The 56734-nt window shown below is 58.0% G+C and carries 44 protein-coding genes and 6 pseudogenes (1 of these 50 only partly in view); 17 read left to right on the plus strand and 33 right to left on the minus strand.

Annotation, left to right across the window (positions count from 1 at the left end; translation table 11 throughout):
• Both J2X72_RS21875 and J2X72_RS25110 read right to left on the minus strand, forming a co-directional pair.
• Window positions 1-150, minus strand: partial view of a hypothetical protein gene (locus tag J2X72_RS21875; RefSeq protein WP_310075428.1) — the 5' portion only. The gene continues 99 nt to the left of window position 1, outside the view; only the first 150 of its 249 coding nucleotides appear in the window; its start codon is at window positions 148-150; its stop codon lies off the left edge, out of view.
• Window positions 147-281, minus strand: a complete 135-nt coding sequence (locus J2X72_RS25110) for a LysR family transcriptional regulator (RefSeq protein WP_405044757.1) — start codon at window positions 279-281, stop codon at window positions 147-149. Before J2X72_RS25110 ends, J2X72_RS21875 begins: the two co-directional genes overlap by 4 nt.
• Before the next feature lie 186 nt (window positions 282-467).
• On the opposite strand from J2X72_RS25110, the gene J2X72_RS21880 reads away from it, so the two are divergent.
• Window positions 468-812 carry an AraC family ligand binding domain-containing protein gene (locus tag J2X72_RS21880; protein WP_310075431.1) on the plus strand — a complete coding sequence of 115 codons (345 nt, stop codon included), beginning with the start codon at window positions 468-470 and terminating at the stop codon, window positions 810-812.
• A gap of 326 nt (window positions 813-1138) precedes the next feature.
• Window positions 1139-1306, plus strand: a pseudogene (locus J2X72_RS25115) (ISL3 family transposase); the annotation flags it as partial.
• 41 nt (window positions 1307-1347) lie between these two features.
• On the opposite strand, the gene J2X72_RS21885 reads toward J2X72_RS25115, so the two are convergent.
• The 5 genes from J2X72_RS21885 to J2X72_RS21905 form a co-directional block, all read right to left on the minus strand.
• Window positions 1348-2493: an NAD(P)-dependent oxidoreductase gene (locus J2X72_RS21885; RefSeq protein ID WP_310075518.1), complete on the minus strand. Its 1146-nt coding sequence runs from the start codon at window positions 2491-2493 to the stop codon at window positions 1348-1350.
• Between the two features lie 281 nt (window positions 2494-2774).
• Window positions 2775-3551: an ABC transporter permease gene (locus J2X72_RS21890; RefSeq protein ID WP_310075433.1), complete on the minus strand. Its 777-nt coding sequence runs from the start codon at window positions 3549-3551 to the stop codon at window positions 2775-2777.
• Window positions 3535-4365: an ABC transporter ATP-binding protein gene (locus J2X72_RS21895; RefSeq protein ID WP_210005398.1), complete on the minus strand. Its 831-nt coding sequence runs from the start codon at window positions 4363-4365 to the stop codon at window positions 3535-3537. Before J2X72_RS21895 ends, J2X72_RS21890 begins: the two co-directional genes overlap by 17 nt.
• Before the next feature lie 10 nt (window positions 4366-4375).
• Window positions 4376-5377, minus strand: coding sequence for an ABC transporter substrate-binding protein (locus J2X72_RS21900; RefSeq protein WP_310075436.1), 1002 nt, complete (start codon window positions 5375-5377; stop codon window positions 4376-4378).
• Between the two features lie 47 nt (window positions 5378-5424).
• Entirely contained in the window at window positions 5425-6507 is a 1083-nt protein-coding gene (locus tag J2X72_RS21905) for a 4-oxalomesaconate tautomerase (protein ID WP_310075438.1), read from the minus strand.
• Window positions 6508-6616: 109 nt separating this feature from the next.
• On the opposite strand from J2X72_RS21905, the gene J2X72_RS21910 reads away from it, so the two are divergent.
• A complete protein-coding gene (locus J2X72_RS21910) occupies window positions 6617-7516 on the plus strand; it encodes a LysR family transcriptional regulator (RefSeq protein WP_100002253.1) in 900 nt (299 codons plus the stop codon).
• Window positions 7517-7595: 79 nt separating this feature from the next.
• On the opposite strand, the pseudogene J2X72_RS21915 reads toward J2X72_RS21910, so the two are convergent.
• Window positions 7596-8297, minus strand: a pseudogene (locus tag J2X72_RS21915) (IS6 family transposase).
• A gap of 72 nt (window positions 8298-8369) precedes the next feature.
• On the opposite strand from J2X72_RS21915, the pseudogene J2X72_RS21920 reads away from it, so the two are divergent.
• Window positions 8370-9440: pseudogene (locus tag J2X72_RS21920) on the plus strand (ISL3 family transposase); the annotation flags it as partial.
• 883 nt (window positions 9441-10323) lie between these two features.
• Here J2X72_RS21920 and J2X72_RS21925 read toward each other — a convergent pair.
• Entirely contained in the window at window positions 10324-10596 is a 273-nt protein-coding gene (locus J2X72_RS21925; RefSeq protein WP_310075442.1) for a hypothetical protein, read from the minus strand.
• A gap of 56 nt (window positions 10597-10652) precedes the next feature.
• On the opposite strand from J2X72_RS21925, the gene J2X72_RS21930 reads away from it, so the two are divergent.
• Window positions 10653-11081, plus strand: coding sequence for a hypothetical protein (locus tag J2X72_RS21930; RefSeq protein WP_310075445.1), 429 nt, complete (start codon window positions 10653-10655; stop codon window positions 11079-11081).
• A 54-nt stretch (window positions 11082-11135) separates the two neighbouring features.
• Here J2X72_RS21930 and J2X72_RS21935 read toward each other — a convergent pair whose 3' ends face one another.
• From J2X72_RS21935 to J2X72_RS21945, 3 genes are all read right to left on the minus strand, one after another.
• On the minus strand, window positions 11136-11363 hold the full coding sequence (locus J2X72_RS21935) for a hypothetical protein (protein WP_310075447.1): 228 nt from the start codon (window positions 11361-11363) through the stop codon (window positions 11136-11138).
• 713 nt (window positions 11364-12076) lie between these two features.
• A complete protein-coding gene (locus J2X72_RS21940; RefSeq protein ID WP_310075449.1) occupies window positions 12077-13216 on the minus strand; it encodes a helix-turn-helix transcriptional regulator in 1140 nt (379 codons plus the stop codon).
• Between the two features lie 260 nt (window positions 13217-13476).
• The gene (locus tag J2X72_RS21945; protein WP_310075451.1) at window positions 13477-15072 is read right to left on the minus strand and encodes an alpha/beta hydrolase; all 1596 of its coding nucleotides are present in this window, start codon (window positions 15070-15072) and stop codon (window positions 13477-13479) included.
• Between the two features lie 401 nt (window positions 15073-15473).
• On the opposite strand from J2X72_RS21945, the gene J2X72_RS21950 reads away from it, so the two are divergent.
• Both J2X72_RS21950 and J2X72_RS21955 read left to right on the plus strand, forming a co-directional pair.
• On the plus strand, window positions 15474-15986 hold the full coding sequence (locus J2X72_RS21950; protein WP_310075453.1) for a hypothetical protein: 513 nt from the start codon (window positions 15474-15476) through the stop codon (window positions 15984-15986).
• A 554-nt stretch (window positions 15987-16540) separates the two neighbouring features.
• Window positions 16541-16855: a hypothetical protein gene (locus J2X72_RS21955; protein WP_310075454.1), complete on the plus strand. Its 315-nt coding sequence runs from the start codon at window positions 16541-16543 to the stop codon at window positions 16853-16855.
• 60 nt (window positions 16856-16915) lie between these two features.
• Here J2X72_RS21955 and J2X72_RS21960 read toward each other — a convergent pair whose 3' ends face one another.
• The 7 genes from J2X72_RS21960 to J2X72_RS21990 all read right to left on the minus strand — a co-directional run bounded on the left by J2X72_RS21960 (window position 16916) and on the right by J2X72_RS21990 (window position 24363).
• A complete protein-coding gene (locus J2X72_RS21960) occupies window positions 16916-17434 on the minus strand; it encodes a DUF995 domain-containing protein (RefSeq protein WP_310075457.1) in 519 nt (172 codons plus the stop codon).
• A gap of 134 nt (window positions 17435-17568) precedes the next feature.
• Window positions 17569-18513 (minus strand): glycoside hydrolase family 26 protein, encoded by a 945-nt coding sequence (locus J2X72_RS21965; protein WP_310075459.1) that lies wholly within the window; start codon window positions 18511-18513, stop codon window positions 17569-17571.
• Between the two features lie 15 nt (window positions 18514-18528).
• On the minus strand, window positions 18529-19089 hold the full coding sequence (locus J2X72_RS21970; protein WP_405044758.1) for a DUF995 domain-containing protein: 561 nt from the start codon (window positions 19087-19089) through the stop codon (window positions 18529-18531).
• Complete coding sequence (locus J2X72_RS21975) at window positions 19076-20506, minus strand: UDP-glucose/GDP-mannose dehydrogenase family protein (protein ID WP_310075460.1); 1431 nt, start codon at window positions 20504-20506, stop codon at window positions 19076-19078. Before J2X72_RS21975 ends, J2X72_RS21970 begins: the two co-directional genes overlap by 14 nt.
• Window positions 20507-20519: 13 nt before the next feature.
• The gene (locus J2X72_RS21980; RefSeq protein WP_310075462.1) at window positions 20520-22367 is read right to left on the minus strand and encodes a glycosyltransferase family 2 protein; all 1848 of its coding nucleotides are present in this window, start codon (window positions 22365-22367) and stop codon (window positions 20520-20522) included.
• A complete protein-coding gene (gene galE / locus J2X72_RS21985) occupies window positions 22364-23350 on the minus strand; it encodes a UDP-glucose 4-epimerase GalE (protein ID WP_310075464.1) in 987 nt (328 codons plus the stop codon). Before galE ends, J2X72_RS21980 begins: the two co-directional genes overlap by 4 nt.
• Window positions 23350-24363 carry a UDP-glucuronic acid decarboxylase family protein gene (locus J2X72_RS21990; protein WP_405044759.1) on the minus strand — a complete coding sequence of 338 codons (1014 nt, stop codon included), beginning with the start codon at window positions 24361-24363 and terminating at the stop codon, window positions 23350-23352. Before J2X72_RS21990 ends, galE begins: the two co-directional genes overlap by 1 nt.
• A gap of 805 nt (window positions 24364-25168) precedes the next feature.
• On the opposite strand from J2X72_RS21990, the gene J2X72_RS21995 reads away from it, so the two are divergent.
• The 3 genes from J2X72_RS21995 to J2X72_RS22005 all read left to right on the plus strand — a co-directional run bounded on the left by J2X72_RS21995 (window position 25169) and on the right by J2X72_RS22005 (window position 28687).
• Window positions 25169-26302 carry a helix-turn-helix domain-containing protein gene (locus J2X72_RS21995; protein WP_310075467.1) on the plus strand — a complete coding sequence of 378 codons (1134 nt, stop codon included), beginning with the start codon at window positions 25169-25171 and terminating at the stop codon, window positions 26300-26302.
• 674 nt (window positions 26303-26976) lie between these two features.
• Window positions 26977-28011, plus strand: coding sequence for a glycosyl hydrolase (locus J2X72_RS22000; RefSeq protein WP_310075468.1), 1035 nt, complete (start codon window positions 26977-26979; stop codon window positions 28009-28011).
• Window positions 28012-28189: 178 nt separating this feature from the next.
• Window positions 28190-28687, plus strand: a complete 498-nt coding sequence (locus tag J2X72_RS22005; RefSeq protein ID WP_310075469.1) for a methyltransferase domain-containing protein — start codon at window positions 28190-28192, stop codon at window positions 28685-28687.
• 230 nt (window positions 28688-28917) lie between these two features.
• On the opposite strand, the pseudogene J2X72_RS22010 reads toward J2X72_RS22005, so the two are convergent.
• The 4 genes and pseudogenes from J2X72_RS22010 to J2X72_RS22020 form a co-directional block, all read right to left on the minus strand.
• Window positions 28918-29046: pseudogene (locus tag J2X72_RS22010) on the minus strand (transposase); the annotation flags it as partial.
• Between the two features lie 29 nt (window positions 29047-29075).
• Window positions 29076-29365: pseudogene (locus J2X72_RS25120) on the minus strand (ISL3 family transposase); the annotation flags it as partial.
• A 105-nt stretch (window positions 29366-29470) separates the two neighbouring features.
• Entirely contained in the window at window positions 29471-30004 is a 534-nt protein-coding gene (locus J2X72_RS22015) for a cupin (RefSeq protein WP_310075470.1), read from the minus strand.
• Window positions 30005-30684: 680 nt separating this feature from the next.
• The gene (locus J2X72_RS22020) at window positions 30685-31353 is read right to left on the minus strand and encodes a hypothetical protein (RefSeq protein ID WP_310075472.1); all 669 of its coding nucleotides are present in this window, start codon (window positions 31351-31353) and stop codon (window positions 30685-30687) included.
• Between the two features lie 445 nt (window positions 31354-31798).
• Between J2X72_RS22020 and J2X72_RS22025 the strand changes: the two genes are divergently transcribed.
• From J2X72_RS22025 to J2X72_RS22040, 4 genes are all read left to right on the plus strand, one after another.
• Window positions 31799-31978, plus strand: coding sequence for a hypothetical protein (locus J2X72_RS22025; protein WP_310075474.1), 180 nt, complete (start codon window positions 31799-31801; stop codon window positions 31976-31978).
• A complete protein-coding gene (locus J2X72_RS22030) occupies window positions 31962-32150 on the plus strand; it encodes a hypothetical protein (RefSeq protein WP_310075476.1) in 189 nt (62 codons plus the stop codon). The genes J2X72_RS22025 and J2X72_RS22030 overlap by 17 nt, the downstream gene beginning before the upstream one ends.
• A 175-nt stretch (window positions 32151-32325) precedes the next feature.
• Window positions 32326-43716, plus strand: coding sequence for an autotransporter-associated beta strand repeat-containing protein (locus J2X72_RS22035; protein WP_405044760.1), 11391 nt, complete (start codon window positions 32326-32328; stop codon window positions 43714-43716).
• A gap of 35 nt (window positions 43717-43751) precedes the next feature.
• The gene (locus tag J2X72_RS22040; RefSeq protein WP_310075480.1) at window positions 43752-44396 is read left to right on the plus strand and encodes an invasion associated locus B family protein; all 645 of its coding nucleotides are present in this window, start codon (window positions 43752-43754) and stop codon (window positions 44394-44396) included.
• Window positions 44397-44440: 44 nt separating this feature from the next.
• Here the strand turns inward: J2X72_RS22040 and J2X72_RS22045 are convergent, their stop codons facing one another.
• Both J2X72_RS22045 and J2X72_RS22050 read right to left on the minus strand, forming a co-directional pair.
• Window positions 44441-44692: a helix-turn-helix domain-containing protein gene (locus J2X72_RS22045; RefSeq protein ID WP_310075482.1), complete on the minus strand. Its 252-nt coding sequence runs from the start codon at window positions 44690-44692 to the stop codon at window positions 44441-44443.
• Between the two features lie 6 nt (window positions 44693-44698).
• A complete protein-coding gene (locus J2X72_RS22050; RefSeq protein WP_310075484.1) occupies window positions 44699-44992 on the minus strand; it encodes a hypothetical protein in 294 nt (97 codons plus the stop codon).
• A 581-nt stretch (window positions 44993-45573) separates the two neighbouring features.
• Between J2X72_RS22050 and J2X72_RS22055 the strand changes: the two genes are divergently transcribed.
• Window positions 45574-46794 carry an ROK family transcriptional regulator gene (locus J2X72_RS22055; protein WP_210003907.1) on the plus strand — a complete coding sequence of 407 codons (1221 nt, stop codon included), beginning with the start codon at window positions 45574-45576 and terminating at the stop codon, window positions 46792-46794.
• A gap of 5 nt (window positions 46795-46799) precedes the next feature.
• On the opposite strand, the gene J2X72_RS22060 is transcribed toward J2X72_RS22055, so the two are convergent.
• The 5 genes from J2X72_RS22060 to J2X72_RS22080 form a co-directional block, all read right to left on the minus strand.
• Window positions 46800-47810, minus strand: a complete 1011-nt coding sequence (locus J2X72_RS22060; protein ID WP_310075486.1) for a phosphosugar isomerase — start codon at window positions 47808-47810, stop codon at window positions 46800-46802.
• Between the two features lie 71 nt (window positions 47811-47881).
• Complete coding sequence (locus tag J2X72_RS22065) at window positions 47882-48772, minus strand: ABC transporter substrate-binding protein (protein WP_210003905.1); 891 nt, start codon at window positions 48770-48772, stop codon at window positions 47882-47884.
• 66 nt (window positions 48773-48838) lie between these two features.
• On the minus strand, window positions 48839-49627 hold the full coding sequence (locus tag J2X72_RS22070; RefSeq protein ID WP_310075489.1) for an amino acid ABC transporter ATP-binding protein: 789 nt from the start codon (window positions 49625-49627) through the stop codon (window positions 48839-48841).
• Window positions 49624-50490, minus strand: a complete 867-nt coding sequence (locus J2X72_RS22075; protein WP_310075491.1) for an amino acid ABC transporter permease — start codon at window positions 50488-50490, stop codon at window positions 49624-49626. The genes J2X72_RS22070 and J2X72_RS22075 overlap by 4 nt, the downstream gene beginning before the upstream one ends.
• Window positions 50487-51443 (minus strand): BadF/BadG/BcrA/BcrD ATPase family protein, encoded by a 957-nt coding sequence (locus J2X72_RS22080; protein WP_310075494.1) that lies wholly within the window; start codon window positions 51441-51443, stop codon window positions 50487-50489. Before J2X72_RS22080 ends, J2X72_RS22075 begins: the two co-directional genes overlap by 4 nt.
• 214 nt (window positions 51444-51657) lie before the next feature.
• Between J2X72_RS22080 and J2X72_RS22085 the strand changes: the two genes are divergently transcribed.
• Window positions 51658-51915: a PfkB family carbohydrate kinase gene (locus J2X72_RS22085; RefSeq protein WP_310075496.1), complete on the plus strand. Its 258-nt coding sequence runs from the start codon at window positions 51658-51660 to the stop codon at window positions 51913-51915.
• Window positions 51916-52408: 493 nt separating this feature from the next.
• On the opposite strand, the gene J2X72_RS22090 is transcribed toward J2X72_RS22085, so the two are convergent.
• Complete coding sequence (locus J2X72_RS22090; protein ID WP_310075498.1) at window positions 52409-52819, minus strand: hypothetical protein; 411 nt, start codon at window positions 52817-52819, stop codon at window positions 52409-52411.
• Between the two features lie 1685 nt (window positions 52820-54504).
• On the opposite strand from J2X72_RS22090, the gene J2X72_RS22095 reads away from it, so the two are divergent.
• Window positions 54505-55104 carry an HAD-IA family hydrolase gene (locus J2X72_RS22095; protein ID WP_310075500.1) on the plus strand — a complete coding sequence of 200 codons (600 nt, stop codon included), beginning with the start codon at window positions 54505-54507 and terminating at the stop codon, window positions 55102-55104.
• An 81-nt stretch (window positions 55105-55185) separates the two neighbouring features.
• Here J2X72_RS22095 and J2X72_RS22100 read toward each other — a convergent pair whose 3' ends face one another.
• Together J2X72_RS22100 and J2X72_RS22105 are read right to left on the minus strand one after the other, a co-directional pair.
• On the minus strand, window positions 55186-55572 hold the full coding sequence (locus J2X72_RS22100) for an ester cyclase (protein WP_310075502.1): 387 nt from the start codon (window positions 55570-55572) through the stop codon (window positions 55186-55188).
• A 579-nt stretch (window positions 55573-56151) separates the two neighbouring features.
• Window positions 56152-56723: pseudogene (locus J2X72_RS22105) on the minus strand (FAD-dependent oxidoreductase); the annotation flags it as partial.
• Window positions 56724-56734 lie beyond the last annotated feature (11 nt).

The following is a 56734-nucleotide window of genomic DNA, read 5'->3' on the forward strand; positions in this document are numbered from 1 at the left end:
GTCTTCGAAAACCGCAATGAGCTGACCAGCCGCGAGGTAGTCCAGGATCGTCGCCTCGGTGATATAAGCAAGCCCGGCTCCGTCAAGCGTTGCGGCGATCAACAGGACCGGGTCGTTAGAAGACAGTGGTCCCTCGAGCGAGGGTCTCATAGCCTTCTCGCCTGAAACGAAAATCGCAGGCAACAGCGCAGTAGCTTCGCCCCAAACCGGTCTTCTAGCGTACGCAACATTTGGCTCACCGCGGACGGCGATATCGCCAGGTTATCTGCGGTGCGGCGCAAACTGCGCGCCTATGCACGGAGGAAGCGCGGTTCCTCACCGGTCAGACGATCCTCAGCGATGGAGGCTTTGCCATTCCAGGGCTGCATTCACGAATTACGCTAATTCACGCGCCAGAAAAGAACCTTGTCGTCATCTAGCCGTTCACCAGTTTCGACCGTACCTTTAATCGACAGCGGAAACGCATCATGACCGTTTATAAGTTCGCTTCAACAGACGCCACATTCGAACGTTCTCCAGGGCAGACTGGCGATATCTTCGCTGGCAACGTCCTCGACCAGCGACACGGCGGCCCCGTGACGATTGGCTTTGGGCGTTATGGACCGAACCAGATCCTCGACGCGACAATCGAAGTGCACGACACGATGGTGATCGTCGAGGGGCGCATTTCGGTTACATGCAGCGGTCAAACAGTGGACGCAGGGCCGGGTGAAGTTATCGCTATGCAGAAGGGCGACCAGGTGAGGATCCGATCCCATGAAGAAGGGGCGTCGACGGCATACGTGACGTATCCGCATTGGCAGGAGCCATGACGCTCTCGTCAGTTCAAAGCGTCGGATGGATATCCCCTAAGTTCGCTGGTCGACCCGACATTCCGGCCGACCACGGCTCGTACTTGCGCAATCGAAACATGAATGGGTGCAGATCGGCGAAGCGGTAGAGCGTTGCTAAGGCCCTCCAATGGGCAGAATGCACGATATATTTCGCTATATAGGGCCACTACTTGTGGTGGCTGGATTGAAAAACCGAGCAACCGACCACCTGATGGTGAATGTTGTCGACGTGAAGCGTTTAGCTCGTTGGTATGCGCATTTGTCAGGACGCAGCGGCGGGGACTCCAGACGAATTGTCAAACTGCCATCCGATTTCGCCGGTGATTGCCGCAGCGCTTTGCATCAAGCCGCGAGGCCTGCTGACAGACCGGCAGGCAAGGAAGGTCGATGCCCTGAAGCAGGGATCTGACGCTTTTGCCGAGATGCGACGCTTGGCGATGCGCTTCCAGGGCAACCTCCTTAGCGAAGCGTCGGAATGCTGGACCGCTCGTACTATTGCATTCTGGAGGAATAGTCAGCCGCCGGCCGGTGTGGAAACTTTACCAAGCGTGGGAAGCAATCCTTTGGCTCGAAGAAGGGAATGCCGCTCCACATCAATGCATTCGAGGAGAGCAAGATTCTGATCGATTATGCCGGACCGCTTGTCGTGCTCGGACGCAGCTTCTAGTACATCGAGTAGGCGCAAAAGCGACTCACTGACCTCACGCAACTCACCGACGAGGTCTTCATAAGTAGCAAATTCCGAATTAGTCTCTGAGCGCCGAGCGTCGTACCCCTCCGGCAGTTCGCCTTTAAGGTTGGAGACGGTGCTAGTGCGTATGGCATCCATAATCTGGTCGACCGCAAGCTTCGAACCAGCTACTCGGGTCGGATGGTCGGTGTCGGCAGCTGCATGTGGCAGAAGCGCCAGTTTGCCGGCATGCTTGGGCAGCAGTGACAGATAAGGGACGAGCGGACCGGTGGGCCCATCGACGCCTGCGAAAATATCCGCGTCGATCGCAGCATGGCGGATCTTTCCTGACGAGAGCGCCTCTTCCAAGGCCTTAATGTTCACGAGTTCGCCACGATCGTAGTTGATCAAGACTGCATTGTCGTTCAGCGCCGACATCACGCTCTGATCGACAAGGTCGGCGTTGTCGAACTTGTTCTTGGAACCGTCATAACGACCCAACCCTAAATGCACCGACATCACATCTGCGCCGCTTGCAGCAACGGCCGGGCTCTCGGCATAGCCGTACCCTTTTTGCAAGATGCTCTCTTTATGTTTGGCTCGAGCACAAATCACAACCTGCATGCCGAACGCCTTGGCAAGCCGTGCCACTTCTCGCCCGATATTGCCGTAACCAAGAATGGCAAATCGTTTGCCATCAACCTTTTCCGTCGGGTAATCGATAAGGTTTTTTCCCGTGTCAAAAAGGCCATCGACGACTTTCTGATGGAGGATTTCGACAGGCAGGTCAGGCGCTACCCTTAACAAGGCCTTGAACACCATTTGCGCAGTTGGGCGGGCATTGATGCCTGGCGTGTTCATTAACGGCGCCTTGCCCTGTTCGCCGTTAGGCCCACCCCAACTGGTGGAACCCATGTTGCCCGTGCCGGTGCCGATGCGAACACCCCCTAAAGCGAACCTCGCCTCTGGAGGGATATCCGCGTCACTCATACGCAGGAATTGCTTCAGGTCATCGGCTCGCGGCAGACTTCGATCAATTTCGTCGCAGCCTTGCTGCGATGTCTTTCCTTGTGAACGAGTAATCGAAACTCCCGTCTGGGCCGGCAGAAATCGACCTCGAACAGCTGCTTTGTCGCAATGTGAGGCCGAGATCGGCAATTACCCTAGGAGTGAGCAGACTTACAGCATGGGAGAAAAAAGAATTCCGAAATCCCGGATGATGGCCGCTTCTTGTGGCGGCCACCTCTTAAAGCTCTGATATTTGATTCCAACTAAGCCGCCCGTTGCTCCGAGGCATTGGGCCGCCATTTGATGAGGTGATTTTCTACCACATCCAGTATTCGGTCGATCACCAGAACGAACACTGCCAGGATGATGATACCGGCGAAGACGCCGACTGCATCGAAATTGCCTTCTGCCTGTGCAATCAGGTAGCCAAGCCCGGCTGATGCACCAAGGTACTCGCCGATAATTGCGCCGACGACTGCGAATCCGACCGACGTTCTTAAGGAAGACAGGATCCAACTTGCCGCTGCCGGGAAATAGACGTGGCGCAAGAGCTCTGAACGCGTCGCACCAAGAATACGCGCATTTGCCAGAACCACCGGATTGACTTCGCGCACACCCTGCATGGCATTGAAGAATGTGATGAAGAACACAAGCGTCACAGCAAGCGCAACTTTCGACCATAGGCCAAGACCGAGCCATAGCACGAAGATCGGAGCAAGTACGACGCGCGGGATGGCGTTCAAGCCTTTGATAAAGGGGTCAAGAATGCGAGCGGCACTACGGCTAAGACCAAGCCAGACGCCAGCAGCGACACCTAGACCCGTTCCGATCACGTAACCCAGAACGGTTTCCGTCAGTGTGATCGTCACATGACGATAGAAATTGGGATCAATGACCCAACTGATGATCTGGTTGAAGATGTCCATAGGCGCAGGGAAAAAGAAAACATCAATGACACCGGTCCACACACCGAGCTGCCAGCCGCCAAGGATGACAACAAGCAAACCCAGTTGGATAAATCGTTCAGTCGCGACGCTCATAGCTCTTCTCCACTTCGCCGCGCAGCGACGCCCAGATATTGCGGTACAGATCCATGAAGCGCGGATCCAGTTTGATTTCGGCGACGTCGCGGGGACGCTCAAGATCGACGGGGAAGCTGTTGATAACCCGGCTGCGCGGTCCGGCAGCCAACACCGCCACCCGGTCGCCGAGGGCAATCGCTTCCTCCAGATCATGCGTGATCATGACCACGGCCCTGCGTTCTTCCTGCCACAAGCGCAAAAGCTCGTTCTGCATCAGATGGCGAGTATGGATATCGAGCGCCGAAAACGGTTCATCCATCAAAATGACCTTTGGACCGCTGATCAATGCCTGGGCCATCTGGACACGCTTTCGCTGACCGCCGGAAAGTTGATGGGGATATCGCTGGTCAAATCCCTTGAGACCCACCTTGGCGAGCCACGCCATAGATCGCTCGAGACGTTCCGACGTGCCTACGCCCCGAAACAGCAGGCCAAGTTCGACATTCTCGATGGCCGTTTTCCACGGCAACAGCGCATCCTGTTGGAACAGGTAACCGATATCATTCTGAATACCAGAGACACGATTGCCATCGATCGAAACGCTGCCGCTGGCTGGTTTGAGCAACCCTGCAATTGCGTTCAGTATCGTACTCTTGCCGCATCCCGTCGGCCCGACAATGGCAAGGAATTCTCCGTCCGCCACCGTCAGATTGACGTCCTCTACTGCAACAAAAGTTCCGAAGGACATTGTCACGGAGTCGATGGCAACCATCGCCTTCTTTTGTTGCGGGGCGGTTTCCTCCGCCATCGGTTTTACCACTGCCAGGGCCATGGCTTCCTCCTCAGTTCGTGCTTTTGCGCGGCGCTTTGTCGACGAACGCGTTGGTGTATGTTTTCTTCAGATCGATTTCCGTTGCGGCAACCTTGTCGTTGAAGCTCCTCAGAACAGCGAGCGGGGTTTGAACCTCGGCTTCGCTGAAGCGCCCATCCACGGAGAAGATCGGCTTGGCATTCGCGACAGCCTTCACGTAAGTCTCGCGATCACCGGAAATGAAGGCTTCGGGCAGTTTTTGAACAATCTCCTCGGGTGAGCTGCTGTTCATCCATTCCAGTGCCTCAACTGTCGCGTTGACGACCTTCTGGATCGTTTCCGGATGCTCATCAATATAGGCTTGCGTGGCATAGAGAACGGAGGTCGGATAAATGCCGCCGTAAATCTCCTTTGCGCCTTCATCGCTGCGCGCATCAATCAGGATCTTGCCGACGCCCTTGGCTTCGATGAATGTGGCGGCGGGATCATAGTTGACAAGCAGATCAACTTTTCCCTGTTCGAGGGCGGCGACCGCCGCCGAACCGGAGCCGACGCCGATCAGCGAAACATCGTCCGCCGAAAGCTTGTGGCGCTGCAAATAATAGCGAACGAAGAAATCCGATGAGGAGCCCGGGGCAGTAATGCCGATTTTCGCGCCCTTGATGGTCTCAGGCTTTGCCGGATCAAATGTCGAGTTCTTGCCGCCCGCAAGTACAAGACCGGAATTGCGCGCCAGCAACACGATACCGACGACGTCCTTCCTTTGTGCCTGCATCTGGATCGTATGATCGTAGAAGCCGACGGCGATGTCTGTGGAGCCTGCCACAAGAGCCTGCAAGGTCTTGGATCCGCCCGAGGCGAAATTCTCGACGGTGACTTCGAGCCCTTCCTTTTCATAGAGACCAAGGCCCGATGCTACGGGGAACGGCAAATTGTTCAGATTGTAAGAGCCGACGCTGATTCTGACGGGATCCGCAAAGGCCGATCCGGCGAATACAACAGTAGCCGCGAGCGAGAGCATAAGTTTACGCATGGTATTTCCTCCCTGATGTGCGGCGCCCTCCCGGCCACCGCTTTCAATTATGCCGCGCAAACCATTTGCGCGATAGGTTTTGCAAAGACCTGGCCCTCGAACAGACGACGGGCTGTACGCAATATGCCTGCAACTGTCTTGCCGTCTCGGGAGTCCAACTTTACCTCCAAGCGTCCGCTTGGATGTTCGAGAACGAGAACGACCGGGGGCTTGCGTCCGCCAACCAGTCTGGATGCGACGGTGTTGTCACTGATGCAGGCCGTGGCAATACCGACGGCCCCAGTCGTGGCGAGAGAGGGATGGCACTGATGCGGCATGAAATAGCGCACATTTAGATCGCCGCCGGCTTTTGGCTTCGAGATCAGTACCGGTTTCGGGGCAACCTGTGTGGTTACGTCGCCCATACCCATACGCTGGCCCGCCTGCAGCCTCAATTTTTCCAGACGCTCTAGGAGAGCACTGTTTGCATTGAGCTCCGCCGCCGTTTCATTACCGCTTGCCCCGATGGCCGCAGCCTCAAGGATCATCATTGGCATGGCGCAATCGATACAGGTCACCTCTATGCCGTCGATCGTCTCGAGAGGCTGTCCAGTGGGGAAGAGCCTGCCAGTACGAGCGCCGGCGGCATCCATGAATGTCAAGGCGATCGGCGCGGCGTGGCCGGGAACGCCGTCAATCGAAGCATCGCCAAGGTAGGCGACCTGACCCTCCGGCGTTGGGACCTCGGCCTCGATGAGCTTGCCCGTATTTACATTGTATATCCGCACCCGCGTCACCGGTCCCGTTACCTTGACGAGGCCTGCTTCGATAGCGAAGGGACCGACAGCGGCGAGCATGTTGCCGCAATTGGGCGATGTGTCGACCATTTGCTGATCGATGCGCACCTGGGCAAAGAGATAATCGACATCCGCCCCCAATACAGTCGCCGGTCCAACAATGGCAACTTTGCTCGTGACGGGATTGCCACCGCCGATGCCGTCGATTTGTAGCGGATGACCGGAACCCATTATGGATAACAGAATCTGGTCGCGCTGGCGCGGATCTGAAGGGAGATCCGACGCCAGGAAAAACGGGCCTTTGGACGTGCCACCTCTCATCAAGACACAGGGTATACGAATGAGGTCGTTCATAATTCGCCACTTTTATTCATGCACCAGATAGATCAATCTGTCGATTTCTTGCACTTTGCGGTAAAGTGATTGATATGTGAAATGCGAAGATTCGGAGGATTGATGTGTTATGAACATCAATTGTGAGATACTTGACCTGCGAGCCTTTTTGGGTGTCGTTGAACTGGTGAGTTTTCATCGGGCTGCCGAGGCGCTTAATCTCTCTCAGCCCGCGCTCAGTCGGCGCATCCAGAAACTGGAAATGGCCATCGGCGCTCCGTTGCTGGAGCGGACGACACGGCACGTCTCGTTGACAGCTTTGGGGACGGAATTACTCCCACTCGTTCGCCGCATGTTGGAAGAATTCGACGGTTCGCTGTTTGCGGTCCGCGATGTCGGCGTCAATCGGGGCGGTCTGGTCACGATTGCCTGCCTTCCCACCGCTGCGTTTTACTTCCTGCCGACGGTCATTCGGCAGTTCAATGAAGAACATCCCAATATCCGTTTCCGTATCCTTGATTTACCAGCGACCGACGGCTTGCAGGCCGTTGCGCGGGGTGAGGTGGAGTTCGGCATCAACATCATGGGTACGTCCGATCCGGATTTGACGTTCGAGCGTCTTGTCGAAGATCCGTTCGTTCTCGCGGCGCGGAAAGATCATCCGCTTGCGGAGAAAGCGGAAGTGGGGTGGGCCGACCTGGAACCTTACCATTTGATCACGGTTCACCGGTCAAGCGCGAACCGCACACTTCTCGATGCTGCTTTGGCGAAGTCCAGCATTAAGCTTCGATGGTTCTATGAAGTAACGCACCTTTCGACGTCCCTCGGTCTTGTCGAAGCTGGGTTGGGCATATCTGTGCTGCCGCAGATGGCAACGCCCCAAGGAGAACACCCTTTTCTCATAAGCCGCCCGATACGCAATCCGGCAATTTCAAGAACAATAGGCGTGGTGAGGCGTCGCGGAGGGACCTTGTCGCCGGCTGCAGAGCGATTCCTCAATATGCTAATTGGTACCTGGTCCGAACGGTAAGTTCGAGTCTGGCAAGGTATATATGGATGGTGATGTCAGGGTTAAGTCAGTGAGGACAAAGCTTGGTGGATGCCGGACTTCAGGCGGCAACACCGGTGACGGATCTCCAGTGTGCAAGTGCGCTAATGCGATGGAGGTGGATTGCAAGGGCGGTGCGTCTTGTCCGAGGCGGCACGAAGAGATTGCGGACCGCGGAGAAAGCTGAGAGGAACCGTTGAAGGCTTCCCGATGATCGAAATGTTTGCATCACCCGCTCCCGTTTTCGCAGCGGCAGATGCGAATTCTCCGCTCGATTGTTTAATCCTTTGTGGGAACGGTGCTCGAGGGTTGGCATGATCTGGCGTCTTGCGGCGGCGTAAGATCGCAGCTTGTCGGTGATGATCCGCTTTGGCGCTAAGCCCTGCTTTTTCAGCAGACGAACAAGCAAGTGTTTGGCAGCCTTGGTATTGCGGCGGTTCTGCACGATCTCGTCGAGCACGTAGCCATCCTGATCGACGGCACGCCAGAGCCCGTGTTCTTGCCGGCGATGGTGATCACGACCTCGTCCAGGTTCCAAATGTCGCTTGAGCTTGGCTGCATCCTGCGCAGACGACGAGCATAGACCGGGCCGAACTGCTTTGCCCAGCATCGGGTGGTCTCGTAAGAAACAACGATCCCTCGCTCCAGCAGCATTTCCTCGACCAGACGCAGGGAGCGGAAACCGGAAATACAACCAAACCGTATGGGCGATGAGCGCCGGTGGAAAGCGGTGACGTTTGTAGCTGACTTGTGATCGGGTCATGCTTCCCGGAGCGGCTCTTCCTCAATTTCTGTGGTTAACAGAGTGTTAGCGCCGCGATTGCTATCTGCGGTGATGCGAACGCAATTGAAATGGTCACCCGGCCCAGGGGTCAAAGTTCTGGGTATCACCCTTCAAGATGAAGAAAACTGGGTTGTTTCTGCCGCTGCGAAACCTGTTGGTATCTGCCCGGATTGCGGAAGGCGAAGCCGGCACCGGCACGGCTGGCACAACCGCCTCTTCCAGGACTTGCCTGTTCAGGGTCAAGTTGTGAAAATCAAACTCGCCCTGAACCGGTGGCAGTGTAGGCACCGGAAATGCGGGCGACGAACCTTCACCGACAGGTTGCCCGAGATTGCTTCACCCTATACGCGACGAACTGAACGGATGGATGAGATTGTACGCTTGATTGGCCACAAGATGGGCGGTCGCCCGGGGGAATACTTGATGCATCGGCTCGGCATGCCGGTCAGTGACGACACGATCTTGCGGCAATTGAAGCGCAATAATCCGGCGTCCATGCAAAAAGACAATATTCGGGTTGTAGGCATTGATGATTGGAGCTGGGCGCATTCCTCGCGGTACGGCACGATCATGGTCGATCTTGAGCGTCAATCGGTCGTCGATGTTCTGGACGACCGCAGCGTTGAGAGCGCGAAAGCATGGTTGCAACAACGTCCGACGATCGAAGTTGTTAGCCGAGATCGCTGTGGCCTGTATGCCCAGGCAGCCCGGGAGGGCGCACCGCAGGCGCGCCAGGTGGCTGACCGTTTTCATCTGGTCCAAAATCTCAGGGCGGCGATTAAGGAACAGATGAGCGTTTATGGCCACGCCCATGTTAGACCCATTCTCTCCGAAGATGCTATCGCCAGCGCTACGGCACAACACCGCCGAGCCCGCTTGCAGCACAGACAATCCCGTCAGGAAATATTCGCCACGCTTCAAGCTTTGCGCCAGCAGGGCCTCACCTACAGCGAGGTTGCAAGGCGGACCGGATACGAGCGCCGTAGTATCGCGAATTGGCTCACTTCTAACGCACCTCGAGACAGAAACCGAGCAGCATTGAATCCGACATCGCCGTTGTATTTTGAAACTTTTCTGGCTGAATGCTGGAAGAATGGAAACCGCATTGGGCGCCATCTATTTCCCAGTCGCGCCGGCCCAGAACTGATGAGGGCAAGAATGCTGCCGCTGAATCACTGAAATTGAGGATGAACCGAATTAAAGACAAAGTGACAGCCGCCTGAACCAACGCGCGATCCTCATGCTGCTTCCTTCTTTGCCTTTCGAAACAGGGGCAAGCCAAGCAGCGGCTCGCAGTCCCTCGGCCGAGCAAATCATTGTCTTTCCGAGCAAAGTCGTCCTCCGAATGATGGTCTTCATCACAGGCCGCGAGGCTGAATGCGACCCGAGCGTAGTTGCGGTTCGGCTCCTGACGATAGGGATAGGCACGAGCAATAAACTCATTCATCAAGGCTGAAGCGGCCCTCATGTTGCAGAACCTTGTGTTCCCGCTGACGATCAAACCCGACACCACCACGATCGAGGTCGACGGTAGGAAATGCAGCTGTCCCCGGGAATGTCTGTGACGGTCGAAGTCAAGACCGGCAAGCGGCGGATCCCGGAGGCGATGTGGTCAGCATTCCCGGTGGAGCCGAGCATGGATTCGTAAATGTGAGTGACAAGCCGGCACGGCAGTACATTCTCATCACCCCTGCCTTGGATGCTGCCGCTTTTTTCACCGAGTTAGAGTCCGTCACGGCGACCGGAATACCCGACAAGGCTGCCCTGAATCGCCTCGGTGCACACTGGGGGATGAATTCCTTGGAGCACCGCTAAGACCTACCGACCTACCGACCTAGGCTTTAGACGCGAAGTCGCTCTGGTTCTGCAGGAGTTCCGGTTCCGGTATGTTTTCGAATGTCCGCTTTTGGCATTCCACAAATTTGTTACAATGTCTGCATCGAGGGCGTGAGCGGATGTTCGGACGCTGGCCTGCCCGACAATCCTTCGCTAAATATTTCGGGCGCTATTTCTGTTTCGGTGGTGTGTTGACGAGGTGTCGCGCTGACGTTTTCCCAATCACGGTTGCGCTGGGTTTCTCCCATTGTTGACCGAAGTTAAGGAAATTGTGGTCACCATAGCCCCCGTTGTCATGAATATCGAGGTGGTCTGGCGCGCGATCCGTAAACGGAATGCCGCCAGCTGGATTATACTCGTAAAAGTATCCCTCCGCGTATGCACTCATCGGTAGGCTTGACAGCCCTATCATAGTGATAAAAATCATTGGTTTGATGGACATCTGCATCTCCTGGTTGATATTCTTGTGCTTGGCGACCGTGCCGCTTAGGTGTTGTGGTGCCTGCGACCCAGTCCAATTTGGATACCCCAGAGTTGGAAAAAGGGGACGAAGTTTTGCAATTTTTGTTTGTCTGGTATTGGGAGGTCCGGGCGTCGCCCATAGCTGTCTATCTGTCTGGGATAGAAGGCCACGGCTTCGACATAGCTATCCTGTCTCAGCAAAACCCCGTCATAGCCCAGACCGATTATTCTTTCCCGAGCATGCCGAACCGGACGGAAGATCCTGGATGCCGCCTGATATTCGTCATGGGGAAGATTCCCATCAAGAATATAAGGGTTTTGCAGGGTCACCTTGGCAACCACTGGATCAAGGCCATCCGAGTACACCCGTTCAAGTTCGAAATCGTTGGAGAAGTAAAAGCCACGCCCAAAGGCACCGCATTCATTGCACTCATTGACATTAAAGCCCTGGAATTCAGAATCTGAACCGTGACATAAGGTTAAAGTGATTGGGGACATCGCCAAGCCTCGCGAGGTGGATCAGTGGATATAACCGTGATTTTCCAACGATGTGCTGTCGTCAAACCGCATCAGCAGCTGCTCGTATTGGGACGGATGGTTGAGACGAACCCATTCGGTCGCTCCATATAAAAATGCAATCTCCACAGCACTCTTGAGCCTGGCCCTAAGGCCCTCGACAGTCACCACTGGAATTTCTGTCTGCCTGGTCGCAGGCAACAGTTCTCCTTCTAGTGATTTGTTTGACATTTTAGTTCCCTTCACCGTTCAGACCGCGGTTACTGCAGCAAATGCCGACGACGGAGCGCCGCTTATCTTGGACAATGGTGGAAGGAAATCGTCTTTTTTGGTATTATACTCACGTATCGTTCCGTTAAACATTGGTCGAACGGCAGTCCTCATCTGCACCCTCAATTTCTGGCGGAATATGCTGCTCGCGACGCTGCTGCCCTCGTCGGCCTTGGTCTGATTCGGGCTCCGCCCTTGGGGATTGGCCAATACTTCAGGAATGGAGCGCTTGGGAAAATCATGCCCGATTTTCGTCGCCGGGCGCTTCCCGTATGCCTCATCGTAGCGAACCGGAGCAATCTGTCGCGCCGGGTGCGCACATTCATGAAATGGCAGCATCCGGCGTAATTCTCCCGCTGGTAGCTATCTGGCAAATCTCGACGTCGTGCCCGCGGATTTCAACAATTTCGGTGCGCGGCGCATGAACCACGAAACCATGATGCGGGGTGGATTCGGCAACCATCGTTGACGCAACCTCGTGGTGCCTGAGGTGGAGGGAGGAATACCAAAACGGCAACGAGGCGGGATCATGGTCCCGCCTTTATTTGTCCTGCCTCAGTAAGCAGACCGTTCTAACGCTGCAATCGACGAGATCAGAGTTTAAGAGGCGCCTTCCTTGGCGACAACTTTCCCGAAATATAATGGATATTTACCACTATACGACAGACGTAACTCTAAGAATGGTTGGCTTCGAACATACCACCCGCAACCGTCGATGCAGTAGGGTGACCTGCCATTCTCGCAAGCAGCGCGCCCAATTCCGCCTGCCGATGGGTGTCTGTTTTGGCAAAGACCGTTTTCAACTGGGTCCTAGCGGTTTCGTAGGTGACTCCCAACCGATCCGCAACCGTTCTCAACTCCTCGCCCGATGAGACCAGGCGCGCCAGTCTCGCCTCTGCAGGTGTCAGGCCGAAGCAATTCTGCAAAGCAATCTCTGGTGGTTTGGGATAGATGTCCGGATCGATAAACACGACTACAACCTGGCATGATGTGAACGCATTCGTGGCACTTGTCTGCAGACGAGAAGGGTACGCAAGCAACGGCCTGCCCTGAAGGCGCGGCAACGGTATAGGGCTTAACATTGCTGGCGGGTTCGGATGCCGTAACAGAGCATGCAACGCGCGCCTGAGGGCGTTGGTGGCCTCCCTGTCGATACATGCCAATTGACGCCCCGTAACGAGAATATCTCGGCCGAACATCTTTTCTGCAGGCTCATTCGCCATGATGACGGCAGCGTTCCTGTCAAGCATGACTGCAGGCGTACCGCTTTTACTGAAAGCGTCCAGCGCACCTTCTGCACGCGCAAAACTCAGCATTTTTGCGAGCGCTGCAGCAGAGCCCAACTGTCTGGAGAGCCCGGCAAGACTTTGCAACTCGGAAGGCGAGAAGGGGCCCTGCTGGATGGATCGCTGGATGGACAGGCACCAGAGGTCTTCGCCTGCCGCAATCTTTACTCCCGCATACCATCGCAAACCGAAAGGGGCCAGAAATTCTTGGTAGTATGGTTGCCTGCTAATCGCTTCAGGTGTCAGAGCGTCAAGATCACTGACAACGCCGCGCCTGACCATGAGAGGCGCTAGACGGTAACGTTCGTCCCGGTCGATCCAGCCGTCCCGGACATATGCCTCGAACGCTGGACCCATTTCACTGCTGCGAGGAATGCTGGGTAAATGGCTTCTTATGTCGAACAACATTGAGCCAAAGCTTCCCGTAGCGGTCGCGACCACATCCATTGCGGCGTCCCAGCCGGCAGGATCAGTCGCTGCTGCGATTATGGCATTCCCCACCGCTTCGAGATCAAAAGCTGTACGCATCTCCTTCCCCCAGTCCGGACTTTATATTAGCGGACTGGAAACATCGAGTCCTCCGAGTTCGAGGGAGCCTAGTCAATACGATTATAGCCAATCGGACACGCGACCAATTCTTGTTTGAGACAAGGTCGCAAGTCCAATGCTGGAAATCGTTCTAGTTAGTCTCCACCGGGAGGCCCATAGTGAGGCTCGCTCGCCGCAGTGCAGGCAGACCTCAGCCGTCCGTCTCAGGGATATCTGAAAATACTATGCTCGCGGAGAAACTACGGACCTGACACCCAGTGCTTCCTCGGCAAGGGGGAGACGGCCAAAGCTTCCGACGCCGGAGGTGAATCTTCCTCAGGACCCAAAAAATTTGGTCCTTCCATCTTGGCTAGACAGGGTGTCGTGATTGGAGCTTTTGGGGCGTTCAAAAAATCTGAGACTACCTCCCCGCCGCAAGGTGTCGTATCGACTACATCGTGACCTATGCCACGGAATACCACCAGCTGGCTGCTCCCGGTATTCCCTGCGACATATTTCGACCATTTTGAGGGTGTCGCTGGGTCATATTCTCCGGACAACAGCAGAACCGGAACCTGATTTGCCTTGAGCGATTTGTGAGTTTCAACGGGTTTTGCCGACGGCCAAAGCGGGCACGCCCACGTATAGATGTTGTCCGCTGCCCAGTGGTCGAAGAGCGGGAATTTAACGGTTGGCGCAGAGGGAGGAACGTTGTCATTGCACACGATGGAAATATGAACCCCATCCGCAAAATCGGATTTATCGTCCCCGGACAGATCGTCACCAAGTATTTCGACGAGCATTCTGTAATCCTGCTCGTTGGTGTCCTTGATCAACTGCGGCAGCACTTCGATCGCACCTCGGTCGTAGAAGCCGTCGAACAGCAGCTCAAGAAAATCGTCTCCCGACACCCGTATGAAGCGGACCGATCCTTCGACGTCCCCTAGCCGAAGCAACACAGGCTGGACATTGAGTTGCTGCACTATCCCGCCGATCATCGTCATCAGATTTGGAAAATTTTTGGAACAGCCCGAGTGCTTGTTGCAATCCATTTCGAGCGTTCTTAGTGCGCTGTCGAGACTGTTGGAACCCTGGTCAACATATCCCACATCAAGGGGAAGCGTCGAATCGAGGACAACAGCGACTACGTCCTCGGGATGGTCTTCCAGCACCTGCAGGGCGAGTTTCGTTCCGTACGAAATGCCGTACAACACCCATTTTTCGATGCCAAGCGCGATGCGCAAATCGTGGATGTCGGCTGCGTTTTCGATTGTGTTGTAGGCCCTTAGGTCGATGCCCTTCTTTAACAAGGCATCGCGGCACGCCGTAACATCGCGTTTCTGCGCCAAGTCAAACTCAACCACTTCATCGACCTTGGAGACGACCTCGCTCCATACCGACGGTGTGTAATGTGCTGAGCAATCCAATGGAGGTTCCGCGCGGCCCACACCCCGCTGATCCACCACGACGAGCCGTCTGCCGCGCAACCATCGGCCGTTGTCGATGAAACTCAACCACTGGGCAATATCTTCTCCGTTGTCGATCATGGCCATTTGACCAGGTCCCCCGGTCAGGTAAACAATCGGCTCGTGCCGCGTTCGATCAGGTTCGAAAACGACCACTGGCAGCTTGATCAGTCGACTGGTTGTTTTGTTGCGGTTCTCGGGGACGGTCAGGTACCCGCACTTTAGTTCGCGATCTCGCGGCAGGTCGAACCAGCAGCTCGACTGTTCGAATTTACCTTCGGCATAGGCAGATGTGGCAAGACTTCCCATGGTCAACAAGAAGATCAGCAGAAAGCGGTTTGATTTTGCCAAGCGCGGCAAACACCACCGTCCAATCCGGATCGCAAGCATGACATTTGTCCCCCTGCTGACGGTCGGTTCGTCCAAGCCGCGCAGCACGGTCCAATGTAGAGCGATTATTGTGCGTGGCATCACCCGTTTGGGTGAAGATTTGGTTTGCCAAGGCTTGTATTTATGCTGCTCGAAATCGGTTCGTGGAGGAAGCAGCACCGGATTGTCTGGTTTCCGCAATAGGATCTTCACAGATTAATATTGTGCTCACCTCACATACACACTTCGTCCTATGAGGAAATATCAAGTTCCAGCGAACCGTTATTCTAATCGGCTGTTGCGAACAATTTTTTTAGGGAGATCGGCAATGTCTGCATCACGTCGTGCATTCCTATCCGCGCTTAGCGCCGGGCTGCTCTATGCGGCAGGCATCACCATGACTGGCGCTAAAGGAGGTGGCGGTGGCGGTGGAGGCGGCGGCGGGGGAGGCAATGGTGGAGGGGGAGGCGGAAAAGGCGGCGGGGGCAATGGTGGTGGTGGAAAGGGTGGCGGGGGCAAAGGTGGAAGTGGGAAAGGCGGAAGCGGTAGCGGGAAAAACGGCAATCACGGAGACTCTGGTGCAAGCGGAGCCAACCGCCTTCCTTGCTCCAATGCTGGTTCCGGCACAGCCGGGTGCTAGTTCGCGAAATTTGCAGATGGCAAGGGGTTCTATGAAAAAGTATCTGATCACCGCGGTGCCCTTGGCAGCCATTTTTCTGGTCACCAGCGCGCAGGCGAGCTCTGAGAAAAAACGCACTCTTGCCGCGTGCACTGCTGCGCTTGCGAAACAAAACCTCAGGCCCACCTCCGTCCCCCCGACTATGACATTCAACAGAAAGGGTAATCGGGTGAAGGTCGAGGGCAAGGTCACGGGCGGTGCCACTTTCGTTTGTAAAACACTCGAAAACGCGGTAGTCAGCCTCGAAGTTCAGTGAATGCACGGCGGGCTGACGGAAGCCTGAAACTCAGCGTGACCACCTTCAATTGACGACTTTGGCTCGGTTGTCCGAACTGAAGTTCTATCGGGATCAAGGAAAGAAACGGGTCCTATCTCAGTTTGCCGACATCGGGTTGTGTTCAAGTCGCTCGGCAATGAAGCCACGGTGTGGTCGCACTGCATTTTAATCAGGTTCTGCCTCAATTCTGTGATGACAAGGAAGCATGCGAGCGCTAAGGAGTTCGAAAACGGCATTTTCAAAGGAACATTTATCCGCCACTTGTGCGCTTATACAGGTGCGGATTCCATGCCGCGGTGAGGCTTAAGCCGACATCCATCAAAGCGGTACGCATCGCTGCTATACGTGCGAGTTAGTAATTGATCAATGGCGCTGTGCCGGGCGTGAAAGGGAAGATTTAGTCCTCCGATGACTTTTCAGTCGCGCCGGTCGAGAACCAACAACTTGCATAAAATTCTCAGGAAAGTTCGACCGGAAGCTTAAATCCTGTTCGCTAAAACGCTCTCCAGAACAACAACATTGGAGGCTACTACATGACGTTTTCTATCGCGCATCGGCCCAGTCTAAAATGGATGGCGGCAGCGGCAGTCGGACTGACGGTTGCCACGGTTCTTGGCGCAAGCGCACAAGCCGGAGAAAGCCGCAAACCAAAACAAGAGATGCGATCCGTCTACCTCGTCAAATATCGGGTCAATAATGAAATTCGTTATGGCAAATCTGCTGGCAAGATCGTGAAGGTGTCCGCCTCGCAATATATGAACAGCAATCCTTATGTCTGTACGCCCAGCGGCTTTGGGCAAAAAGCGCGTTGCTATGCTCCAGGCGTCCTCAAACGGCCGAACGTTTAAAGAGAGATGTCGTAATAAAGGAGCTGTCGCGCCTGGTCCGCCCGGCAGCTCCTCACCAAATTATCGACGAACGTCCTTGAGACGAGACACCTCCTTGCTCACCCGATCGCCTTTGACCAGCTTGAGCGCTTCATCATCCTTCTGGGCGGGATTATGCCGGAACACATACCAGCTGCCGCCCAAGCTTGGCTTTTGATAAATGACGCCGTCCTTTTCGCGATGCAGGAAACAAGTGACAGCGCCGCTTCCTCCCATCCTGTTTGACCACAGAGCCTGCAAGCAGAGCTTCCCGCCATTGGTCGCGTACCAGCGGCCCTCGCCGTAGGACCAGGCCGCCCCTTCGCGCGACACCGCGGCAAACTGATTCCGGTCAGCGGAAAAAAATCCACCACCGGTTTTCCATTTCCATGTACGGCCGGCATAGAGCTTTTCCAGTGCCATGGCCTTCATCGGCGACGCCGCGGCGGCAAGCTTTGCCGTCACGTCGTCCGTTTGTGGCCTGGATGCGGCGCTGGCATGGCCCGCGAGCAAGAGTACGGATAGCGTCGTACTTACGATAATTGAACGGATCGAATACATTTTTACTTCCTGACTAACAAAGCAGTTCCAGCGAGAATGGTAAGCTCCTGCGTTTGGAATCGCATAGAAACAAGGGATGGAGCGGTTCGGCAACAACGTGATGAAAAGTCGAACCGCCGGTGAAAAGCCGAAGATCAGTCCAGCGGATGGTTGGCGACGCGCCAATCAGGTCTGCCGACATTCCTCGGCCACTCATAAACTTCACGATCATTGAAGTAGACAACCGCAGTCATGGCAGGGAACTCGGTATGTGGCTTGTTTGCTTCTGCAGCCCAGCCGCGCACATAATCGTCGTCGCCTTCGTAGCCAAGCTCGGCAATGGCGATCGGTTTGCCAAAGCGTGCCACACGATCGTATCCGGGTTTCGTCCGCTCAACAAACGTCGTGTCGTGACCGACGTCCAATTTGTCATAGGGTTGATAGCCAAAGACCGACAGACCGATAATGTCGACATATTCATCCCCCGGATAATAGGCTTCCAGGCCTTCTTCTCCTTTCGGCGACCACATATATTTGGCCGTGGGAAATTGCTTGCGGCATACATCGTTGACATGTCGATAGGCCTTCACATAGCCCTCCGGCTTCCAGAAAGCCCAGGTGAATTGCCCGTCATTATCTTCCATCTCCTGCGCCCAGCGGATGGTGACAGGGCTTTTCAGCTGTGCAGCCGCAGAGCAGACCGCCGACATGTTGGAATCGTACCGTCCTGCCAGAATCCCGCTGAGCAGATCATCCGGGCTGACGCGCCAGTCACGCGCCCATGACCACGGTTCGATGGTGATCAAAAGGGACCGCCCGCGCGCCTGCGCATATGCATCTGCGGCACCGAGGGTTGTCAGATCGACGTCCTCCCAAGGCAAAAACAGGTGTTCGATCTTGGAATTGGAATCGTTGGTAAAGTCCCCGTGCGGATCGTAGGCACCGGGCGTTATTGATTCAGCCGTGATGATGGGCCGTTTGTCGTGAAACGGGTTGCGGCTGTCAATGCTCGCTCCTGACACACCGCTGGCAGCATATACACCACCGGAAACGAATGCGCCGCAAAGCAAAGCTGCGGATAGTCTAAAGAGACGTTTCATCGCCCTCTCCTTTTCTTATTGTTGAGGCAACTGGGCCGCGCCAAGCGCGGTTTTGATGATGTCGCGTTGTTGGGAAACCAGATCGGTGGAAACCAGTTTGCGGGCTTCGTCGCTGTCGCGGGCTTCAGCGTGGCGGAACACATACCACTTACCATCGGGCTCACGCCTTTGATAAATCGTTCCATTGCCGACACGATGCGAGAAACAGGTCTTGGCCGGAAATGCACCCTGCTGCGAATGCCATGTCGCATTGAGACACAACAGACCTTTTTCGGCGATGACCCAGCGCCCTTCCGCCCAGGATTTGCCCTTCTCGCCATCGGCCCAAGCACTGAATTGCCGTCCTGCATCTACATCTGTCATCTGCCCGGCTCCGTTATCCCACTGCCAGCTCTTGTTCTTATAGAGTCTGTAGATTTCGAAGGCCGTCATGGGGCGAGTTCCCGCCGGCTGTTCAGGAGCTTGCGACGACGCAGCAATCGCCGGTGCTGCAATGCAGGCTACAGCCCAGGCGACGGTCGTCATTATCCGGAAGCCGGGGAGGAAACGAACCTTTTCAGATTTAGAGATTGCCATTGGAACCTCCCACCATCTCGAAATGAGCGTCTTCCGGCTTTCGTCCTTGATGGACTTGTTCGGCCGTATGAGGCAACGCGGCGAAGGTGCTTGTATCATATCGAGCCGTCGTTGATCGGCCGATAGCCGATACACGAAACCCGATTTCTTCCGCAACACCCTGTTCAAAGGCATTTCTGAGATCGATCAATATCGCCTGGCGCATAGTCTTTTTCAGGCGCGCAAGGTCGAGTTTGCGAATGCTGTCCCATTCCGTGATGACAACAACAGCATCGGCGTTGCGCGCGCATTCATAGGCATCGTCAAAAAACTCGACATCCGAGAGGATGCGGCTGGCATTGTCCATACCCACGGGGTCATGGGCTCGGATAGTGGCGCCGAAACGCTGCAGGGTTTCGATGAGTGGAACGGAGGGGGCGTCACGCATGTCGTCTGTATCGGGTTTGAAAGTGAGACCCAGAACGGCGATCGTCCGGCCTTCCACATCACTGTCCAGAGCGTCCACGACTTTCAAAGCCATGCGGCGCTTGCGCGCTTCATTGGCGGTCACGGTTTCTTCTACGATACGCACCGCCACACCGTAGTCCTGAGCTGTGCGCAAAAGCGCCATCGTGTCTTTCGGGAAGCACGAGCCGCCGTAACCGGGACCGGCATTGAGGAAACTTGTTCCGATACGTTTGTCGAGACCCATGCCCAGCGCCAGTTCACTGACATTGCTGCCGACCTGTTCGCAAAGATCGGCCAGTTCATTGATGAAGGTGATCTTGGTCGCCAGAAACGCGTTGGCGGCATATTTGATCAGTTCCGAAGTCCGGCGCTGGGTGACCACGATGGGTGTCTCACGCGCTTCGAGAGGCGCGCCGTAGAGGTCCATGAGAACCTTGCGCGCGCGCTCATCCTCGACCCCGATCACGACGCGATCGGGCTCCAGAAAATCGCTGATAGCGACGCCCTCTCGCAAGAATTCAGGGTTGGACGCAACCGAGAAAGTGCCAGTTTGGCGTGCTGATCCAATGATCTTCTGCACGACATCGCCTGTGCCCACCGGAACGGTCGACTTCACGACCACAACGGCACCGTCGTCAATCAGCGGCGCCAGTTCCCGCGCGGCCATATAAACGAACGACAGATCAGCATCCCCGTGACCGGCGCGCGGCGGCGTGCCAACCGCGATGAACACGACCGATGCCCCCGCCAGGGCTTCGGCCAAATTGCACGTAAAGCTCAAGCGGCCTGCCGCAGAATTGCGCTCCACCAATTCATCCAGACCGGGCTCGTAAATCGGCACGATGCCGCGTTCGAGGCCGTCAATTTTCTGGGCGTTCTTGTCGACGCATACAACTTTATGGCCCCAGGTGGCGAAACAAGTCCCACTGACCAACCCAACGTAGCCGGTTCCTATGACTGCGATCTTCATTTTTGATTGCCTTTTATTGCTGGTTTGAATGGTTGGGAACGTTGGTGCGCCAACGCGGATTGAAGATGGTTTTGTGAACATCGCGGCCGCCGACGCCGGCGCCGGCAACTGCAAAGCGGTCATCGAACAGGGAAAAACTCTGGGTTCCCCATGCAAGCGCCTCGATACCGTCGCGTCCCCTTTCGGCCGTTGCAAAGCTCGGCAGAGCCACCAGAGCAAGCAGGCTGGCGGCAAGCGCCGGGCGATAAAACCACGCGCGGTAGCGAACCGTATTCTCGCGTGCATGTTGCAGAACGATAACGAACAGGAGCAGCGCATAGATCACGGCGTTGACGATGGCGAAGACATAAAAGCCACGGCTGTTTTCACTGGCGTCCGGGAGAAGTAGCACCGGCAGGATCGAGAGAAGCGCCAGGAAACCGTAGGGTGCGAGCACGCGGAACGGCAGAGGATCCACTTCGGACGCCCCCTTCGGTGTGACGCGGAAATCCACGAATGAACCCGTTGACCAATCGCGCAGCGCAGCCAGTGTTCCAGCCAGCGCCCAAGGCCAGCGCGCGAACAAAAACAGGGTCATTTCGACACTGAGTATTTTCGCATCATGCGAGCGGAATGTGCCGGAAGCGCGCCAGCGATAAGCCAGCACGATCAACATGATCGCCTGGGGCATAAAATGGTTCAGGAAAGCGGGATAGGTGACGGCAACAAAGCTATCCCCGATCACCAGCGCAATGATCGGCAAGACGAACATCAGCGCCATGAAAAGAGAAAACAGGGGATACCAGAATTGCGAGAACAGAAACTGGAATTTCAGTCGCGGCGGCAAATTACCAACAAGCCTTGGCGAATACTGCAGCAGGATCATCATCAGGCTGCGCGACCATTGGAACTCCTGCGTGATGAGATCGGCAAAGGTGCGGGGTCCGTCACCATGTGCGATGGCGTCGAGTGCATGCGCGCCGCGCCAGCCATGGGCATTCATCATCAAAGTGGTGGAATGATCTTCCGCCAATTCCGGTCCAAGGCCGCCAATTTCCTTCAATGCTGTCGTGCGAACCGCATAGTGCGATCCGATACAAAGCGGGGCCAGACCGTTGTTGTAACCGGCCTGCAGCGATCCATGCATACTGGCTTCTGCATAAAGACGTCCGCGCGCGGACCAGCTTTCATGGGCATTGCGATCGCAGATGCTGGGCGCGGAGACATAACCGACAGCCGGATCGGCGAAGGGACGCAGCATCTGAAACAGATAGTCCGAATCCGGCACATGATCGGCATCGAGCTGCACCACAAAATCATAAACGCCATAACCGTAATGGTCGTAGAAGAAGGCAAGATTGCCTTCCTTGCAGCGCGTGCGGCGCGGCCACGTCTTGCGGTGATAGTCCGCGCGTCCCCTGCGGGTGGAGACGAAGACACCATGCTCCTCACACCAGGCGAGAGTTGCCGGAGAAGGGTCTTCATCGGCAAGCCATGTGTGATGCGGTATATCCTGGGCCAGCATGGCGCGCAACGTCTCGGCCACCACCTCGAAAGGTTCCGAGGGCGCCTTAGTTACCACCATGGCGATGCGGCTTCCTGCCGGAAGTCTCAACGGGCCATTCGGGCGGCGCGCACGGAAAAACAGGACGATAAAATATGCTGGCAGCAACGTCACCCAGGCCAGGATGGCCGTGACCAGAACGGAGCCCGCAAGGTTCACATGGTTGGCAGGTTCAAGCCACCAGCGCCAAAAGTAGACAAGCGCCGCGGCCCACAGCGCTGCACCGAGCAGATATTCCACGCGCCGCCAGCCGGTAAAAACCGGAACCATCAAAGGCTCGCGTCGCGCCGCCTCCGTTATTGCCCGGGGTGTCTTCATGTCCGCACCTCCAGCCCAAAGAAGGGAGCAGCCGTGCGAATGATGGTATCGAGATCGGAATAAAGCGCCTGAAACCCAAGTTTTTCCGCTGCAAGCGCCGGATCGGCATAAAGCACCGGGGGATCGCCGGCACGGCGAGCGCGCATTTCGACTGGCACGTTACGGCCTGTCAGGCGCCGGATAGCATCGAGAATCTCCTTGATAGACGTGCCGTGTCCCGTGCCCAGATTGACGGCCAGATTGTTGCCGCCATTGACGAGATGTTCGACTGCCAGCACATGCGCGCGTGCCAGATCAGCGACATGGATGTAATCACGGATGCAGGTGCCGTCCGGCGTATTATAATCGATGCCAAAGATTTCCAGAAAGTCGATGGTGCCTGCGGCAGCCATCATGGCCCGCGGAATGAGGTGCGTTTCGGGATCGTGGGTTTCGCCGATTTCTCCGTCGATATCCGCTCCGGATGCATTGAAATAACGCAGTGCTACATAGCGCACATCATAAGCAGCCGCGTAATCGGCAAGCATCTGCTCCGCGATCAGCTTGGTGCGACCGTATGGGTTTATGGGGCGCTGCGTCTCGCCTTCGCGGATCGGCAGATGATCCGGAACGCCATAGGTTGCGCAGCTTGATGAAAAGATGACATTGCGCGCGCCGGCGAGACGGCAAGCTTCGAGCAGCGACTGCGTCCCGCCCACATTATTGCGGTAATATTTTGCCGGGTGTTCGACAGATTCGCCGACATAGGCCGAGGCGGCGAAATGGATCACCGCGATGGGATTGTGATCCTGGATAACCTCAATGAGCCGCTGCGTGTCGAGAATGTCGCCTTCGACGAAAGTTCCCCAACGCACGGATGCGAGATGCCCCGTCGAGAGATTGTCATAGACGACAGGTTCGTAACCCTGCTTCGACAAGAGCTTGGCGGTATGACTTCCAATAAAGCCCGCGCCGCCGACAACGAGTACTTTCTGTCCGCTCATCATGCCACCTCTGCGAGTTCCCCGTTGGGCCTCACCAGCTGGCGTTCGAAATAGGCTATTGTCGACTTCAGGCCGTCCGTCAGCGCAATGCTTGGCGCCCAACCGAGCTCCCGCTCTGCCAGCGTAATATCGGGCCGGCGTTGGCGCGGATCGTCTGTCGGCAGAGGGTGATAGACGATTTTGGATGACGAACCCGTCATGGCGACAATTTGCTCGGCCAATTCACGCACGGTGAATTCACCGGGATTGCCAATGTTGACCGGCGTGTGAATGGCCCGAGGGCTGTACATGAGCCGGTGAAAGCCTTCGATCAGGTCATCCACATAACAGAAGGAGCGGGTCTGCGATCCGTCGCCATAAACGGTGATATCTTCGCCCTTGAGCGCCTGTACGATGAAGTTGGATACCACCCGGCCGTCGTCTGGACGCATGCGCGGTCCATACGTATTGAAAATGCGCACGATACGAATGTCGACGCCATACTGTTTATGGAAGTCATAGAAAAGCGTCTCGGCGGAACGCTTGCCTTCGTCATAGCAGGAGCGCGGACCGAAAGAATTGACGTTGCCCCAATAGTTCTCGGGCTGCGGATGCACATGGGGATCGCCGTAGACCTCCGATGTGGAAGCCTGGAAAATCCGCGCCTGATAGTGTGCGGCGAGCTCAAGAAGATTGAGTGAACCGATCACGTTGGTTTTCATCGTATGGATCGGGTCGGCCTGATAGTGCGGCGGCGACGCCGGGCAGGCGAGATTATAGATCTCGTCTACCGGCAGATCGATCGGATCAACGATGTCGTGACGTACATAGCTGAACGTGTCAAAACGCAGGAGATGGCGCAAATTTTCCATTCGTCCCGTGGAAAAATTGTCCACACAGACGACGGTCCGGCCTTCACGCAAAAGAAGTTCACAAAGATGAGATCCTAGAAACCCTGCGCCGCCTGCAACAAGAACCCGCCGCTTGGAGGCGTGATCAGAGCGAAAGTTTGACGAATTGAAGACGATGCCCACAGAACTCTCCCAACAATAGAAATAATAGTTGCGCCAATGCTTCATGAGAAAGAAGAAATGTAAAATCTACTGAAACTGACAGCGCTTTACCGGCTTTCTTACTGAAGCAAATTTGATGGCTTTTGATATCGTTCGGGTGGCAGCATTGCGATATCGAAGAATCCGAAAACTATTCAATACGTTCATTTTTGCAGCTATCGACAGGCGTTCGTCGTGGATTTGATGACGCGGTCCCCCAAAAAAGAGGGCAGAACCCACTTTGAATACTCGAACATTAGCGGGTCAACAGAACGGCACCTGTTTGTCCGCACCATCACCGACGGTGGCAGGAGGTTGCCCTCAAATTAACCGTTCACACACCGAAGGCCTTTTAAAAAGCAGTCAGATGCCCAAGCCAAGAACCAATGCAACCACAGTCATTGGCGTATGGCTGACTGGTAATTGAACTGGCATGTCCGATCATGGTGGTTCAGGATCGAGGGGGAACGGCAGAGCACGCTGTTGATTCGGGGGTAACACGAGCACGATTCTACTCTGGCGAAAACCTTCGGTGCCGGCCTTCGGCTCGGTGCCTTAAAAATAAAGAGCAATTCAACGTAAAAGAGCGGTCGAGCATGCTACAAGTGGATTTCCTGACGCTGTGCATCGTATTTTCGAATTCGTTGACCGTGAGCGTGTTGGGGCGGCGGGGTGTTCTATTGGGATTTCCATCTCCTCGCAGATTTGGCAGAGGGCCTTGGGATGCTGACTATCCCGACTGTAGGGCGCAAGCTTTCGGCAGTTCGGGTCTTGGTTGGGGGCAATAATGTCCGATAAAGATGATGACCTCCATTCACAGTCCGTTTCCACAGAACGACGTCGCTGGCCACGCGTGTCGCAAGATCCCCTTGGTAACGAAGAGGCCAAGAAGACAGTCTTGATTCCGCTGCGTTTTGAGACGGAGTCCCTCGCGCCCTGCAAGCAGTTTCGTGCCTGGCACGAGCACATGGCGGTACTGTCGGATACGCGCCTGCCGGACAATGTTGATCCCGAGTATGGATTTGTCGCCCGGCAAGCTGTGTGGGATTTGGGCGGTATGCTGTTCCTGCAACAAACCGTTCCGGCTTTCAGTTATGAACGCTCGCCAAACATGGTGCGATTCAGTCCGATTGACCATTGGCAGATTACTTTTCTCCGTGCCGGGCGTACCTGGACCGGCATGAATGGACGCGTTGCGCAAAATGAGCCAGGCATGATTGAAATTCGCTCGCTCGGTCATCCGTTTAGCGGGCGAGCGTTAGCAACCGATTCCGTCAGTTTGATCGTTCCGGTCGACGTGTTTACTGATCGAGGTGGTTTGACGACGGCAAGCAACAACGTCGTTTTGGGTGGGCACAGAGCCAATTTGCTGATCGATCATCTCTCGAGCGTTGAAGCCAATCTCGATCGCTTCACACATGACGACCTTCTGGGTGTCAAGGACCGCTTGCGGGAGATGGTTTTCGACACGATCACACCTTTAGTGGACCGTGGTGGCGGCAACGATCAGATTTCGCAGATAGGATTGATGGCGCGGGCGCGACGGTTCATCCTGGCCAATCTTGCCTCGCCCAACCTGACACCCGATGCTCTCGGCCGGGAACTGGCAATCTCGAGGACACGGCTCTATGAACTTTTCGAAATGTCCGGTGGTGTTGCGAACTATATTCGCCGCCGGCGCCTATCTGCAGCTCATGCAATGTTGGCGGATCCTTCAGACACCCGAAAGATCGCCGAAGTCGGTATAGCAATCGGTTTTGATTCAGCAGCAAACTTTAGTCGCGCTTTCACGCAGCAGTTCGGGTATAGCCCGAGCAACATACACAAGCGAGCATCCGCAGACCATTCGCGCCGCGATTGGCAAACGGATAAGCAAAAGATCACATTCGACAGCCTGCTGCGAACGCTTGGGCTCTCTTGAGCTGCGTTGGAAAGCCGAACGTCCTAATCGCCACACCGCTTTTTCATGCCGATGATTTCAGAGCCGGTCAGTTTCTTCGCTTGAGCCTCAGCCATGAGCTATTCCTCGATACAATTTTGTGAACATACCGCGCTCAAATGGCCAGAGACATAACTGCACCCACCAAGCTCATTGCTCAAAATCATCTTGCCAAATGGGCATCATCCAGACATGACAGGCCTCAGGCTCGTTCAGATCTGGTCTGCAGTAACCGTCAGCGCTTTGATCTGCCAACTAGCTGCTCCAGATATAGCTGTCTCCGATTTCCGTTCTTGTTCATATACCTACTAATCCACTAAGCGGTCGGCTAAGTTGAATATTGTCAGCCGAGCATCATCGAAAAGTGCCAGGGGAGATGCTCGCAGAACACATAAAAAAGAGAGTGTTCGGTATTAAAATGATAAAGAACGCATGTATCTTTGGTGTATCGATTGCTGTTGGGTCCGGTAGCACGGCAGTTTCTCACAAAACAGTCACGACGGCATCGTTTTCGACCCAGTATCCCAATGTGGCTCACGGCCAAAGGAACACGTTGGGGATTAAGAAAACCAAGAAGTTCTCGACAATCAGATTGCAAGTAATGGTTACCGTGGTGCGGCGGGTTACATCCGTAGTCCGAGCGGTGTCGGAAGGACTTGGGGCTGCTTTCTCAAGTGGGGGCCTTCTCAAATCAGGGCCAGATATGTCCGATGATGCGCACGAGCGTTGTTGTTTTATTGCTCGCGTGTTGGCTGGGTCCGCCGGCAGAGTTCGCAATGGGATATGAATCTCATATTCGCGCGACGGGAAAACCGTCGATCGCACCGAAACTTCCTTTCGTCAAGGCGTCGGCGGGTTACAAGCCTCTGGAGTTCGGAGTCTATGACCCGCACGACCGGTATCAGCATTCCAAGGGCCCTCGTATCGAGCACGTATTCGTCTATTGGCAGGCCATCGACAGGCTGATGCTTGCAGCAAAGATGCGAGTTGCGGTGAGGCGGAAACGAACGTTGATGGTTACGGTTGAGCCGTATACGAAGGCGGCGAATTGGCGGGATGGTGGCGATCGCTTGTTTGCCGACATTACCCGTGGGAAATTCGATGGTGAGATAGCGGCAGTATGTTGTGCGGTATCCAGTTTCCCAGGAAATTATTGGATCCGCTGGGGTCACGAAATGGAAGAGCCGACGGGACGCTACCCGTGGGCCCGCCGTGATGCATCGGGCTATATCAAAGCCTATCGGTACTTCGTCGATGCGTGCAGAAAAATTGCCCCTCGGGCTCACTTTGTGTGGTCTCCGAAGGGAGAAGCGGCGCTCCATGACTATTATCCGGGAAATGCCTATGTCGACATGGTCGGCGTGGCGGTCTGGGGACTTGAACAATGGGACCGCGATCGGTATGCAACGACACGCGACTTCGCCGAGACTTTCATGGAAAAATACCGTCGAATCGAGAGGTTCGGGAAACCGGTCGTTGTCGCCGAACTGGGGGTTGCCGGTCATGCCAACTACAGGCAGCAATGGATGTCTCAGATCTCCGAGTTCTCTACTGGTAGAAATCCATTCCCCCTTCTTACCGGCATCATCTATTTCAACGACAAAGAGCCGTATCACTGGCCAGACGGCTACGGATCACCGGACTGGAGCCGGACGATCCTGGAATTCGGAAGAGAAGAGGACGCGGAATAGACAACCTCACAATAGATCAGTCCCGGCTGAACTTTCTTGCACAATTCTACGATACCTTATTGGGCAGTTGACGTGCTCGCCGCGCACCCGCGCATCGATCCGTCTTGATCGATGACTGGCGGACGCCGAGAAACTGCGTGTACTCGATCTTGGCGCCGGCACCGGCCTTTTCGCAGGCATGGTGCTTGCACACCACCCCGATGCCCAGATCCACCTCGTCGATGCCTCTGAAAAAATGCTCGAGCAGGCCCGGCAACGCTTCGATGGGAATCCGGCCATTACCTATGCCGTGGCCGACATGGCCGATACCGAGCTCGGCGGTTCGTGGGATCTCATCATATCGGCACTGGCGATCCATCATCTGGAAGACGCCGCAAAAAAGGACCTCTTCGGTGGCATTCGGGGCGCCTTGTCCGAAGGTGGCCTGTTCGTCAACGCCGAGCAGGTTCTTGGCCATGATTGCGAGGTAGAGGCCCGCTACGCCCGGACCTGGCTGCAGCAGGTCAGGAGGCTGGGCGTATCCGAAGCGGAAATCGCCAAGGCGCACGAGCGCATGTCCCACGATCGTTGCTCCTCGGTCGAAAACCAGTTGCAATGGATGCGCGATGCCGGACTTTCCCAGGTCGACTGCAACTTCAAAGCATGGCGTTTCGCGGTGCTCAGCGGCCGACGCTAGGGCGAGCAATCAGGTGTAACGGTTGTTGAGGCACAAGCAGCCAGGCTGCAAATGCGCGCCATATACGAGACGTTCAAGGGTGGCTGTTCCCGCTATACCACCAAGGCGGCATTCGCGCTACGCAAGCCCTTGGAGCGACTCCGTTATGATCGTTGATTGGTCCAAGGCTATAAGAGGACGCTGGCATCGCTGCTTTGCCGGTCGCGACGAAACCCAGCTTCCCGTCGAAACGCGATGCCGCCGCCCGGTACGATCATATGGACATGCGGATGGTGTGTCATCGCCGAACCCCAAGTGTGGAGCACAGCGGTGATGCCGATGCGCACGCCGAGGTGCTTCGGGTCGGCGGCGATAGTCAGTGTCGCTTTGCCCTTAAAGGGGTTCTGCCTCAATTTGTGTGATGATAAGAGAGAATGCGAGCGCGCAGAAGTTCGACGCCAGCGCGGTGGTACATCGCGCGCTTTAGGGTCTTCAGACGATTAATCTGGCCCTCCACCTGTCCGTTGCTCCACGGCATCGATGTTTCGACCGAGCACTCTGGCGAACCGCACGATCCGTCCCAGACCCGAATCCATAGCGTCTTCGATCCAAGCGTCCAGTGGCTCAGATATGCCGGCGCGCAAGATCCCGTTGAAAACACATGGCCAAAGTACGCATCACAGAAATTGAGGCAGAACCTGATTAAATGCAGTGCGACACGGGAATGCAGACTATAGGCCGACGTTGGAACAGCCTTCGGACCGCTGGATATCCACGCCGATGGTGTGATGAGTGGATCGTCGGTTACTTTTCTTTGTGCGTCAGGTTGAGAGTAGTGGTCCCAAGACCCCATAATGCGACCAGATGCCCATCTTCTCCCTCGACTGGATCGCATAGGGGAAAAGGAATCCGCGCTATGCGCGCCACCATATCTGGCGTCGGATGTTCACGGCACAGGTCAGCCTTTTGTTTCGGTGGATATGCCCCCACCACGAGGAAACCAACGCTGGCTTCGAGGAGACAATGACCTGTGCCCGCGGGCAGTACAGCTACATCGCCGGGTTGAACTTTTAACGCGTGGCCCGCTTCCCCGCCAATCATAAGACGTGCCGTGCCACCGGCAAAGCCCAGGACCTCATGGGCGGTGGTATGATAGTGGTGGAAGGGATATACGCCGTTTCGCCACTGCGCGGGCCAGCCATTATGTTCGAAAAGCTCTTCGAATGCCGCAGCCGCATCGCCATTCGCCGCAACAACGCCACGATAGATGAGCACGGGCAAACGCGGGTTGTTAGGTATCCAGCCATTTCGATTAAGGTGCAGGATCTCAGGTTTCAACCGGTTCCTCCTCCTTGTCGTTAGTCCCGGAACAAAACTGCTGCGTCGATTTGATCGTATTAGCGACCTGCCGCTCGAGTTTGCGTTCCCGATCTTCCCTGAATAAGGTTTTCGCGCTCGGTCCGGGCTACGTCAACCTCTGCGGGCCTGTCACCATTGTCAGTGTCGCCGGCGTGGGCTGGCAGCGTTTTCCTTGTCAGGGGCCCGTCATTATTGCCGGTGGTAATTTGTCTTGCGTTGTTCACAGCAAACCTCCCTGGTTTTTGCCAAAACGCGTTGGTCGCCGTTTTGTGCCATAAATCGTGCGACGGCAGGACACCGCCGCCCTACTCCAAGGGATTTCTTGGCATCTGGCAGAAGGCGACCCGGTTCACCATCGGTGCTGGAAGCGGGTCTCATGCATAGAGGCGTTCGCGATTCGGCGTCAAGCATTGGTCATGGTGATGCGGATGCATGCATCTCCTCACGATCTGATACGCCAGAGCAGGGCCGATAGCAAAATGCTGAAAAGCGGCCGGGTGAACTAGGGTATCAGGCTAAAGTCCTTGCGCGCTGTCTTACGCCGCGACCGTGCTCGACCGGCCGCTGGGCAAATCTGAAATCGCGAGGATGGCCCCATCTTTATTTTGAGCCTTAACAATGGCAGAGCTTAACCGCAAAATTTGTGCGATTGTACGCTCTCAAAAGCGGTAGCGTATACCGATCGTATTGGCATTCGAGCCTTCGCCCATATTGCCAAACGTCCCGTTTGCGCCCGAACGGTGGTGCAGTTGCCAGGTCAATTCGAGGTTGGGAGCCCCGCGCCAGCGCACGGACAGTTCAGGCCCGAGAAACCCGAGGAAAGAAGCATCTGCGTCGCCCCTCTGCGCCTCCCTGCGTTTCTCGATTTCGGTTTCACCGGTCACAGCACTTAAGCCTGCGGTGAATGCCGGAGAGAATACTAGGTCGCCGACAACCAGACCCTGCTGGCGCACCCGCACGCCGGCCCAGACTTCACCGGATGTGTCGTCATCCTCGCCGAAGCGGATCGCAGCACCGGCGACGCCGCCAAGAAGAAAGCCGGCGCCAAGATTAAAGACATCGCGGCCGTAGGCGGCGCCCAGAATGTAATTGGAGGTATAATCAGCACCAATGACGTGGATGGCGCCACCAAACGCATCCTTGACGAATGGCCCGCCGAGAATGGTGATATCGTTGTTGGTCGGCGCCTGACCCGGCTTCAGGAAGGGGTCTGATGTAGCGAAATATATAAAGGGGGCCTTTTCAGCGGCGAGGGTTGAATTGATTGATGATCCAAAAAAAGCTGTTCCGATAAGTATCGCGGTAACAGCGGAACGGCCGAATTTCATGTTTGTCCCCACGGTTAAAATGAACCGACTCAGCTACGACACACGACGTCACACTGGAATGAATCACAAGATGATTGCACCAGCAATATCGGATTTGGCACAGGTTTCTCCGGGACACCTCACACGTCAGAGCGGTTGCTAACGCTGGTCCAAGTCGTGGTCTCGTCTATGATCAAAATTTCCAGAATTGCGTACGGTCGCCCCATCGGATTTTCGACATGCGCGGCGACGTTGAGAACGGGTGCACCCTGGGTAACGCCCGCGTAAGCGCGACTCGACATTTGTCTGCACTTGATGGGTTTGAGTACTTCCCTAAATGCTTTCGCGTCGCCACGGCGTTCTTTGCTGACCCGACGCGCTCTGCAGCGGTGCGCGGCGTCGTGAATCGCCGTTTGAGCGGTTGGTCTCGTGGATTTGAGAGGGTGTTTGGAAACATCATTGGTGAATGACCGACATCGCCTTCCGCCAACAGCGTCTTCGTTGTTGCTGTATGGCAACAACAGAAGAATCCTTTCAATTACTGGACTGGTTGATGACAACCAATGGTTGCAATTTGGAACAATCACTTTGTATTGGGCAGCAGGGACTTTTCTCATGGGTGGGCGAGCATGACCGGCGCTATTGAGTCTATTCTGTGCGACGGAAAGCAAAAACGTCTATCAGGTACCTGCGTTGCAGCGCTGCGCCTCGACGGCGCGGGCAACAATAACTTCGACCTTTCGGCGATCGGCCCGCAATACCAGAGCTTCGATTACTTCGAGACGATCTCCTTTGCCGGTTCGGAACTTTCGGTGTGAATGTCCGCGGCGTGACACGGCGGGCAACTCTTTATCATATTCGAAACGTATATAGCTTTGACGTTGCGTCCCGGGGTGGGAAAAGATGAATCAAGTGCAAGGGAACGCGGAGTCCCGTCGGTGCTGTTCGAACTGTGGGCCAACACTACCGTCCAGGTATATCCTCCGTACACGCATGTTGCAGGGCGGCCGTATGACCAAATGGAAGGGCGAGGCGGCGAGCTTTGCGCCCAATGTCGCCCATTGCGTTTCGACAGCGACACGAGCTTCAGTGGGACGCGTCCTCGGCGCGACGCTGCTTCTGGCTCTTGCTGCAAGTTCGGCGAGTGGTGCCGACAGATATTGGGATTCTAACGGCACCGCAGCCAATCGCGGCGGTACGGGCACATGGGACACAAGCTCGTCGTTCTGGAGCCCCAACGGGGACGGCGTCAGCGGCCCCTACAGCGCCTGGAGCAACGACGCACTGGACGACGCCTTCTTTGGCGGGACCACCGCCGGCACGGTGAACCTGGGCGTGCCGATCACTGCCCACAGCCTGACCTTTGATGCCAGCACAACCTACACACTCTCTGGTAGCAGCCTGACGCTCGGAGGCGCCACACCGACGATCACCACCAATGGCACCGCCACGGTCAATTCGATCCTGGCCGGGAATGCGGGACTGACCAAGGCGGGCGCCGGCACCCTTACCCTTACCAGTGCCAACACCTTCAGCGGTGGCGTCAATGTGACCACGGGGTCCTTGATCGTCAGCGGTGATTCGGCGCTTGGTGCCGCGAGCAATGGCATCGCCTTGTCGGCAGGCGCGGCTTTGCGGAGCACCGGCGCGCTGGCCAGCAGCCGCGTTGTCACTTTGCTCTCCGGCTCCTCCAGCATTGGCGGGGGCGTCGGCTCGGCCCACCTCACCGGGACCGGCGGCTTTACCCTGAACGCGCAGACTGGACTGAGCGACGACACCAACGATTTCACTGGGGCGGTAGGCACTACTGGCTACAACCTGTACTTCACTTCGATCCGCAATCTGGGCGAGGCGAGCGCCCTGGGCGCGGCGACCACGGCGGCCAACGGTGCTGTCTTCGTCCGCGACGCCTCCGCCATCTATGTTGGTAGCGGCAACACCTCCAACCGCGGCTGGAGCATGGCGCCTGGCACCTTCTCCTCCGCTCTGAGAAATCAGGGCACCGGCACGCTGACGGTAACCGGAGACATAGGCGCGGGGGGCGGATTTACGCCATCGGTGATTCTGGACGCGCAGACCGCAGACCTGGAGCTGCTGGGCGTCATCAGCAGCAACCTTGCAAACCGACCGTTCATATTCATGGGTGGCGGTACAAGCCGCACCATCACCCTCGCTGGCGCCAATACCTTTGGCGGTGCCGCGACGATTCAGACCGTGACGGTAAGGGCGAGCACGCTGGCGGATCAAGGTATCGCCAGCTCGCTGGGAACGGGTGCCGGCGTCGCCACTATCTCGCTCGACCGCGGCACCCTGTCCTATACCGGCACCGGGAGCAGCACCAATCGCGCACTGTTCCTCAACGGCGCCAGCAGCATTCTCAACGACGGGACCGGCGCGCTGGCCCTTACCGGCGCGGCCGTATTCAATCCCGCAAACCCGGGCGACACCTTCACGCTTGGCGGTAGCTTCGCAGGCACCAACACGCTTTCGGGCGTGATCTCCGGTGCTGGCAATCTCGCAATGAACGGCGGCGCGGGGAACGTCTGGCTGCTCACCGGCGCCAATACCTATGTCGGGTCGACCACCGTTGCATCGGGTACCTTGCAGGCCGGCAGCAATGAGGCGTTCGGTGCGCCAAATGCAGTAACCGTCAATGGCGGTATCCTGGACCTCAACAATAACGATATCACCGTCACGTCACTCGCCGGAACCGGCGGCAGCGTCGCATTGACCGGCACTGGCGATCTAACCGTCAACGGCCCCACCAGCACGACCTATGCCGGCAGCCTCACTGGCGCCGGCGGCATCGTCAAGCGCGGCACGAGCACTCTGACCCTCACCGGGCAAAGCACTTACACCGGCAACACGACGATCAATGGCGGCGCGCTGGCGCTGAACTTCGCCGCCCCAGGGGCACCGGCCAGCGACATCATCGCGGGCGCGTCAACGCTCAACATGGCCGGCGGAACGCTTACCCTCACCGGCGCGGCGGGCGTGGCGAACAGTCAGACCTTTAACGGCCTGAATGTCACCGCAGGCAACAACCGGATCATCGCGACCTCCGGCGCGGGCGGCAGCATGACGCTGAATCTCGGCGCGCTGACGCGCACGAGCGGTCTGCTGGACTTCACGCTGCCCGCCAGCGGCACCATCACCACTTCCAACGGCGACGGGGCGCTCGGCTGGGCGACGGTCAATGGTACCGATTATGCGCAGGTCAGCGGCGGCCTCATTACTGCCTTCACTGCCTATGCGAACAAGGACGATGTGAGCACCTGGCTGACGGGCGACGTCGTCAGTGATGCAGGCGGGGCGGCCAACTCTCCTTATTTCAACACAGTCACCGGCAACGTTCAGCTCGGCGGCCTCAAATATACCGCGGCAGCCAACTCCACGGTCACCATTGGTGCCGGCAATACGCTTGGTGTGGACGGAACGATTATCGTCGCTTCCGATGTCGGTAACGCCAGCCAGACGATCACCGGCGGTTCGATCACCGGCAGTACCGGCGGCGGCGCGTTCGGTGTCCTCCACAACGGCACGGGCACAGGCACCTTCACGATCGCGTCGACGATCATCGACAATGGTGGAACCAGCTTCATCAAGGGCGGTGCCGGCCGGGTCGCACTGACCGGTGTCAACAGCTATGCGGGGGGCACGACGCTCAGCGGCGGCACGCTCGCCATCAACAGCGTCGCCAATGGCGGCGTGGCGAGCAGCATCGGCGCGTCCTCAGCTGCTTCGTCCAATCTGGTGATCGAAAGCGGAACCCTCGAATATACCGGCCTTGGCGCCGGGACGACCGATCGCGGCTTCACGCTGGTGAACGGCGGCCCGTCGCGGACAATCCAGGTTACCAGCGGCGCCGCCAACCTGTCCTTCGGCGGCGTAGTGGTCGGTCCGGACGATGCCAGCCTGACCAAGTCAGGTGCCGGCACGTTGACGCTGGCGAACGCCGCGAACACCTATACGGGCGTCACGACCGTGTCGGCCGGTACCTTGTCGGTCAACACCTTGGCGAACGGCGGCGTGGCGAGTGGCATCGGCGCTTCGTCGGCGGATTCGGCAAATCTTGTGCTCCAGAACACCGGCGGCCTGCAATATACCGGCGGAACGGTCAGCAGCGATCGCGGCTTCACGCTGGGAGCTGGCGGTGGCCGGATCGACGTGAGCGCCCCCGCCGCCGCGCTGACGCTCAGCGGCGTCGCGACCGGTGCGGGAGGACTGATCAAGGAAGGCGCCGGCACGCTCGTGCTGTCTGGTTCCAATTCCTATACTGGCGGTACGACGATCAGCGCCGGTACGCTGCGCGCCGGTTCCGTTCAGGCTTTCGGCAGCCAGACCGCGCTGATGACCGTCAACGCCGGCGCGACGCTGGATCTGGCCGGTTTCGCCAACACGGTCGGGGCGCTCAGCGGCGGCGGCAATGTCATTCTGGGTTCGGCGACGCTCACCTCGGGCGGTGTCAATGGCACCTTCACCGGCACGATAAGCGGCAGCGGCGGTTTCACCCGGATGGGTGGCGGCACCCAGACGATCACAGGCTGCAACAACAGCTACACGGGCGCCACTACCGTAAATGGAGGCGGCACGCTAAGCGTGAACTGTCTTGCCAATGGAGGCCTTGCAAGCGGCATCGGTGCGTCCGGCAGCGCTTCGTCCAATCTCGTCCTTACCGGCGGGACCCTGGCCTATACGGGAACCAATGTCACGACCAACCGCGGCTTCACCCTTGCCGGCGGTGACGGTGGCATCAACGTGTCATCCGGCACGACGACGCTTGGGTTCACCGGTCAGGTCACCGGTGCGGGTCGACTTAGGAAGTTTGGCCCTGGTACACTCATCCTCTCCGGCACGAACAACTATAGCCTTGGTACCGTCGTCGACGCCGGCACGTTACGTGCAGGTTCCGCCAGTGCCTTCGGAAGCAGCGGCATGGCGTTCAACAGCGCAGACGCAACGTTGGATCTCGCGGGTAACAACAATAGCGTATTGAATCTTCAGAGCCTTGTTGCGGGCGCGGGCCATGTGTTGTTGGGCGGCGCGACGCTGACGATCACCAACGGCAGCAACCTGAATTATTCCGGAACGATCGACGGTGCTGGAAGCGTCTTGAAGTCGGGCGGCCCAGGGGCAGCCCAGGTGCTCGCGGGCTGCAACAGCGGCTACACCGGCAGCACTACGGTTACATCCGGCTGGCTGCAGGTCGTCTGCCTCACCAACGGCGGCACCAACAGTTCGATCGGCGCTTCCACTTCTGGCGCGGGCAATCTCGTGCTCAACGGCGGTACGCTACAATATGTCGGCGCGGGCGGCAGTACCGATCGACAGTTCACGTTGGGCGCCAGTGGCGGCGGCCTGGATGCCTCCGGCCCCGGCGCTATAAATTTCACCAGCACGGCGCCGGTCGCGCTGACCGGGAGCGGCAGCCGCACCCTGACGCTTGCGGGCTCCAACATCGGCGACAACACACTTTCAGCCAGGCTTGACGACCCGGCCGGCGGCGTCACAGCGCTCACCAAGACCGGCACGGGCACCTGGGTGCTGAAGAACCCTGCAAGCACTTATACCGGCGTCACCACGATTAACGGCGGTGTGCTCGGGGTTGACAAGCTGGCCAATGGCGGCGCCGCGAGCAGCATCGGCGCGTCGTCGGCTGCGGCGTCCAATCTGGTGATCGGCAATGGCTCGACGCTGCGCTACACCGGCGCGGGAGACACGACCAACCGCCTCTTCACCCTGTCATCGGGCGTTACCTTTATCGAATCCTCGGGTACGGGCGCAGTCGTGTTCACCGACACGGGACCAGTGACTCTGGCTGGGACCAACCAGGCGCGCACGATCGCGCTTGGTGGCACCAACACAGGCAACAACACGCTCGCCGGATCGATCGGCAATGCAGGGACTGGCATCACCACGCTGGCCAAGAATGACAGCGGCACCTGGGTGCTGACGGGCAACAACACCTTCACCGGCAACACCGTCATCAACAACGGCAATCTGATGATCGGCAATGGCGGCACGTCAGGCAATGCCGGGGCCGGCAACGTGATCGTCAATGCCCCGACCTCGACACTGTCGTTCAACCGCAGCGACACCTTCAACTTCACGGGAACGCTCAGCGGCCCAGGCAGCATTGCACAGGTCGGCACCGGAACAACCGTGCTCACCTCGGCCGGCAACGCCATCGGCGCGACCAGCATCGGCGCTGGCACGCTGCAAGTGAATGGCGCGCTTACCACGGCGACCATCGCCATGAACGGTGTCGGCACGCTGACCGTGAACGGCATCGTGCAGGCACCCGGCGCCACGCCTTCGACGATCACCGGCGATGCCGGTGCGAGCACGATCAACGTCAATGCGGGCGGCACGTTGCGGGCCAATGGCGACCTCGGCGGCGGCAACGATGTCGTCAATGTGAGCGGTACGCTAGCCACAGGTCTCGCCGCCCTCAATCTGGGCATCGGCAACGATACGTTGATGCTCAATGATACCGCCGTATTGAGCGGCGTCGGCGTCGATGCCGGCATTGGCGGCGAGAGCGGAACCGGCGACACGCTGCAGGTCAACACCGCCGCGGGCCGCACCCTCAATGGCGCCACTGTCACCAGCTTCGAGAGCCTGAACAAGCAGGGCGCGGGCGCACTGATTCTGACGGGCAATCACAGCTACAGCGCCGGCACGACGATCCAGGCCGGCACGCTGCAGGTCGGCAACGGCGCGACTGTCGGCGCACTGACGACACCAACCGTGGCGAACAACGCCGCGCTCGCCTTCAACCTCGACAACGCCTACACTTTTGCCGGCGCGATCTCGGGCAGCGGCGTGATCAACAAGCTGGGCACCGGGGTGACGACGCTCACCGGCACCAACAGCTACACCGGCGCGACCAGCGTCAATGCCGGCACGCTGCTTGTCAACGGCAACCAGTCGGGCGCCACTGGCCAGACCAGTGTCGCCAGCGGTGCCGCGCTCGGCGGCATCGGCACGATCGGTGGCAGCGTCACGGTGGCCGACGGCGGGGCCATCAATCCTGGCGACGCCGGCAGTGCCGCCGGGACCCTGACGATCAACGGCGCTCTGGCGCTTAACAACAATTCGGCTCTCAATTACAATTTCGGCCAGGCGAATGTCGCCGGAGGCGCGTTCAATGATCTGATCACTGTCGGCGGCAATCTGACGCTCGACGGCACGCTTGCTATCACGCAGACGTCCGGGGGCACATTCGGCCCGGGCCTCTACCGCATCATGAACTACGGCGGCGCGCTAACCAATAACGGGCTCAACGTTGCCTCATCCGACTATTTCGTCCAGACTTCGGTCGCCAACCAGGTCAACCTGGTCAATTCAGCCGGCCTGACGCTCAGTTATTGGGACGGCGATGCCGGGCCGCATTCCAACAGCATCGTCAATGGTGGTAACGGCACCTGGCGTGCCACCGGCGACCAGAACTGGACCGACAGCACCGGCGTGTTCGCAGCGCCCTTCGCCAATGCCAGTTTCGCCATCTTCCAGGCCTCAGCGGGCACGGTGACCGTCGACGATGCCAACGGGGCGGTACAGGCACTCGGCATGCAGTTCGCCAGCAACGGCTATGTGGTGAATGGCGACGGCGTCGAACTGGTCGACGACAGCACGCAGGCCGGTCTCCAGTCGGTCATCCGCGTCGGCGACGGCACCGGGGCAGGCGCCGGCTATGTGGCCACCATCGCGTCCGCCCTTTCCGGCGCCACCCAGCTTGTGAAGATGGACCTGGGCACGCTGGTGCTGTCCGGGACGAACACATACACCGCCGGCACTGCCATCAATGGCGGTACACTCCAGGTCTCGGCCGACGCCAATCTGGGCGCGGCCGGCGGGGCGCTCAGCCTGAATGGCAGCACGCTGCGCAACACTCTGGCGGTCACGTCGGGACGCGCCGTTACGCTCAACGCCGGCGGCGGCAGCTTCGAGACGCTGGACGCACTCACTCTTAACGGTGTGGTCGGCGGCACGGGCGTGCTGACCAAGACCGGTGCGGGCACGCTGGAGCTTTCCGGCGCCAATACTTATGCTGGCGGTACTGTCGTCGACGCCGGCACGGTCGAGGTCTCGGCTGACGCCAATCTGGGCAATGCGGGCGGCGGGCTCACCTTCAATGGCGGCACGCTGCACAGCACCGCCACCTTTACCGCTGCGCGGAACGTAACGCTCAATGCCGGCGGTGGAACCTTCGACACGGACAATGGTACAGCGCTGATGCTGGCAAACGTCGTGGTGGGCGCCGGCGCGCTCACCAAGGACGGCGGCGGTGCGCTGACGCTCACAAATACAAACACCTATGCTGGCGGCACGACGATTTCCGCCGGCACGCTACAGCTCGGCAATGGCGGCGCCTTGGGCTCCATCACGGGCAATGTACTCAATGATGGCACGCTCGCCTTCAACCGCAACAATGGCCACACATTCGCCGGGCTGATCTCAGGCTCCGGCAGTGTCGAGCAGATCGGCAGCGGCACCACAATCCTGACGGCCGACAACAGCTACGGTGGCACCACCGACGTCCGCGAGGGCACGCTCATCATCGACGGCGATCAGTCGGCCGCGACAGGCACAACCACGGTCGGGGCCGGCGGGGTGCTTGGCGGCACGGGCACGGTCGGCGGCAATGTTGCCGTGCTTGACAACGGCGCGCTGAACCCGGGCGACCTCGGGTCGGCGCCGGGGACGCTGACGATCAATGGCGACCTGGCGCTCGGGGCACTGGCAACACTCAATTACAATTTCGGCCAGGCGGGCGTCGCCGGCGGGGCCTATAATGACCTGACCGTCGTTCATGGCGATCTTGTGCTCGACGGGCAGCTGAATGTTGCCGAGACGGCCGGCGGCAATTTCGGACCGGGCATCTACCGCGTGATCAGCTATGACGGGACACTGACCAATCTGGGGCTTGCGGAGAGCTCTCCCAATTACGTGGTGCAGACCTCGATCGACGGCCAGGTGAACCTGGTCGACATCAGCGCCATGACGCTCAACTTCTGGGACGGGGATGGCGGACCGAATGACAATTCTGCGGTCGATGGCGGCAATGGCATCTGGCGCGCCAACGGCGACGACAACTGGACCGATGAGACCGGCGACATCAACGCGGCCTTCTCCAATGGCAGTTTTCCGATCTTTGCGGGCGCCGCTGGAACGGTCGAGGTCGACAACAGCAATGGCCAGGTGCAGGCCTCCGGCATGCAGTTCGCCACCGGCGGCTATCTCATCGAGGGTGACAACATCACCCTGACCGGGCCGCAGTCGACCATCCGCGTCGGCGACGGGACGTTGCCCGGTGCAGCCTATGTGGCAACCATTGGATCCGTGCTCCAGAGCAGCTCGCAGCTTGTGAAGTCCGACCTTGGCACGCTGGTGCTGACGGGCGCCAACACCTATACCGGTGGCACCCGCCTCAACGCGGGCACGCTGCAGATCTCGACTAACGCCAACCTTGGTAACGCGGCCGGCGGGCTCAGCCTTGACGGCGGCACACTGCACAATACAGCCGCTTTTGCTTCGACGCGCAGCGTGACCCTCGAAGCCGGCGGCGGTATCTTCGACACCGATGCCGATCTGACGCTGTCCGGTTTGGTCGGCGGCACGGGCGGCTTCACCAAGACGGGCAGCGCCGCACTGATCCTGTCCGGCAACAACACCTACACTGGCCAAGCGACGGTCAGTGCGGGCGGGCTCTATGTCGATGGTGACCAGAGCGGGGCAAGCGGGCCTGTTTCGGTGCAAACCGGCGCTGCCCTTGGCGGTAACGGCGTCATCGGCGGTGACGTCGCGGTTGCCGACGGGGCAACGTTGTCGCCCGGTTCCGCCGACGGCACACCCGGCACGCTCGCCATCGGCGGCAACCTCGCGCTGACCAGCGGCTCGATCCTCAATTACAGCTTCGGCGAGGCGAATGTTCCTGGCGGCACGCTCAACGATCTGACCACCGTTGGCGGCAACCTCGTTCTTGATGGCACGCTCAACGTGTCCGTTTCATCAGGCGGCACCTTCGGCCCCGGCGTCTACCGCGTGTTCAGCTACAATGGCGCACTGACCAACAACGGCCTCTCGGTCGGGAGTATTCCTTCGACGAACTACTTTATTCAGACGGCAATCGCCAACCAGGTGAACCTCGTCAATGCGCAAGGGCTGACCATGAACTACTGGGACGGCGCTGCCGGTCCGAAGTTCGACGGCCTCGTCAATGGCGGCGACGGCGTCTGGCAGAATGCTGCCGGCAACGACAATTGGGCCGACGCGGCGGGCATCATCAATGCTCCCTTCTCGGACGGTTCCTTTGCCATCTTCGCAGGGACCGCCGGTAGGGTAACGGTCGACAACGCTCTTGGCCAGGTGACGGCTTCGGGCCTGCAATTCATGACCGACGGCTATCTCATCCGGGGCGGTTCCATCGCGCTTGATGGCGGTGCGACATCGACCATCCGCGTTGGCGACGGAACGGCGGCTGGAGCGGGCATCACGGCGACCATCGCCGCGCAGCTCAGCGGTAACACTCAACTCGTCAAGACCGATCTCGGCACGCTCGTGCTGAGCGGCGCCAACAGCTATAGCGGCGGCACCGCGATCAATAGCGGTACGCTGCAAGTGTCGGCCGACGCCAATCTCGGCGATGCGGCCGGTGCCCTGAGCTTCAACGGCGGCACGCTGCAGACGACGGCAAGCTTCACCTCCAGCCGCAACATCGATTTGCTGGGGCAGGGGACCTTCCTCACCGATGATGCAACCACACTCACCCTCGACGGCAGGCTCTCCGGCAGCGGAAGCTTCGTCAAGTCCGGCGCTGGCAAGCTGGTGCTTGCCTCGGGCGGCTCGGGTTTTGCGGGTGTCACCTCGATTGATGATGGCACTCTCGCGGTCAACGGCAGTCTGTGCGGCGACGTTGATGTTCGCTCGGGTGGCCGCCTGCACGGCACGGGCACCGTTTGCGATACCAACAACTTTGCCGGTGGTACGGTGGCGCCCGGCAATTCGATCGGCACCCTGACGGTCGCCGGCGACTATGCTGGCAGCGGCGGCACACTGGAAATCGAGAGCCGACTCGGCGGGGATGCATCGCCGACCGATCGGCTCGTCGTCACCGGCAATACCGCCGGCACGAGCACCGTTAAGGTGATCAATGATGGCGGCGGCGGCGGGCAAACCAATGAAGGCATCAAGATCATCAATGTCGGGGGTGCCTCGAACGGCAGCTTTTCGCTGGCAGGCGACTATGTCTTTGACGGTGAGCAGGCCATGGTGGGTGGTGCCTATGCTTACCGGCTCTACAAGAACGGCGTCAGCACGCCCAATGACGGCGACTGGTATTTGCGTTCCACCTATCTCAGTCCCGACAATCCCGCGCCGCAGCCCCTCTATGCACCCGGCGTGCCGCTTTATGAGGCGTATGCAGGCGTCCTGCAGAGCTTCAATGAACTCGGTACGCTGCAGCAGCGTGTCGGCAACAGATCCTGGGGTGAGGGCGCTACACCGCAAGGGGCGGACCTTCCAGGCCAGGGGCCGGTTGACGGCAAGGCCATCTGGGCCCGCATCCAGGCCGCGCACAGCCAGCTCGATCCGGATGTCTCTACGACTGCAACTGCCTACGACGTGACCACCTGGAAGCTGCAGGCCGGCCTTGACGGGATGCTGCATGAAGGCGGGGCCGGCATGCTGATCGGAGGGCTCACCGCCCATTACGGAACGGTCTCCTCGGACGTGTCATCGCTCTTCGGCAATGGCTCGATCGACGCCACCGGCTATGGGTTCGGCGGTACGCTGACATGGTACGGCAACAACGGCTTTTATATCGACGCCCAGGCCGAGGCGACCTGGTATGACAGTGACATCCGGTCGGCCACACTCGGCAGCACGCTTGCCAAGGGCAATGACGGTTTCGGTTATGCGCTGAGCATGGAGGCGGGCCAGAAGATCGCGCTTGACGGCAATTGGTCGCTGACGCCGCAGGCCCAGCTCGCCTATTCCGCTGTTGATTTTGACGATTTCACTGACCCCTATGGTGCCGTCGTGGCGCTCGGCAACAGCGACAGCCTGATCGGACGCCTCGGCCTGTCCGCGGACTACGAGAGCCAATGGGCAGATGCGGCAGGGCAGGTGAGCCGCTCGCATGTCTATGGCATCGCCAATCTCTACTACGACTTCCTCGACGGATCCGATGTCGATGTGTCCGGATTGAGTCTTGTCAGCCAGAACCAGGCCCTGTGGGGCGGACTTGGGCTCGGCGGGTCGCTGAACTGGGCCGATGGCCGATACTCCGTCTATGGCGAGGCCATAGCCCGCGGCAGCTTTGAGGATATGGCCGACAACAACTCCATCCGCGCCAAGCTCGGGTTCAGCGTCAAGTGGTAGGGGGAAAGTGACTCTGTTGACATGAGGATCCAGGCTTGCCGACCGACTCCAACATCGCTATCCAGTCGCATGGTCCGGCACGCCCTCATGCGACAGCACGAGAGGATTGCCGCAGTTTTTACAGAAAGGTCATTCGTTTGCGCATACCCCATTTGCCCCAGGTGGCTGCAGCGGGAGCTGTGGCTCTAGCCACCCTCACCATCCCGGCGTTGACCCAGGAGGCAGGGTCGACACTGCCCGGCGGCGCCTCGTCGCTCCAGGAGACCTATCAGGACTGGAGCCTCGGCTGCCAGGGCACCCCCACCGTAGCCTGCGCCATCTCGCAGCAACAGACGCAGCAGAATGGCCAGCGGATACTGGCGGTTGAATTGCGCAAGGGCGACGATGACGCCGTTGCCGGCAATCTGGTTCTTCCTTTTGGTCTGCTGCTCGAGACCGGCGCCACACTCCAGATCGACGACGCACCACAGCGCGAACCCCTCAAGTTCTCTACCTGCCTGCCTGCCGGCTGTCTCGTGCCTGTCAGCTTCGACGCCAGGACGGTTGCGGAGCTTCGCACCGGTACGGCGCTGCGCGTCAAGGTGCAGGGCATGGACAGGAAAGAAGTGGTGTTGTCGATCTCGCTGAAAGGTCTGGCCCCCGCACTCGACAGGCTCAAGACTGTAGGGGCAAACCCGTGAATGCATGCCGTCACTGACGGTCTGTCAGCCCGCCTCTGATCCCATCAACATTCGACTCCAAAGTCGCACTTCTTGCGAACTTGACCTAATTCAGTCGGGAAGTCTAAAGCGCTGGCGGCGTCACCGGACAAGATGCCTGTCAGGCGTCGGAACAGGCGGCTGAACGAGGAGGCGTCCTCGTAGCCTACCTCGCGGACGACAGCATTCACGGTGGTGGAACTGGTCTCTAGCATATGCTTGGCCTCCTCGATGCGGAGTGCCTGGACATAGGTAAGCGGCGAGTAACTGGTGGCCACCTTGAACTAGCGGTGGAATGTGCGCTTGGGCAAACCCGAAATGCGCGCCACCTCGGTGAGGAGATCCGCGCACTCATAATTCTCCGCAAGCCAGTGCTGGCACTTGAGAATAAGCGCGTCGGCATGAATGACATTGACAGCCATAGTGGCGTAGGGGAGCTGTCCATCGCGGAGCCAGTGATAGAGGTAGACCTGGAAGTACGGATTGCCTCCTCGCCGCTGCCGTAGCGGGCGATGAGGAGCAGTGCGAGGTCCGGCTAGGACGAAGCGCCGCCGGATCACGCCAAGCGCCTTGGGCATCCCGGGGGACGAATTCTATCCGGTGGCCGACACGCTCATCCTTCGGAACGATCCGATTTCCGCAGCGGTCGCCTGGCGACCTCCAGTCGTTGCCTCGCGTAGTCGACGCAAAGCAGCGTCATCCAACCAGTAAGCAATGAACAGAACGGCGCTTCGAGCGGGTTGCACGCATTCCTTGGCGCCACAATTCCTGACGAATGGAGAAAACCGATGTTTCACTACCTAAAGCGCGTTTCGATCGGGCTGAGGGCGCGCGGGGCTGAAAGGGCTTTGCACAAACTACCTAACCATATCCTGAAGGACATAGGGAAACCGTGATGAAAGTTCGCTTCCACAATCATTGTCGATTTTCGCTTCGAGGATCGTATAATGACCCGGTCGGGACCGCTTTTGCAGCCTTCGCTCTGGTGCTCAGGCGGATTGTCTTAAGTAACCCGGCGACTCAATTGCTGCGCTCTGGCACAAGTCCAGATTTCTCGCGCGCGTTAAGCCTTCTATATCCGTCAAAGTTATCGTAAAGTACCTTTCCAAATGAATCATGCCGTTTCGCAGACGCTGCGGAATCATCCCGGAACGACTTTGTGAACCGACATCTTTTGAAAAAGCTACCTGCCCGCATGGATCCGCAACTGACCGACAGCGCGCGGTCTGTCCTGAGAATGATCGCCCGTTCAGGCCCGATGACAAGGCCTCAGCTGAGTACAGCGCTGGCCTTTTCCAAACCAACGATGTCCGCCGCCGTAGGCGAGCTTGAAACCTATGGTCTTGTGGCCTCCAATGGTGTTGCCAAGGGAGCGGTCGGCCGCACTGCGGTGACGTATGGACTTGGCGCAGGCGCCGGCTTTGCAATCGGCGTCGATTGCGGCACGACCCGGATCCATGCGATGGCTTCGAAGCTCGATGGCCAGAATTTTGCCGAGTTGCAGCAGCCGGTGGGAGTTGCTGACGACAATGCTGTGGAACGGTTCCGGGCGATCGAAGCGACTATCCAATCTCTCCTGTCACAATGCGGTAAACGCCAGCGGCCGCTGAGGGTTATTGCAATTGCTCTGCCCAATATCATTTCGCAGACACTCGATCGGCTTCCGGCACGCTATGAATTTGCGCAGACGCTGCAGAGGCTGCAGGACGCTTACAATGTCCCGATTGTGGTTGAGAACAATGTCAATTGCGCAGCGCTAGCCGAGTATCACGAGGGCGCGGCCAAGCATCATTCCTTTGCCATATATCTGCAGATCGGCGTCAAGGTCGGTGTGGGGATAGTCCTGGGCGGCAAGCTGTTTCGTGGATTCCGAGGCGGTGCCGGCGAGGTGGGGCATTTGCCTTTCCCCTGGTCCGAAACGGAAAAGCCCCGCTTCCAGCACGTCGAAACTTACCTCGGTTCGGTGCAGCTCCTGCAGCGATGCAAGGAGAATTGGCCGACATCCGACGGTGAACCACCCGTTTCGACCGCTGAACTGTTTTCTCGCGCCGGAACCTCTGACTATGCACGGCAATGCATCGAAAGCCATGCCAACGACGTTGGCAGTCTGGTCGCCGCCTGCGTCAGTATGCTCGATCCCGAGCTGGTTGTGCTCGGCGGCGGCGTCGGACAGAATGCGATCCTGTTGGAAGGTGTCGACAAGGTCGTGAGGGAGCTTTGCTGGCCGGTGGAAATCAGGGTCAGCGAACTTTCCAACCAGGCGACGGTGCTTGGTGCGATGCGTGTGGGCGTTGATTTCGCCATGGCCGGTTTGCTTGGGGAAGACAGCAGCACTGCCTTCCTTTATCGCGGGCCTATGGCGGAACCTTCTCGCCAATAAGACGGTCAGGCAACTGCAAGCTTGGTATCCGCCTGGCGGTAACGAAAGTTGCAGACGGGGAGCCCCGCATCCTCGGACAGCGTGGCGATTATCAGCTGCCCCGCAATTGCCTGCAAGATGGCATCGCCAATACCGGGGCTGAAAGCGGGTACGTTGATGACGACGAGATTGTCAGCATCTTTCACGTCACTGCGGCTTGTGATCAGCACGGCCGGAATAGCAAAGCCAGCAAGATCTTTGGCCAGCTGAACTTCGCGGCCATTGCCAAAAAGGATGACACCACTATCCTTGTCGTTCGGTTCCATCGGGCCATGCAGAAAATTCAGCGTGTCCCAATCCTGGGCTGAAATACGGGCCGCCTCGCGGATCAGCAGCGATATATACCCCGCCGTACCATAGGCGCAGCCCGCGCCGACGCAGTCGATGGCCTTGCGGTCGCCGAGCATCTTCGCAGCCTTCTCGACCTGCGGTTTGACCGTTTCGAGAACCGACTTTGCGGCCGAAGGCAGAGCCGTCCAGTCGGTACCCGACGGGCGCCCCGCCTCGTCTGCAAGCAATGCCGCTGTCAGCAACGAGCCAAGATAGCTCGTGGTGTTCGGACCGCTATCGATGCCGCTATTTGTCGGTATCATGTGGCGAACGACTTTGGAGAGCGGCGTTCCTCGCGCCGTTGCGATACCGTAGGTCGGCTTGTCCACGCGCACTTCCATGGCCTTCGCCGTCTCGATACTGCGGCCGGAGGCGGAAAAGGCAATATAGCCATCGCCCGCTTGATTGGATGGGTCATACAAATCCGTCGCCGCAAGTGCAAAGGCGCGTATGCCTTGATTGCGCATCTGTGCCGCCGCGACAACGGCGGCGTAGAGACTGGCACCAATGCCTGCAAGTACGATCGTTCCCGATTTTAGCGGAACAAGATCGATCGTATCCAACGTCTTGGATACGCTCTCCAGGCAAGCTTTAAGAGCGGCGGGCTGCAGCGCGATCGCCTGGCGGTAGGGGACTCTGTCGGTCATTTTTTATTCCGTATGCTGATGGAAATTATAGCCGGAAGACTCTTCGCCCTCCGGCCTGGGGGAAGTGCGTGTTAGTCCAGCTTCAGATAGTCGGCAAAGCGGGCAGCGTCGTTGATGGTGATCTTGTCGAGCTTGTTTTCGCCAAGCCCCCATTTGTCAAATATCTTGCCGTAGGAGCCGTCGTCGATCATTGCCTGCAGCGTGGCGGCCAAAGCATCCCGCAGCTGGTTGTTTTCCTTGGCCACGAGGACTGCCTGATATCCGACGGCATATTGCGCACCGGGAACAAGTTCGATCTTCCTGTTCCCTTCCGGCTGATGCTTCAAACTATATGCAGCAACCCCCGTCGTATCCATGGAAAGGTCGACGCGTCCGCTCTGCAGCGCGATCTTGATCTGGTCGTTGGAGGGGAACTGCATGACGTTGAGCGGCTTGTCCGCCGGGCAGAGGCCTTTTTGCTTGTCGAGAAGTTCGAGCGGAATCGAGCCTTGGACAGCGCCCGCATTCAGACCGCAGGCATCCTTCAACTTGTGGATGTTCTTCGGGTTGCCTTCGAGCACGATGATGCTGGTGCCTTCAAGCATGTAGTTGACGATGTCGACGATCTTTTCGCGCTCGGCGAAATCGCCGAAAGCCGACATGCCGATGTCGAAGCGGCCGGCCTGTATGCCCGGAATGATGCTGGCGAACTGCGCCGGCATGTCCGTGAATTTTACGCCAAGACGCGTGCCCATCTCGTCGCGCAGCTCGCGCTCCAGTCCGATGATGGTCTTGTTATCCTCGCCATAAAAATCATAAGGCGGCGTTTGCGGTTCGGTTCCGACCTTGATCTCGCCCGCGGTCTTGATTTTCTCCGGAAGCATGTCGTGCAGCTTCTCGTCGGTGCCGGCGGCGAAGCCTGCCGTGCCCGCCATCAGGACGGCGAGGGTGGCAAGAGACAGTTTCAACAATCTGGTATTCATGGCATTCCCCTTTTCTTGATGCACGTGAAAGACGTGCGGCCTTCAGACAAATGATTGCCGGCCCGGTCAGTGCATTCGTCTGAGAAATGTCTTGGTTCGCTCATGCTGGGGCGCGTCGATGACCTGCCGCGCCGGGCCTTCCTCGACGACCACGCCCTGATCCATGAAAATCACGCGGTCGGCGACCTCCCGTGCGAAGGCAAGTTCATGCGTGACGACGAGCATCGTCATGCCGTCGGCTGCAAGCTTGCGCATGACTGCAAGCACTTCGCCGACGAGTTCCGGATCGAGCGCCGAGGTGGGTTCGTCGAACAGCATCAGTTTCGGGTTCATGGCAAGCGCGCGGGCAATGGCAACCCGCTGCTGCTGACCGCCGGAAAGCTGATAGGGATAGGAGTTCTCCCGTCCCTCAAGATCGACGAGTTTCAGCAACTCCCTGGCCCTCGCCAAGGCGCGTTCGCGCGATTGCCCGCGGATCAGCATCGGTGCCTGCGAGATATTGTTGAGCACGTCATGATGCGCGAAGAGATTGAACCGCTGGAACACCATGCCGATATCCTGGCGCTGGCGGGCGAGCTCCTTGCCGCTCATCTCGTAGAGAAGGCCATGCCGCTCGTTGTAGCCGATCAACTGGCCGTCAACGAGAATACGCCCACCGGTCATGCGCTCAAGGTGGTTGATACAGCGCAGGAAGGTTGATTTGCCGCTCCCTGACGGGCCAAGCAGGCAGACGACTTCTCCCTTGCCGATCGTCAGGTTGATCCCTTTGAGAACCTCATGCGCGCCAAATGATTTGCGAACATCGAGCGCTTCGACCATGGCGACGCCGTTGCCCGTGAGTGCTGGTTGGGTCATCCGTTGCTCCGTTCGGCGCGAAGCAGGCGCAAAGCAGCACGCCAGGCCATGGGTGCGTCGCTGGTGGACCGGCCGAGCCGGCGTTCGATCACGTATTGCAAGCTCGAAGCGACCGTCGTCATCACGAGGTACCAGATGCTGGCAACGATCAGCAGTTCGATGATGAGGAAGTTCTTGGCGTAGATGTTCTGGGCGCGGGTCAGGAGATCCTGTGCCGCCACCACCGAAACCAGTGAGGTCGTCTTCAACATCGAAATCGTCTGGTTACCGATCGGCGGGATGATAACCCGCAGCGCCTGCGGAAAGATGATGCGCAGCATGGCCTGGGTCGGTCTATAGCCCAGCGCTTTGGCCGCCTCCTGCTGGCCGCTGTCGACCGCCATCAAGCCGCCCCGCATGATCTCCGCCATGTAGGCTGCCTCGTTGAGGCTGAGGGCGAGCAAGGCGGCGACAAAGGCGGTGATGATCGAGTTCGTATCGAAACGGATCGAGCCGATTTCGATGCTCGGGATGAAGAGCTGGATATTGAACCAGAAGATGATTTGGACGAGCAGCGGCGTGCCGCGAAAGAACCAGATGTAGAGGCTGGCAAAGCCGCTGACGATCGGGTTTGGAGAGAGGCGCATCGTCGCCAGGATCGCCCCCGCAAAGATGCTGATCAGCATCGAAAGCACCGTGAAAAGGATGGTGAGCTTGATGCCTTCGAGAATCGTTCCGTCGAAGAGGTATTGCGGGATCGCCGACCATGTGATGTGGCGGCTCATGATGACCATGGCAAGCAGAAGGCCAACGATCACGATGAGGATGATGGCGATCACCCATTGGCCCCAGTTCCGCGCAGGAATGATCCTTTGTTCGCTCATGCCGCCCTCCAGTCGCCTTCGTTCGAGATAGTGCCGGCAATGTGGGGGAGCGGCAGATAGGCTGGGCGCTCTCCCGCCTGCAATTGCCGCGCGAGCGCCATGGCGCCGATCACTGGCGGTTCGCGCAGAAGCGTCAATTTCCAGTCTGGCGCGACAGTCCCGAGTGCGGACTGGAACGCTTGAAAAAGAAGCGGCTGGCGCGTGATTACGCCGCCGCCCGTAACGATATCGTTCCCCGGTGCGCCGCGATCGATCAGGCGCGAGACCAATGCTGCGAGCGCCTTGCCACCTTGCGCTATGACATCGAGGGCGAGCGCCGATCCGGTATCGGCTGCCGCGAAGACCAGCGGTACGAAACTGCCAATCCTGGCTGCGCTTGCCTGATCGCCCAATGCGCGTCCAAGGTCAACGGGATTGTCGATGCCAAGTGCCTGAAGCAGGCTGCGGCCCAGCCGCTCCAGGGGTTCACCATAATCGAGCGACCTGCGCACTGCGCGTGCCGCCTCTCGTACCAGGCCGGCAGCGCTGCCTTCGTCGCCGAGATACCATCCCCACCCGCCGGCGGCGATCATCCGCCTATCATCGCTCCGGGCAACGGCGATGGAGCCTGTGCCGCAGATCACCGAGATACCGACAGCCTTGCCTGCCGCTGGCAGAAGCAGTTCTGAATCGTTGAGGACCAGAACCACCGTTGCCGGCAGGATTAGCGCAAGCCGTTGTTGAAAATCCCGGCATTCCTCGTCGGTATCGCAGCCATGTGAACCCGCAACCAGAACTTCGGGCTGTTTGCCAGCAGTCATCTTCATCAACACAGCAATGAGCTTGGCCGCGTCGGCTTCGGCGTTCTGCCTTCCCCGCCATTCTACGGTCGGCATCGATAGGTCCGATGCCGCCAAGCCGTTCGCCGCCATCATTTGCGTCTTCGTTCCACCGATATCAATGCCGACGAGCATGAATGCGCCTTTAAAAGAAAATTTATTAGGTAACTTACCTAATTAATTGGATCGTGCAACAGCAAATTCTACTTCAGTGAACAAAATGAGGGGACAGGCGTAGCCCGTTCTGCCGGCCGCAGCGATCGCGCCAGACGCTGCCGAGGTCAGAGCCTGGGCGAGCCGTTTCTCTTCCGCCCCATCCGACCTCGAGGAGGATGACGAGACACCCCCCGTGACAGACGACGTGGTTCCGGCCTCTGACCTCACCGGCGCTGACGGCGCCGACGATTTCCTCGATGGCGAGGCGATTGAGGTACCTGCATTGAGAATTCATGCTGTGGATACGACCGCAGCTGGCGACTGTTTTGTAGGCGTCCTCGTCGGCTCTCGATCGAGGTCTTTCGCTCGCCGCGGCGATGCGACGAGCCGCAACGGCCGCTGCAATTGCCTGCTCCCGTCCGGGAAGCCAGTCGAGCATTCCTCGCAGTAGCGAGACAGATAGCTGGACGTGAGAAAAAAACGAGGGCGGGCAATAGGGTGCCGACCCTCGAATTTGATGAAAGATACCCACTACAGGCGGCCTGCATTGAGCTATCCAGCATTTATATGGCGGTGTCATTCTCCTCCTGAGCCCGGGGCTACCAATACCTTGATGGGGTTGGCATCGGTACGTGACAGCCTGGGGCGCGTTCCAAGGCTGTTACCTGCCGAACTGCTCGGTTATTTCCGCAGCGCGTGAAAGCCCAGAGCCCAAAAGAAGCGCGTAAACTCCTTTGTTTTCAGCAGCAGAAAACGCAAGTCTAGTTAGAGGATCGCCGGCTAGTATGTTTTTTCATCTTGCCCCTGTAATTCTGTTGGGAAACTCTAGGAACGGAATTCTTGCTCGAATATGCAAATAAACAACCTATCGGTTTGTTCTGTGGACAATTCTTTTCAACACTTAACAGTCAGATTGCCAAAGCTCCGCATCTTGTCGGCGCTCATCAGCGAATTGCCGGAGAGTGATAGTCCGAATCCGACCTTCTGATCGGCTTGCTGGGTCCGCGTAGTTTACGGTTGAGCTCGAAACGCTCTGTGGTCTGCAGCTCCGTCTCTTTTTCGTGCTCCTGCTCCTTAAGCGTGCTGATCACTTCTTCGGTTCGGTTGAGCTGGCGATGTGTACGGAGTTTGGATTCACCGTCGAGAATGTTTTCGATATGCGCGATTTCGCCAGCTTCATAGCGCTTGATTTGCTGTTTTACCACCAGCAGATCGGCGACGCCGACCGCATTCAATTCGGCAGGACGGGTACTCGGCGCCGGTGGTTCTCCGGGCGTATCCTCTGGCTGAGGCGGCGTCAGCGCGTCATCGATCGCGGCGACAAGATCGCCGATATGGGTGTCTGCCAGCGACACACCGAGTTTCCAGCGTTGACTTTGTCCTTGAAGACAAACGCTTGATGGCGCTGGCCTGCAACGTGAACAGGCCACGCTCAACTGACAGGTTAAGATCGCGGATCGGATCAAGCCTCTCGAACTCGCGCTGGGCGCTCACCAGATCTCTGGACACACGCACCGGATCGAACACCGGCTGGCTGATAGTCGCGGACCGCTTTACCCTCGCGGATAGCGGCGCAGGCATACGTACGGTCGACGCTGAGGTGACTGGCGTCCCGCCGGGCGCGGGGCGGCGAAATTGAGATTTCGCGGCACGCAGATGCGTGAAGCGAAACAATCTGTTGTCAGCGCTGCTGGCCATCGCACGAACGCTCCTTCTCAACGCGAGTTCTCTGTATGAGCTTGTTGTAGCCTATCGAGAGCCGACAAAATGCGAGACTCGGACTACATCCCCTTCTCCTGCATGCCCTCCGAACCGAATCGTCCAAGCCGTTTACCCTTCGACACATCTGCAGCCTTTTGCAGGCGCAGGTATCTCCCGATCCACACGCTCCTCCGTCCAGATCCCCTAGGGTAAAACACGCTCAAATGCCGCGGAAGTACGTTACAGTTACAATGCCATCCTAGTTGCCGCTTTGCTGCAAAGCAGACTTTTCAAACATACCCATTCTTGCTGCAGATCAGTGATTGTAGATTCTAGGCACTAATTAGAATCGCCTCAAAATCCGCTATTATCGGCATTTTCAAAGGAAGGGTTTCTAACGGGCTTTGAAATTGAACGAGTTGGCAAATGAGGCCTGGCACATCCCACTTGGGAATTGCGGCGCGTGCCATGCACGCCACAATTCGCAATGGAAGCCTATACCGGTTGGCGGTATTTAACACTGACTCGCAATTCATCAATTTCTAACGTGGTGTCGTGCGTCAATTGATATTCGTTCAATCGATCATCAAAAACTTGGAACTTGAATCCCCGTGCCCTGAGAGTTTGGGCCACAAACCGCGAAACATGTCGGCTACGCTCGATTGGTCTCGATCCAAAGTCAATCGTCCACTCTCTTAGGGCGCGGTTTCGCCTGAATTCCTCCATCTCATTTCGCAATCGACCGCTCCTTCACATCTTGGTTAATTGCCAATGTCGGACGGTTTTCCCGGCCTGTCCAGCAATGAACGGATCATACAGTTGCGTCCAACGGCGACCGACGCAAGTTTCACTCCATTCACCGATGCCAGTCGACCGTGAACCATGTTCCGACGCCTGACCATTGAAAATGGCTAGCCAACCAGCACCGAAACTCCCCCAAGCGGGTTGGGCCACTGTGCTTGACGGGACGGGTGGTGCCCGGATCTGACCATCCTGGCCCTCGGCTATGTCTGCAGCCATTCCAACGGTAGAGAGTAGGCTTCCCTAACGAGGTGCTGGTTGAGGTCCAATTCAATGTGAGCCCACCGACAGTATCGCGCTTGCCGAGCGAACCTTGCCTTTACACGATGAAAGGGCTCGACATCCCTCTTTCATTTTGCGCAAGTCGCTTCGACGAATGACGCGACAGATTGGCTATGACTTGCCTTCTTGTATGTTAGTTCAAAACAGGTTAGCTCGATGTCCAAACTGCGTTCTTTCTTAGAGCCCAAAGCGAAGGCCATTACCTTCGATTGTTATGGCACGCTCGTGCAATGGTTTGAGGTCCTCCAGCATTGAGGTGACGCTTGCAAAGCACTCCAGTAAGGCAAACGCGTCGTCGATCCTCGACAGCTTCACCGCGCAGGGACGGCGTCTAACGGCGGAGCGGCCGCACCGGCTCTATAAGGACATCCTCCGCATCGGCTTCGCGGCCGCGTTTGCCGAGCACGGCCTAACGCCTAGCGAGGACGAGATCGAATGCATCGCGTCTTCGCCAATGAATATGGGGCCGCATCCCGAAGTGCCGGATGTCCTGCGGCGGCTGCGTGAGCGCTACAAGCTGGCGATCTTCACGAACTCCGACGACGATCTCATCGCTCCCACCGTTGCGCGCATCGGTGTGCCCTTCGACTACATTATCACCGCCGAACAGGCGCAGGCCTATAAACCATCGCGACAATTCTTCGAGTATGCCTATCGCAGGATGGACGTCACACCGGACCAAACCGTGCACGTCGCGATGGGTATGTATTGGGACATGAAAGCGCGTCACGAATTGGGCTTACGGGGCATCTGGGTGAATCGCCGGGGAGAAACCGGCAATCCAGACTGGCTGCCTTATGCGGAAGTGTCGGATTTAAAAGGAGCCGCCGATTTGCTCCTGGCCCATCAAGACTGATTTGCAGGTGTCGTCCCCGCGCGACGGCTAACCATCGTCGTAACACGTCCGGCGCTCGCTCACTGGGGCCTCGCACTAGGATCAAGAGATTTGGGCCTCGATCGTCGCTTTGTCGAGCACTGACCATACTCTGGCAATCTTACCGCCTTCATATTCATAGAAGACGTTTTCGGAAAACTTCACGCGTTTCCCGTTGACGGGAAGGCCCAGGAATTCACCGCTCGGACTGATGTCAAATTCGAGGCGGCTCGCCACCGTTTTCTGATCGGACACCAGAATGCTTACCTTGAAATGCAGGTCAGGGATCTGGCGGAATTCCCTTTCGCGGGCCTGTCGATAGGCATCAAGGCCAATCATCTCGCCGTTATAGGCAACCTCGGTGTCGACATAGTTTCCAAGATTGTTCCAGTCCTGGGAGTTGAGGCAATCGATGTAACCTTGGTACAAATCGGCCAGTGTGATCCTCATCTTTATTCTCCCTTTCTCTCAAGTCATTTGCTTGTGGATGTTGATGACAGCGTCAGCGAAATCCTCGGGCTGCTCCTGCGGCACGTTGTGAGCCGCGTCGGCGACCCGGTGTTCGTGAAAGCCCACGAACATCTTTGCGTGGTCCGACGTCCCTCCTGGCTTCAGAGGATCATTGGAGCCGTCGATGGTTATCGTGGGCACGGTTATCCGATGCTTTTGGGCCAGCTGGGCTTCGAACTCCTGCAATGCGGCTTCACCGGCCTCAAGGCCGAAAGAGCGCCGATAGCAGCTGATCACCACATCCACGAAGTCAGGATTTTCGAACGCGTTGGCTGACCGGGCAAACGTATGGTCATCGAACAGCCAGCCGGGAGACCACTCGCTCCAGAGTATCCGGCAGAGGTCCTGGCGATGTTGCGACAGGCATCCGCGGCCACGCTCCGTCTGGAAGAGGTGCTGATACCAGAAGACCTTTTCCAGAGCGGGAGGCGTCGGGTGCCGTTGCCCAGTGAGATCAATGATGTCGTACCCGGCATAGGAGACGAGGCAGCCGACCCGTTCCGGCCACAGGGCCGCCGCCACGCAGGACGACAACCTCAGCGGCACGTCCGGAAGGTTCGCCGCGATAAGATTGCCATAGCCTTCGCGCACTCGCCAATTGCTGTCGGTCGAGGCATCGCCATAAGCCAAGAAATCAGCGATCGACAAGAGGTCCAACGGAGCGCCGTTCATGTAGCCGCTAACTGACTGGCAATAAGCGTTCCATTCGCCGTTCAACGGCAATGAATCCGACGCGCGATCACTTACGGCCGGATTGTCTCGCATCCGCTTTTCCAGCGCATTTCACGCCGCCGATGCTGCAACCTTATCTTCCGGCGCGAAGCCAAGATTACGCCACTGCCTTTGCCACGCCGTCCGTCCCTCTGCAATCGTGAATCCGGTTGCTCGCCCGATGGCCACGAGCGGGTTATCGCTCGGCTGAATGCAGCCAGCCGCAACCCATATCCAGTGGCATTCCTGCCAGTTCGAGCACGGCCGCCCGGACGGTCACTGGCCTCGATCAAAAGCACTGAACGGCGAGCTGCCGCCAGCCGGCATGCTGTCGCAATACCCGCAGCACCGGCGCCGATGATCGCAAAATCGTGATCCATAAATGCCTCCG

It is taken from the genome of Phyllobacterium sp. 1468 (assembly GCF_031455525.1).
In the GTDB taxonomy this organism is placed as follows: domain Bacteria; phylum Pseudomonadota; class Alphaproteobacteria; order Rhizobiales; family Rhizobiaceae; genus Phyllobacterium.

What these genes read in the sequence shown, in the direction of transcription:
- J2X72_RS21880 (WP_310075431.1), top strand. Translation starts at nt 468, where the DNA reads ATGACCGTTTATAAGTTCGCTTCAACAGACGCCACATTCGAACGTTCT.
- J2X72_RS21885 (WP_310075518.1), bottom strand. Translation starts at nt 2,493, where the DNA reads ATGAGTGACGCGGATATCCCTCCAGAGGCGAGGTTCGCTTTAGGGGGT.
- J2X72_RS21890 (WP_310075433.1), bottom strand. Translation starts at nt 3,551, where the DNA reads ATGAGCGTCGCGACTGAACGATTTATCCAACTGGGTTTGCTTGTTGTC.
- J2X72_RS21895 (WP_210005398.1), bottom strand. Translation starts at nt 4,365, where the DNA reads ATGGCCCTGGCAGTGGTAAAACCGATGGCGGAGGAAACCGCCCCGCAA.
- J2X72_RS21900 (WP_310075436.1), bottom strand. Translation starts at nt 5,377, where the DNA reads ATGCGTAAACTTATGCTCTCGCTCGCGGCTACTGTTGTATTCGCCGGA.
- J2X72_RS21905 (WP_310075438.1), bottom strand. Translation starts at nt 6,507, where the DNA reads ATGAACGACCTCATTCGTATACCCTGTGTCTTGATGAGAGGTGGCACG.
- J2X72_RS21910 (WP_100002253.1), top strand. Translation starts at nt 6,617, where the DNA reads ATGAACATCAATTGTGAGATACTTGACCTGCGAGCCTTTTTGGGTGTC.
- J2X72_RS21925 (WP_310075442.1), bottom strand. Translation starts at nt 10,596, where the DNA reads ATGTCCATCAAACCAATGATTTTTATCACTATGATAGGGCTGTCAAGC.
- J2X72_RS21935 (WP_310075447.1), bottom strand. Translation starts at nt 11,363, where the DNA reads ATGTCAAACAAATCACTAGAAGGAGAACTGTTGCCTGCGACCAGGCAG.
- J2X72_RS21940 (WP_310075449.1), bottom strand. Translation starts at nt 13,216, where the DNA reads ATGCGTACAGCTTTTGATCTCGAAGCGGTGGGGAATGCCATAATCGCA.
- J2X72_RS21945 (WP_310075451.1), bottom strand. Translation starts at nt 15,072, where the DNA reads ATGCTTGCGATCCGGATTGGACGGTGGTGTTTGCCGCGCTTGGCAAAA.
- J2X72_RS21955 (WP_310075454.1), top strand. Translation starts at nt 16,541, where the DNA reads ATGACGTTTTCTATCGCGCATCGGCCCAGTCTAAAATGGATGGCGGCA.
- J2X72_RS21960 (WP_310075457.1), bottom strand. Translation starts at nt 17,434, where the DNA reads ATGTATTCGATCCGTTCAATTATCGTAAGTACGACGCTATCCGTACTC.
- J2X72_RS21965 (WP_310075459.1), bottom strand. Translation starts at nt 18,513, where the DNA reads ATGAAACGTCTCTTTAGACTATCCGCAGCTTTGCTTTGCGGCGCATTC.
- J2X72_RS21970 (WP_405044758.1), bottom strand. Translation starts at nt 19,089, where the DNA reads ATGGCAATCTCTAAATCTGAAAAGGTTCGTTTCCTCCCCGGCTTCCGG.
- J2X72_RS21975 (WP_310075460.1), bottom strand. Translation starts at nt 20,506, where the DNA reads ATGAAGATCGCAGTCATAGGAACCGGCTACGTTGGGTTGGTCAGTGGG.
- J2X72_RS21980 (WP_310075462.1), bottom strand. Translation starts at nt 22,367, where the DNA reads ATGAAGACACCCCGGGCAATAACGGAGGCGGCGCGACGCGAGCCTTTG.
- galE (WP_310075464.1), bottom strand. Translation starts at nt 23,350, where the DNA reads ATGAGCGGACAGAAAGTACTCGTTGTCGGCGGCGCGGGCTTTATTGGA.
- J2X72_RS21995 (WP_310075467.1), top strand. Translation starts at nt 25,169, where the DNA reads ATGTCCGATAAAGATGATGACCTCCATTCACAGTCCGTTTCCACAGAA.
- J2X72_RS22005 (WP_310075469.1), top strand. Translation starts at nt 28,190, where the DNA reads ATGGTGCTTGCACACCACCCCGATGCCCAGATCCACCTCGTCGATGCC.
- J2X72_RS22020 (WP_310075472.1), bottom strand. Translation starts at nt 31,353, where the DNA reads ATGAAATTCGGCCGTTCCGCTGTTACCGCGATACTTATCGGAACAGCT.
- J2X72_RS22025 (WP_310075474.1), top strand. Translation starts at nt 31,799, where the DNA reads ATGACCGACATCGCCTTCCGCCAACAGCGTCTTCGTTGTTGCTGTATG.
- J2X72_RS22030 (WP_310075476.1), top strand. Translation starts at nt 31,962, where the DNA reads ATGACCGGCGCTATTGAGTCTATTCTGTGCGACGGAAAGCAAAAACGT.
- J2X72_RS22035 (WP_405044760.1), top strand. Translation starts at nt 32,326, where the DNA reads ATGTTGCAGGGCGGCCGTATGACCAAATGGAAGGGCGAGGCGGCGAGC.
- J2X72_RS22050 (WP_310075484.1), bottom strand. Translation starts at nt 44,992, where the DNA reads ATGCCCAAGGCGCTTGGCGTGATCCGGCGGCGCTTCGTCCTAGCCGGA.
- J2X72_RS22060 (WP_310075486.1), bottom strand. Translation starts at nt 47,810, where the DNA reads ATGACCGACAGAGTCCCCTACCGCCAGGCGATCGCGCTGCAGCCCGCC.
- J2X72_RS22065 (WP_210003905.1), bottom strand. Translation starts at nt 48,772, where the DNA reads ATGAATACCAGATTGTTGAAACTGTCTCTTGCCACCCTCGCCGTCCTG.
- J2X72_RS22070 (WP_310075489.1), bottom strand. Translation starts at nt 49,627, where the DNA reads ATGACCCAACCAGCACTCACGGGCAACGGCGTCGCCATGGTCGAAGCG.
- J2X72_RS22075 (WP_310075491.1), bottom strand. Translation starts at nt 50,490, where the DNA reads ATGAGCGAACAAAGGATCATTCCTGCGCGGAACTGGGGCCAATGGGTG.
- J2X72_RS22080 (WP_310075494.1), bottom strand. Translation starts at nt 51,443, where the DNA reads ATGCTCGTCGGCATTGATATCGGTGGAACGAAGACGCAAATGATGGCG.
- J2X72_RS22100 (WP_310075502.1), bottom strand. Translation starts at nt 55,572, where the DNA reads ATGAGGATCACACTGGCCGATTTGTACCAAGGTTACATCGATTGCCTC.